At 61.3% G+C, this 57,671-nt stretch carries 40 protein-coding genes and 4 tRNA genes (2 of these 44 running past the window's edge); 33 read left to right on the top strand and 11 right to left on the bottom strand.

Features of this window, described 5'->3' with window-relative positions; all coding sequences use genetic code 11:
* From FJQ89_RS19845 to FJQ89_RS19855, 3 genes are all read left to right on the top strand, one after another.
* Positions 1–602 carry the 3' portion of a glutathione S-transferase family protein gene (locus tag FJQ89_RS19845; protein ID WP_141171423.1) on the top strand. It extends 115 nt beyond the left edge of the window, so the window shows 602 of its 717 coding nt (coding positions 116–717); its start codon lies beyond the left edge, outside the window; the stop codon is at positions 600–602.
* A 12-nt stretch (positions 603–614) separates the two neighbouring features.
* Positions 615–1,712 (top strand): multifunctional CCA addition/repair protein, encoded by a 1,098-nt coding sequence (locus FJQ89_RS19850; protein ID WP_141171424.1) that lies wholly within the window; start codon positions 615–617, stop codon positions 1,710–1,712.
* An 86-nt stretch (positions 1,713–1,798) separates the two neighbouring features.
* Positions 1,799–2,512, top strand: a complete 714-nt coding sequence (locus FJQ89_RS19855; RefSeq protein ID WP_141171425.1) for a GNAT family N-acetyltransferase — start codon at positions 1,799–1,801, stop codon at positions 2,510–2,512.
* Here the strand turns inward: FJQ89_RS19855 and FJQ89_RS19860 are convergent.
* Positions 2,504–3,028, bottom strand: coding sequence for an Lrp/AsnC family transcriptional regulator (locus tag FJQ89_RS19860; RefSeq protein ID WP_070220829.1), 525 nt, complete (start codon positions 3,026–3,028; stop codon positions 2,504–2,506). The genes FJQ89_RS19855 and FJQ89_RS19860 overlap by 9 nt on opposite strands.
* A gap of 125 nt (positions 3,029–3,153) precedes the next feature.
* On the opposite strand from FJQ89_RS19860, the gene hppD reads away from it, so the two are divergent.
* From hppD to kefC, 8 genes are all read left to right on the top strand, one after another.
* A complete protein-coding gene (gene hppD, locus FJQ89_RS19865) occupies positions 3,154–4,281 on the top strand; it encodes a 4-hydroxyphenylpyruvate dioxygenase (RefSeq protein ID WP_071079812.1) in 1,128 nt (375 codons plus the stop codon).
* Between the two features lie 286 nt (positions 4,282–4,567).
* Positions 4,568–8,164, top strand: coding sequence for an indolepyruvate ferredoxin oxidoreductase family protein (locus FJQ89_RS19870; protein WP_141171426.1), 3,597 nt, complete (start codon positions 4,568–4,570; stop codon positions 8,162–8,164).
* A 124-nt stretch (positions 8,165–8,288) separates the two neighbouring features.
* Positions 8,289–9,812: a S41 family peptidase gene (locus FJQ89_RS19875; protein WP_141171427.1), complete on the top strand. Its 1,524-nt coding sequence runs from the start codon at positions 8,289–8,291 to the stop codon at positions 9,810–9,812.
* 163 nt (positions 9,813–9,975) lie between these two features.
* The gene (locus tag FJQ89_RS19880) at positions 9,976–12,696 is read left to right on the top strand and encodes a TonB-dependent receptor plug domain-containing protein (RefSeq protein WP_141171428.1); all 2,721 of its coding nucleotides are present in this window, start codon (positions 9,976–9,978) and stop codon (positions 12,694–12,696) included.
* 253 nt (positions 12,697–12,949) lie between these two features.
* Entirely contained in the window at positions 12,950–14,746 is a 1,797-nt protein-coding gene (locus FJQ89_RS19885) for a M14 family metallopeptidase (RefSeq protein ID WP_141171429.1), read from the top strand.
* Between the two features lie 11 nt (positions 14,747–14,757).
* The gene (locus FJQ89_RS19890) at positions 14,758–15,921 is read left to right on the top strand and encodes an MGDG synthase family glycosyltransferase (protein WP_141172901.1); all 1,164 of its coding nucleotides are present in this window, start codon (positions 14,758–14,760) and stop codon (positions 15,919–15,921) included.
* A gap of 10 nt (positions 15,922–15,931) precedes the next feature.
* Positions 15,932–16,504, top strand: coding sequence for a dual specificity protein phosphatase family protein (locus FJQ89_RS19895; protein WP_243136145.1), 573 nt, complete (start codon positions 15,932–15,934; stop codon positions 16,502–16,504).
* Positions 16,505–16,566: 62 nt separating this feature from the next.
* Positions 16,567–18,390 (top strand): glutathione-regulated potassium-efflux system protein KefC, encoded by a 1,824-nt coding sequence (gene kefC / locus FJQ89_RS19900; RefSeq protein ID WP_141171430.1) that lies wholly within the window; start codon positions 16,567–16,569, stop codon positions 18,388–18,390.
* A gap of 71 nt (positions 18,391–18,461) precedes the next feature.
* Here kefC and pepF read toward each other — a convergent pair whose 3' ends face one another.
* The 4 genes from pepF to FJQ89_RS19920 all read right to left on the bottom strand — a co-directional run bounded on the left by pepF (position 18,462) and on the right by FJQ89_RS19920 (position 22,720).
* A complete protein-coding gene (pepF, locus tag FJQ89_RS19905) occupies positions 18,462–20,345 on the bottom strand; it encodes an oligoendopeptidase F (RefSeq protein WP_141171431.1) in 1,884 nt (627 codons plus the stop codon).
* 166 nt (positions 20,346–20,511) lie between these two features.
* On the bottom strand, positions 20,512–21,474 hold the full coding sequence (ttcA, locus tag FJQ89_RS19910; protein WP_373629876.1) for a tRNA 2-thiocytidine(32) synthetase TtcA: 963 nt from the start codon (positions 21,472–21,474) through the stop codon (positions 20,512–20,514).
* Between the two features lie 5 nt (positions 21,475–21,479).
* A complete protein-coding gene (locus FJQ89_RS19915) occupies positions 21,480–21,878 on the bottom strand; it encodes a dihydroneopterin aldolase (protein WP_099760963.1) in 399 nt (132 codons plus the stop codon).
* 53 nt (positions 21,879–21,931) lie between these two features.
* Positions 21,932–22,720: an SDR family oxidoreductase gene (locus tag FJQ89_RS19920; RefSeq protein WP_141171432.1), complete on the bottom strand. Its 789-nt coding sequence runs from the start codon at positions 22,718–22,720 to the stop codon at positions 21,932–21,934.
* Positions 22,721–22,794: 74 nt separating this feature from the next.
* On the opposite strand from FJQ89_RS19920, the gene FJQ89_RS19925 reads away from it, so the two are divergent.
* From FJQ89_RS19925 to FJQ89_RS20015, 19 genes are all read left to right on the top strand, one after another.
* Positions 22,795–23,946: a class I SAM-dependent methyltransferase gene (locus FJQ89_RS19925; protein ID WP_141171433.1), complete on the top strand. Its 1,152-nt coding sequence runs from the start codon at positions 22,795–22,797 to the stop codon at positions 23,944–23,946.
* 148 nt (positions 23,947–24,094) lie between these two features.
* Entirely contained in the window at positions 24,095–25,171 is a 1,077-nt protein-coding gene (locus tag FJQ89_RS19930; protein ID WP_141171434.1) for a J domain-containing protein, read from the top strand.
* Positions 25,172–25,234: 63 nt separating this feature from the next.
* Entirely contained in the window at positions 25,235–26,830 is a 1,596-nt protein-coding gene (locus FJQ89_RS19935) for a DUF3369 domain-containing protein (protein ID WP_099760960.1), read from the top strand.
* A 122-nt stretch (positions 26,831–26,952) separates the two neighbouring features.
* Positions 26,953–28,599, top strand: a complete 1,647-nt coding sequence (locus FJQ89_RS19940) for a tetratricopeptide repeat-containing response regulator (RefSeq protein ID WP_141171435.1) — start codon at positions 26,953–26,955, stop codon at positions 28,597–28,599.
* A gap of 233 nt (positions 28,600–28,832) precedes the next feature.
* Positions 28,833–28,917, top strand: a tRNA-Tyr gene (locus FJQ89_RS19945).
* A gap of 59 nt (positions 28,918–28,976) precedes the next feature.
* Positions 28,977–29,050, top strand: a tRNA-Gly gene (locus tag FJQ89_RS19950).
* Positions 29,051–29,093: 43 nt separating this feature from the next.
* A tRNA-Thr gene (locus FJQ89_RS19955) sits at positions 29,094–29,168 on the top strand.
* A gap of 88 nt (positions 29,169–29,256) precedes the next feature.
* Positions 29,257–30,447 carry an elongation factor Tu gene (gene tuf, locus FJQ89_RS19960; protein WP_070345915.1) on the top strand — a complete coding sequence of 397 codons (1,191 nt, stop codon included), beginning with the start codon at positions 29,257–29,259 and terminating at the stop codon, positions 30,445–30,447.
* 66 nt (positions 30,448–30,513) lie between these two features.
* Positions 30,514–30,589, top strand: a tRNA-Trp gene (locus tag FJQ89_RS19965).
* A gap of 32 nt (positions 30,590–30,621) precedes the next feature.
* Positions 30,622–31,005, top strand: coding sequence for a preprotein translocase subunit SecE (secE, locus tag FJQ89_RS19970; protein ID WP_035823944.1), 384 nt, complete (start codon positions 30,622–30,624; stop codon positions 31,003–31,005).
* Positions 31,005–31,631 carry a transcription termination/antitermination protein NusG gene (nusG, locus tag FJQ89_RS19975; RefSeq protein ID WP_034753130.1) on the top strand — a complete coding sequence of 209 codons (627 nt, stop codon included), beginning with the start codon at positions 31,005–31,007 and terminating at the stop codon, positions 31,629–31,631. Before secE ends, nusG begins: the two co-directional genes overlap by 1 nt.
* 115 nt (positions 31,632–31,746) lie before the next feature.
* Entirely contained in the window at positions 31,747–32,181 is a 435-nt protein-coding gene (rplK, locus tag FJQ89_RS19980; protein ID WP_010394312.1) for a 50S ribosomal protein L11, read from the top strand.
* Positions 32,181–32,876, top strand: coding sequence for a 50S ribosomal protein L1 (gene rplA / locus FJQ89_RS19985; RefSeq protein ID WP_071079797.1), 696 nt, complete (start codon positions 32,181–32,183; stop codon positions 32,874–32,876). The genes rplK and rplA overlap by 1 nt, the downstream gene beginning before the upstream one ends.
* A gap of 319 nt (positions 32,877–33,195) precedes the next feature.
* On the top strand, positions 33,196–33,735 hold the full coding sequence (gene rplJ, locus FJQ89_RS19990; protein WP_141171436.1) for a 50S ribosomal protein L10: 540 nt from the start codon (positions 33,196–33,198) through the stop codon (positions 33,733–33,735).
* A gap of 67 nt (positions 33,736–33,802) precedes the next feature.
* Positions 33,803–34,174 (top strand): 50S ribosomal protein L7/L12, encoded by a 372-nt coding sequence (gene rplL, locus FJQ89_RS19995; protein ID WP_010394320.1) that lies wholly within the window; start codon positions 33,803–33,805, stop codon positions 34,172–34,174.
* Positions 34,175–34,418: 244 nt separating this feature from the next.
* Positions 34,419–38,525: a DNA-directed RNA polymerase subunit beta gene (gene rpoB, locus FJQ89_RS20000; protein ID WP_099760958.1), complete on the top strand. Its 4,107-nt coding sequence runs from the start codon at positions 34,419–34,421 to the stop codon at positions 38,523–38,525.
* Between the two features lie 109 nt (positions 38,526–38,634).
* Entirely contained in the window at positions 38,635–42,876 is a 4,242-nt protein-coding gene (rpoC, locus tag FJQ89_RS20005) for a DNA-directed RNA polymerase subunit beta' (RefSeq protein ID WP_099760957.1), read from the top strand.
* A gap of 640 nt (positions 42,877–43,516) precedes the next feature.
* Entirely contained in the window at positions 43,517–44,149 is a 633-nt protein-coding gene (locus FJQ89_RS20010; RefSeq protein ID WP_096233374.1) for a transcriptional regulator, read from the top strand.
* Between the two features lie 76 nt (positions 44,150–44,225).
* Positions 44,226–45,065, top strand: a complete 840-nt coding sequence (locus FJQ89_RS20015) for an HDOD domain-containing protein (protein WP_141172903.1) — start codon at positions 44,226–44,228, stop codon at positions 45,063–45,065.
* 71 nt (positions 45,066–45,136) lie between these two features.
* Here the strand turns inward: FJQ89_RS20015 and FJQ89_RS20020 are convergent, their stop codons facing one another.
* The 4 genes from FJQ89_RS20020 to FJQ89_RS20035 form a co-directional block, all read right to left on the bottom strand.
* Entirely contained in the window at positions 45,137–46,948 is a 1,812-nt protein-coding gene (locus FJQ89_RS20020) for a DUF885 domain-containing protein (RefSeq protein WP_141171437.1), read from the bottom strand.
* A 134-nt stretch (positions 46,949–47,082) separates the two neighbouring features.
* A complete protein-coding gene (locus FJQ89_RS20025; RefSeq protein ID WP_141171438.1) occupies positions 47,083–48,180 on the bottom strand; it encodes a M48 family metallopeptidase in 1,098 nt (365 codons plus the stop codon).
* The gene (locus tag FJQ89_RS20030; RefSeq protein WP_141171439.1) at positions 48,177–49,343 is read right to left on the bottom strand and encodes an HPP family protein; all 1,167 of its coding nucleotides are present in this window, start codon (positions 49,341–49,343) and stop codon (positions 48,177–48,179) included. The genes FJQ89_RS20025 and FJQ89_RS20030 overlap by 4 nt, the downstream gene beginning before the upstream one ends.
* A gap of 75 nt (positions 49,344–49,418) precedes the next feature.
* Positions 49,419–49,715, bottom strand: coding sequence for a DUF3349 domain-containing protein (locus FJQ89_RS20035; protein WP_168208488.1), 297 nt, complete (start codon positions 49,713–49,715; stop codon positions 49,419–49,421).
* A 159-nt stretch (positions 49,716–49,874) separates the two neighbouring features.
* On the opposite strand from FJQ89_RS20035, the gene FJQ89_RS20040 reads away from it, so the two are divergent.
* Entirely contained in the window at positions 49,875–50,375 is a 501-nt protein-coding gene (locus FJQ89_RS20040; protein ID WP_141171441.1) for a thioredoxin family protein, read from the top strand.
* A 6-nt stretch (positions 50,376–50,381) separates the two neighbouring features.
* Here FJQ89_RS20040 and FJQ89_RS20045 read toward each other — a convergent pair whose 3' ends face one another.
* Positions 50,382–52,385 (bottom strand): methyl-accepting chemotaxis protein, encoded by a 2,004-nt coding sequence (locus FJQ89_RS20045; RefSeq protein ID WP_141171442.1) that lies wholly within the window; start codon positions 52,383–52,385, stop codon positions 50,382–50,384.
* Between the two features lie 157 nt (positions 52,386–52,542).
* On the bottom strand, positions 52,543–53,040 hold the full coding sequence (locus FJQ89_RS20050; protein ID WP_034783259.1) for an Lrp/AsnC family transcriptional regulator: 498 nt from the start codon (positions 53,038–53,040) through the stop codon (positions 52,543–52,545).
* 153 nt (positions 53,041–53,193) lie between these two features.
* On the opposite strand from FJQ89_RS20050, the gene FJQ89_RS20055 reads away from it, so the two are divergent.
* Together FJQ89_RS20055 and FJQ89_RS20060 are read left to right on the top strand one after the other, a co-directional pair.
* On the top strand, positions 53,194–55,233 hold the full coding sequence (locus FJQ89_RS20055) for an aminotransferase class V-fold PLP-dependent enzyme (RefSeq protein WP_141171443.1): 2,040 nt from the start codon (positions 53,194–53,196) through the stop codon (positions 55,231–55,233).
* Positions 55,234–55,637: 404 nt separating this feature from the next.
* Positions 55,638–57,671, top strand: the 5' end (the start) of a protein-coding gene (locus tag FJQ89_RS20060) for a glycoside hydrolase family 94 protein (protein WP_141172904.1). 6,594 nt of this gene lie beyond the right edge of the window; the window shows 2,034 of its 8,628 coding nt (coding positions 1–2,034); it begins with the start codon at positions 55,638–55,640; the stop codon falls past the right edge of the window.

The following is a 57,671-nucleotide window of genomic DNA, read 5'->3' on the forward strand; positions in this document are numbered from 1 at the left end:
GGGTGGCCATGACGGCCTTCGGCATTGCGTTCCAGGAAGTGCGCGTGCTGCTCGACCAGAGCGACACGGCGACGAAAATCGCCGAGTATTCGGCCTGCGGCCGGGTCCCCGTGCTGCTGGCGGGCGAGATCACGATCTGGGACAGCCTGGCCATCTGCGAATACCTGGCCGAGCAGTTTCCCGATAAACACCTGTGGCCGCAAGACGTGGCCGCGCGCGCCATGGCGCGCTGTGTCTGCGCGGAAATGCATTCCGGTTTCACCGGCTTGCGCACGGACATGTCGATGAATATCAAGGCGACGTTGCCGGGCCGTGGCCGCACTGCCGCCGCGCAGGCGGACATTGGCCGCATCAGCGAAATCTGGGAAGAGTGCTTGTCGCGCTTTGGACACCACCAGTTCCTGTTTGGCGAGTTTTCCATCGCCGACGCGTATTTTGCCCCCGTCGTCATGCGCTTCCGCACGTATGGCGTGAGTCTGGCGCCGGCGCTGAACGCGTATTGCGAGCGCGTGCAGGCGCACCCGGCCGTGGCGCGCTGGATCACGGAAGCGCTGGCGGAGACGGAAGTCGCGGCCAAGCACGACGCGGAATTACCCGATTAAAGAAGAGTTACCATGAAGATTTATACGGTCGGTGGCGCGGTGCGCGACCAACTGCTGGGCTTGCCCGTGAAAGACCACGACCACGTCGTCGTGGGCGCCACGCCAGAGGACATGCTGCGCCAGGGCTTCCGGCCCGTCGGCAAGGATTTTCCTGTCTTCCTGCACCCGAAGACGCAGGAAGAATACGCGCTGGCCCGCACGGAACGCAAGACGGCCCCCGGCTACCGGGGCTTTGTCTTCCACACGGCGCCTGACGTCACGCTGGAAGACGACCTGGTGCGGCGCGATCTCACCATCAACGCCATTGCACAAGCCGAGGACGGTACGTTGACCGACCCGTTCGGCGGCATTCAGGATATCCAAAACCAGGTGTTTCGCCACGTTTCCGAGGCCTTCGGCGAAGACCCCGTGCGCATCTTGCGCCTGGCCCGCTTTGCCGCCCGTTTCGATACTTTTACGGTGGCACCGCCCACCATGGAGCTGATGCGCCGGATGGTGCAGGATGGCGAAGTCGATGCCCTGGTGGCCGAACGCGTGTGGCAGGAAGTGGCGAAAGGATTGATGGAAGCGCGGCCGTCGCGCATGCTGACGGTGCTGCAGGAATGCGGCGCGCTGGCGCGCATCATGGGAGAAATCCAGTTGAGCGAGCGCTTGCTGCAGGTCATCGACCATGCTGCGGCGCAAGGCCTTGACTTGCCCGTGCGTTTTGCCGCCTTGCTGCTGCGCCTGCCCAAAGATGCCATTGAACAACTGAGTGAGCGCCTGCGCGTGCCCAACGAGTGCCGCGAGCTGGCCGTCATGGCGGCGCGTGAGCTGGACAATATCAACGACGCGCTGGACTTGACCGCCGAAGCCGTGGTGAGCATGTGCGAACGCTGCGATGGCTTGCGTAAACCGCAGCGCTTTGCGCAACTGCTGCAAGCGGTGGCGTGCGATGGGCTGGTCGCGGGCGATTTCCCGCAAGCGGCGCGCTTGCAGGGCGGGCTGGACGCGGCGCGCGCCGTCAACGCGGGCGCGCTGGCGCAAGGTTGTGCGGAGCCGAAACGCATCCCCGAAGTCATCCACGCGGCGCGGGTGGCCGCCGTGCAAGCATTCCTGGCCCAGGCTTGAATGGCGGGAATAGGCTACAATGGCGCCATAATGTTGCACTGCACAATACCGGCCTGACGTGCCGCAGCACCGCCCCAGGAGTCGTCGTGACCTTACCCAAGCTGTTTCAAAATCCGTTTCGCCGCTGGCTCAGTCGTAGCGGCGGCGGGCGCCCGAGCGTACTCGTCAAACAATTGCATGAGCGCGACCGGCGCCGCATGATGAAGCATTTTCTGTCGCTGGAGAAAAGCGACCGTTTGCTGCGTTTCGGCAGCACCTTGCCCGATGAACTCGTGGCGCAGTACGTGCAGAAGATGGATTTCTCGCGCGACATGATTTATGGCGTCTACAACAGCCTGTTCAAGCTGGTGGGCGTGGGGCATCTGGCGTTCGCGCCGAAGGACAAGTCGCCGGCGAAAAGTGTCGTCACGGACAAGGAGCAGGTGGCCGAGTTTGGCGTGTCCGTGTCGAAATCCATGCGCGGCATGGGCGTCGGGTCGAAACTGTTCGAGCGGGCGGCGATACACTGCCGCAACAACGATGTCGATACCCTGTACATGCATTGTTTGTCGTCGAACAAGACGATGATGCATATCGCCAAGAAGGCGGGCATGGAAATTCAGCGCGACTATGGCGAAGCTGATGCTTATTTGAAACTACTGCCGCCGAACCCGACGAGCATGCTGCAGGAAGCCGTGCAGGAGCAGTTTGCCATGTTCGACTACACGTTCAAGGCCAACGCGCGCGCTGCATTCAAACTGTGGGATCGCTTGCCGGGGCGCAAGAAGAAGCCCGAGCCACCGTCACCGCCGTCACAGTAAGGGCAGGGCCGTCGTATCCTTGATGCGCTGCAAGGCAAAGCTCGATTTCACGTCCAGCACGGCCGGGTGGCGCAGCAGGGTCGCCATCATGAAGCGCGAAAAGTGCTCCATGTCTTCCACGTGCACGCGTAATAAATAATCCATTTCGCCCGTCATCGCATAGCAGGCCACCACTTCCGGCCAATGCGCCACGGCCACGGCGAAGTCGGCGCGCGGCGAGGTATTCGTCACCAGGTTGGGCGCCAGCACGCGCGCCGTGCTGTGCGCGGTGGCGTCGCTATGTTTTTCCAGCCGTACATTCACGTAAGCGAGCAAGCCCAGGCCGATCTTTTCCGGGTCCAGCAGGGCCACGTACTGGCGGATGACGCCCGCTTCTTCCAGCCGTTTGACGCGGCGCAAGCATGGCGACGGCGACAGGCTGACCTGTTCGGCCACGTCCTGATTCGACAGGCGGCCATCGGCCTGCAGGACGGCAAGGATCTTGCGGTCCGTTTTATCCAGCGTAATTTTGCTCATGCTCCCTCCGGTGGTTCTCGTTTCACGCAATATTATTGCGCAAATCATGATTGTTCGGGAGATCTTTGGCATTTAATGCCCGTGAGCCACGCCTATACTGTGCGCTACTTCTTGGAGGAGACATCATGCAATTTCAGCCTTGGGATAACCCGATGGGTACCGATGGTTTCGAGTTCGTCGAGTATGCAGCACCAGACCCAAAAGCATTGGGCAAGCTGTTCGAGAACATGGGCTTCACGGCCATCGCGCGCCACCGCCACAAGGATGTGACCCTGTATCGCCAGGGCGACATCAATTTCATCATCAATGCCGAACAAGATTCGTTCGCGCAGCGTTTTGCCCGCCATCACGGCCCGTCCGTGTGCGCCATCGCCATCCGCGTCGACGACGCGGCCTTTGTGTACCGCCGCGCGCTGGAACTGGGCGCCTGGGGTTTCGACAATAAAACGGGTCCGATGGAGCTCAATATCCCCGCCATCAAGGGCGTGGGCGATTCCCTGCTGTACTTCGTCGACCGCTGGCGCGGCAAGGGCGCCGACAAGGAAGGCGCCGCCGCACCGGGCGGCATCGGCGACATCAGCATCTATGACGTCGACTTCGTCGCCATTCCCGGCGCCGTCGCCAACCCCGTCGGCCATGGCCTGACGTACATCGACCACCTGACGCACAATGTGCACCGTGGCCGCATGAAGGAATGGGCGAGCTTCTATGAAAGCCTGTTCAACTTCCGCGAAGTGCGCTATTTCGACATCGAAGGCAAGCTGACGGGCCTCAAGTCGAAGGCCATGACTTCGCCCTGCGGCAAGATTCGCATCCCGATCAATGAATCGTCGGACGACAAGTCGCAGATCGCCGAATACCTGGACCAGTACCATGGCGAAGGCATCCAGCACATCGCGCTGGGCACGGACAATATCTACGCATCCGTGCAAGGCATGCGCGACACGGGTATCGATTTCCAGGACACGATTGAAACGTACTATGAACTGGTCAACCGCCGCCTGCCGAACCATGGCGAGCAGCTGGAAGAACTGCGCCGCCTGCGCATCCTGATCGATGGCCACAGCACGGAAACGGAACGCGAACTGCTGCTGCAAATCTTCACGCAGACGGTGATCGGCCCGATCTTCTTCGAGATCATCCAGCGCAAGGGCGACCAGGGCTTCGGCGAAGGCAATTTCCGCGCCCTGTTCGAATCGATCGAGCTGGACCAGATCAAGCGCGGCGTGCTGAAAGATACGAACGCGGCGTAATTGGCTGTTGTCGGCTTACGCCCTGGCGGGCTAAGCCGACCTACGCGTCACACGTCATTGATGTAGGTCGGATTAGCGCAGCGTAATCCGACATGGCAGCAAAGAAAACAGGCATCAAACAGCACCCGCCCGGGAGTGCAGTGCAGCAAAAGAACTGCGCGCCTTCCTGTGGTAGTCTACGACAAACAAGTCATTTTTCCGCACCGGCATGCTCACAAAGCGCGACCGGTACGTGTGAGTTCAACCGACTTTGCACGCGTAGCACCGAGAATAATGGAGACAAGTAATGAATGCACCAATCAAGGGCTCAAGTCTTGAGCCGGGCGCACACGCGTCCGAGATTTCCCTGAACGACAAATACACGCTGGAGCGCGGCCGCGCCTTCATGACGGGCACGCAAGCGCTGATCCGCCTGCCCATGCTGCAGCGCGAGCGCGACCTGAAAGCTGGCCTGAATACGGCCGGCTATATCACCGGTTACCGCGGTTCGCCCGTGACGTCGGTCGACATGACGGCCATCAAGGCCAAGAAATACCTCGATGAACACCACGTCAAATTCCACCCGGGCCTGAACGAAGACCTGGCCGCCACGGCCGTCTGGGGCACGCAGCAAACGAATCTGTTCGAAGACGCGAAATACGACGGCGTGTTCGGCATGTGGTACGGCAAGGGTCCCGGCGTCGACCGCTGCGGCGACGTGTTCAAACACGCCAATAACGCCGGTTCCGCCAAGCACGGCGGCGTGCTGGTGCTGGCCGGCGACGACCATGCGGCCAAATCGTCTTCCACGGCGCACCAGTCCGACCATATCCTGAACGCTTGTGGCATTCCCGTGCTGTACCCGTCGTCGGTGCAGGAATACATCGACTACGGCTTGCATGCCTGGGCCATGAGCCGCTACACGGGCCTGTGGGTATCGATGAAATGCGTGACCGACATCATCGAGTCGGGCGCCGCCGTCGATTTCGACCCGGACCGCGTGCAGATCGTGCTGCCGACCGACTTCGAGCTGCCGGCCGGTGGCCTGAACATCCGCTGGCCCGACACGGTGCTGGAACAAGAAGTGCGCATGAACAGCTACAAATGGTATGCGGCGCTGGCGTATGCGCGTGCCAACAAGCTCAATAAGATCATCTGGGACAGCCCGAAGGCGCGCATCGGCATCATCACGGCCGGCAAATCCTACCTCGATACGCGCCAGGCGCTGGCCGACCTGGGCATCGACGAGCAGACGGCGTCCGACATCGGCATCCGCCTGTACAAGATCGGCATGACCTGGCCGCTGGAAGCGGACGGCGTGCACGAATTTGCCAAGGGCCTCGATGAAATCCTCGTGGTGGAAGAAAAGCGCCAGATCCTCGAATACGCGCTGAAGGAAGAACTGTATAACCTGAAGGATGGCGAGCGTCCGCGCGTGGTCGGCAAGTTCGACGACACGGGCGAGTGGAGCAACCAGAAGGGCACGGGACACGGCGACTGGCTGCTGCCGGCCACGTATGAACTGAACCCGGCCATGATCGCGCGCGCGATCGCCAGCCGCATTTCGCGCTACTACGCCGGCCACCCCGTCGAGCAGCGCGTGAAGGAGCGCATCGCCTACCTGGAAGCCAAAGAGAATGTGCTGAAAGCGATCAGCGTGAAACCCGATCCGCAGAAAGACCGCACGCCGTTCTTCTGCTCCGGCTGCCCGCACAATACCTCGACCAAGGTGCCGGAAGGCTCGCGCGCGCTGGCCGGCATCGGCTGCCACTACATGGTGCTGTGGATGGACCGCGAGACGTCGACGTTTACCCACATGGGCGCCGAAGGCGTCACCTGGGTGGGGCAGGCGCCGTTCACGAATGAAAAGCACGTGTTTACCAACCTAGGGGACGGCACGTATTTCCACTCGGGCATCCTGGCCATCCGCGCCGCCGTCTCGGCCAAGGTGAATATCACCTACAAAATTCTGTTCAACGATGCGGTGGCCATGACGGGCGGCCAGGAATTCGATGGCCCATTATCTCCGGCCATCATTTCGCGCCAGATCGCCGCCGAAGGCGTCGGTCCCATCATCGTCGTCACCGATGAGCCGGAAAAATACCCGTCCGATTATGCCTGGGCCGAAGGCGTGACCGTGCGCCACCGTTCGGAACTGATGGACGTGCAGCGCGAACTGCGCGACATGCCGGGCGTGTCGGCCATGATCTACGATCAGACCTGTGCCTCGGAAAAACGCCGCCGCCGGAAACGCAATGAATACCCGGACCCGGCCAAGCGCGCCGTCATCAACGAAGCCGTTTGCGAAGGCTGCGGCGACTGCTCCGTGCAATCGAACTGCCTGTCGGTGGAACCGCTGGAAACGGAACTGGGGCGCAAGCGCCAGATCAACCAGTCGTCCTGCAACAAGGATTTCTCGTGCACGACGGGTTTCTGCCCCAGCTTCGTGACGGTGGAAGGCGGCGGCTTGAAAAAGTCGAAGAAAGCGGCAAGCGCCGACAAGGGCGGACCTGAAGTGCCGGCCTTGCCGACACCCACCATTCCTTCGACGGCCGAGCCGTTCGGCATTCTGGTCACCGGCATCGGCGGCACGGGCGTGGTCACCGTGGGCCAGATCCTGGCCATGGCGGCGCACGTGGAAGGCAAGGGCTGTTCCGTGCTCGACATGAGCGGCCTGGCGCAAAAGGGCGGCCCCGTGATGTCGCACGTGCGCCTGGCGGACCGCCAGCAAGATATCCACTCGACGCGCGTCGGCACGGGTGCGGCCGACCTGGTGATCGGTTGCGATTTGATCGTCACGGCCAGCCGCGACGCGCTGTCGCGCATGGGAGAGGGACGCAGCTGGGCCATGATCAACTCGACCAGCTCGTCCACGGCCGCCTTCGTGAAAAACCCGGACTGGCAATTCCCCGGTGCTTCGGCGCGCATGGAAATCGAAAAGGCCTGCGGCACGGATCACGTCGATTTCATCGACGCGGGCCAGATCGCCACGGCGCTGATGGGCGACTCCATCGCGACGAACATGTTCATGCTCGGCTACGCGTGGCAAAAGGGCAAGGTGCCGCTCACCGAAGCGTCGATCATGAAGGCCATTGACTTGAACAACGTCTCGGTGGCGTTCAACAAGGCCGCCTTCAACTGGGGCCGCGCGGGCGCCCACGATACGGCCAGCCTGGTGCGCATGACAACCCCCGCCAAGGTGGTGGAATTCAAGCGCATCGACACGCTCGACGACATCATCGAAAAACGGGTCGCCTTGCTGACGGCCTACCAGGATCGCGCGTATGCGCAGCAGTACCTGGACTTCGTCGGCCAGGTGCGCGCGGCCGAAAGCGCCCTGAACGGCCCGCACTTGCGCCTGACGGAAGCCGTGGCCCGCTACTTCTACAAGCTGATGGCTTACAAGGACGAGTACGAAGTGGCGCGGCTGTACACGGACGGCGCCTTCCAGGCGAAGATCGCCGCCATGTTCGAAGGCGACATCAAGCTCAAGTTCCATCTGGCGCCGCCGATCATGGCGAAAACGGACGCCCAGGGCCATTTGATCAAGAAGGAATATGGCCCGTGGATGCTGAAGGCGTTCGGCGTGCTGGCCAAGTTGAAAGGCTTGCGCGGCACGGCCTTCGACGTGTTCGGCCATACGGCCGAGCGCAAGACGGAGCGCGCGCTGATTCTTGAATACCGCGCGACGGTGGGCGGCTTGCTGCCGAAACTGACGACGGCCAAGCTGGCGCAAGCCGTGGCCATTGCCAGCATCCCGGAAGACATCCGCGGCTATGGTCACGTGAAGGAGCGTCATTTGAAGGCGGCGAAAGAGAAGGAAGCCAGTTTGCTGATCGCCTTCAACGCGCCGACGCCGCTGCCGCCCGTCGTGGCAGCGCCCGTGGCGGCCAGCGTGGCGTGATGGAGTGAACTCCACGCTGTAGCAATGGCGCCTGCGGGCGCCATTTTTTTTGTGTCAAAGAAAACAACGCCTGTTTGAAAAAACTATTATAATTTTTTGATAATTTCTTTTCGGAAAGTTTATCATGCGTTCGCTGCGCTTTTCTTCCTTGCCTGTGCCCCTTGCTCGTCCTGTTGTCCTTTCCATTGCGTTGCTGTTGAGTGCCTGCGGCGGCGGAGGTGGCGGCAGCGACAGCGCGGCCGTCGTGCCGCCCGTCACGCCGACGGATCCTGCGGCGCTGGTCGCTGCATCGACGGTGGCGAACCGCTGCGAGGCACCGCGCAGCGGCAGCAGCATCGACAAGCCGGGCACCTTGCTCGATGAACTGACGTGGGTGCGCAGCTGGATCGATGAAACGTATCTGTGGTACCGCGAAGTGCCGACCACGTACCAGCCGCAAAGCTTCACCACGCCCATCGCGTATTTCGACGTGCTGAAAACAACGGCCACGACGGCGTCCGGCAAGCCCAAGGACCAGTTCCATTTCACGACTCCAACGGCAGAGTGGGAGAATGCGCAGAATGGCATCGAACTGGGCTATGGCATGCTGCTGGCGCAGACGCGTAACACGCCACCGCGCAAGGCGGTGATCTCGATCGTCGAACCAGGCTCGCCGGCGGCCCTGGCGGGCTTGCAGCGGGGCGATCTGCTGCAAACCGTCGATGGCGTCGATTTCGTCAATGCCGCAGACACGGCCAGCGTGAAGGTCATCAACGCGGGCCTGTTCCCCGAGGCGCAAGGCACGCATGCCCTCAGTTTCAGCCGTGACGGAACGGTGCGAAACGCCACCCTGCAGGCGGTCGAGGTCAGCACCAGCGCCGTGCAGAACGAGCGCATCATCGACACGCCCACGGGCAAGGTGGGCTATCTGACCTTCAACACCCACAATAATGTCGCCGAGCGTCAGCTGGTCGAGACCATGCGCCGCTTCCAGGCGGCCGGCATCAGCGACCTGGTGCTCGACGTGCGCTACAACGGCGGCGGCTATCTGGATGTCGCCAGCGAACTCGCTTACATGATTGCCGGCCCGCAGGTCACCACCGGCAAGACCTTCGAGCAGGTGCTCTTCAATGACAAGACCCGGCCGAAAGCGCCCGTGCCATTCCATACGCAAAGCCAGGGTTTTCCCGGCCCGAATCCCCTCCCCAAGGGCACGCCCTTGCCCTCGCTGGGGCTGACGCGGGTGACCTTGCTGACAACGGGCAATACCTGCTCGGCCAGTGAAGCCATCATCAACGGCTTGCGCGGCGTGAATGTGCAAGTCAACCTGATCGGCGGCACGACGTGCGGCAAGCCCTACGGTTTTTACCCTGCACCGAATTGCGGCACCACCTATTTCGCGGTGCAGTTCCAGGGTGTCAACGCCAAGGGCTTTGGTGACTTTGCCGACGGCATGGCGCCGACCTGCGACGTGACGGATGATTACCAGCACCAGCTGGGCGACGCGGCGGAAGGCATGCTGGCGGCGGCGCTGCGCTACCGCAGCAGCGGCAGCTGCACGCCGGCCACAGGCGCGACCAGGCTGTTGAGTTCGATGCAGAGTCCGGTCGACACGGCGGCGCGACTGCTGCGCCCGGGCTACAAGGAAATTGCCCTCATTCGCCAATAAAGCGCATGCTTCTGCCTTGGCATCTCCGTGGCGCCTGACGTTTTCCTGCTCAATAATCTTTCTATATAACAATTTTGATATATAGAAAGATGAATCCATTCGTTCTGGAATGACTGGCATTTTGCTATCGTCCCGCTTTTCTCCCACCTTGAGAAGCGCAACGATGTCGAAACAGTTCAAGTTAACCCCGCTCAGCCTTGGCGTACTGGCCATCCTGGGCGGCACCGCATGGCAGGCGCACGCGCAAACGCAAGCGCCCGCAGCGGCTCAGCAGGCAGCGGCCACCCCGCCAGCCGTCGTGGTCACCGGTTCGCGCATTCCCCGCGCCAGCCTGGAAGGCCCGTCTTCCGTCACCATCCTGACCGGCGATGAAATCACCAAGCAGGGCTACAAGAACGTCTTCGACGCGCTGACCAACCAGGTGCAGAACAGCGGCTTTACGCAGGGCGAAGATTACGGCAACACCTTCACGCCATCGGCCAATACCATCAGCCTGCGCGGCCTGGGGCCGAACCACACCTTGATCCTGCTGAACGGCCGCCGCCTGGCCGACTTTCCCATCGCCTATGACGGCGCGGTCAACTTCACCAACCTGGCGAACATCCCGGCTAGCATCGTCGAGCGCATCGAGATTCTGAACGGCGGCGCCTCGGCCATCTATGGCTCGGACGCGATCGCCGGCGTGGTCAACGTGATCCTGAAAAAACAGGCGGAAGGTTTCGATATCAACGTCAAGGTCGGCGGCACCTCGCGCGGCGGCGCCGGCAACCAGCGCGTGCAACTGACGGGCGGCGGCAATTTCGACAAGCTGCATACTCTGTTCAGCGTGGAGCTGAGCCAGCGCGACCCGCTGTGGAGCATGGAGCGCGACTTCATGACCAGCCGTTCCGGCGTGCCGACCACGGTTGCCTCGCGCCGCGTGATGGCGTCAGGCACGTCCGGCCGCTATGTGGACCTGGGCGATACCTGCAGCCAGTTTGGTGACATGTTCGGCGGCAGTGTCAGCAAGTACACGGCGAAGAATGGCAGCTATTGCGCCAGCCCGAAAGCCCGTCCGACCTACTGGACCACGCAGACCAAAAATAGCAGCCAGAACGTGTTTGGCAGCGCCAATTACGAGCTCGATGCCGATACGACCTTGTTTGCCGACTTTCTGATCGGCAAGAACAAGACCGTCAATACGACGCGCGGCCCATCGTGGACCTCGGCCTCGCTGGGCAATGGCTACTTCCTGAACCAGAACAGCGGCGCCTACGAAGAGTGGACCCGCTTCATGTCGCCCGAGGAAATCGGCGGCGTGCAGCGCTACAAGCGCAGCTGGGATGACCTGGCCACCGCCATCTCGCTGGGCGCCAAGGGCCGTATTCCCGGCACCGCCTGGCAGTATGAAGCCAACTACAACGCCTCGATCTACAAGAGCGAAGGCCACACGCCGCGCATATTGTCGAACATCGACAGCTTTTTCCTGGGCCCCAAGCTGGGCACGGATGCCAAGGGCGTGGCCATCTACGCACCGGATGCGGCGCGCCTGTCGCGCCGGCTGACGGCTGCCGAATTCGACAGCATCAGCGGCTACAGCGACAGCCATGACAAGGCCTGGACGAATACGCTAAGCCTGGCCACGAATGGCGATCTGTTCCAGCTGCCTGCCGGCACCGCGAAGATCGCCACGATAGCCGAAGCGAGCAAGCAGGGTTTCAGCAACGAACCCGACGCGCGCATCGACCAGGGCTATTTCAATATCGCCACCGGTTCGGGCACCACGGCCGGCACCCGTTCGCGCTATGCGCTGGGCGCGGAATTGAATTTGCCCTTGCATGAAACGCTGACGGGCACCCTGGCCGGCCGTTATGATCGCTACAGCTTTGCCGGCCGCAAGGAAGGCAAGTTCACCTACAACGGCGGTCTGGAATTGCGTCCCGCGCCCGAGCTGCTGTTCCGCGCCAACTACGCCACCAGCTTCCGCGCGCCGGACATGAATTACATCTACCAGGCGCGCGGCAAGGGCTATTATTCGAGCACCACCGATTACTACCGTTGCGACGCCGCCGGACAGGCCATCGACGGCTGCGAGTATGCCAATAAATCGCCTGGCGCCGATTACGTGCAGAACGGCAGCCGCGACCTGCAGTCGGAAAAGGGCAAGTCCTTCGGCGTGGGCGCCGTCTGGTCGCCGAGTGCCAATTTCGACGTCTCCGTCGACTACTGGAACATCAAGATCGACGACCTGGTGACGAACCTGAGCGCCGACAAGCTGCTGCGTGACGAAGCCGATTGCCGCCTGGGCAAGGCCGATATCAGTTCGCCGACCTGTATCGATACCCTGGGCCGCATCGAGCGCTACGCAGCCAATGCCTTGAACAAGGCGGGCGAGATCAAGACCATCACCGTCAACCCGATCAACGCAGCCAAGCAAAGCAGCAGCGGCATCGACGTCAGCCTGAAGTATGTGCTGCGCACGACGGACTATGGCCGCTTCGCCTTCAAGACCAACTACGCGCGGGTGCTGAGCAAGAAATCGCAGCAATTCGCCGGTGACGCAGAGACCGACGAAACCAAATCGCTGACCAACATGGATTGGCCCGACAAGCTGAACCTGAGCGTCAACTGGGCTGCGGGCGACTGGTCGAATACCTTGCTGGTCAGCCGCTACGGCAAGGTGCCGAATGCCGCCGGCACGGGCTACCTGACGCCGACGGCGCTGGCCAACATCAGCACCGTGTACCGTATCAGCGACCGCGCCACCGTTTCGCTGATCGTCAACAACGTGTTCGACAAGATCAAGCGCGATACCAGCAATGGCTGGCCGTACTACCCGATCGGCAACTACAGCCCGCAAGGCCGCCAGGGATGGGTAGAATTCAACTACCACTTTGGCTCATGATGTCACGCTATAAACCTACTGCGCAGCCCGCTTTCGGGCATCCGTTGCTCGCTGTACCTTCCGTACAGCTGCGCTACTCAACCCGATATCGGGCTTGCTCGCTACGGTTTCTAGCGCAACATCAGCCGCGGGTAGGCATCTGAAACACGCCGGGACAGCAATCGCTGTCCCGGCTTTTTTGTTTTTAGGCGCGGTTTTCCGATGACCGCCACTCTATAATTGCCCGCTTGTCCCTCTTGATGGAGCTAGCCCGATGCTACGCCATGCCCTGCTGTCCGCTGCCGTGTTTTCCCTGTTTGCCGTCAACGCGCATGCCGCGCGCGATATGCGGCTGTTTTCCCTGAAAACGGCGGCCGAGTACTCAGGTTTCAAGAGTACGGGCCGCTACGAGGAAGTGGAAGCCTTGTGCCGGCGCTTCGAGGAGCACCACCCGAAACAGGTGCGCTGCTTTGAATTTGGCCGCACGCCGGAAAACCGCCCCATGCTGGCGCTGGCCGTTTCCAACTCGGGCGCGCTGACGCCGGACGTGGCCAGGCTGCGCAAGATACCCGTGCTGCTGGTACAGGGCGGCATCCATGCGGGGGAAATCGACGGCAAGGACGCGGGTTTCCTGGCCCTGCGCGAAGTTTTGGAAGGCAAGGCAGCGCCTGGCGCGCTGGACAAGCAGGTGCTGCTGTTCGTGCCCGTGTTCAATGTCGACGGCCATGAGCGCTTCGGTAACTGGAACCGCCCGAATCAGCGCGGTCCCGTGGAAATGGGCTGGCGCAGCACGGCGCAAAACTACAATCTGAACCGTGAATACATGAAGGCCGATACGCCCGAGATGCAGCACATGCTGGCGCTGGTGAACGCCTGGGATCCGCTGGCGTATGTCGACTTGCACGTGACGGACGGCGCGCAGTTTGAACCCGATATCTCGATTCAGGTCGAACCCGTGCATGCGGGCGATGCGGCCTTGCGCGCGGCGGGAACGGCGCTGCGCGACGGCGTGCTGGCCGACCTGGCAAAGCAGGGTTCCGATCCGAAGCCGTTCTACATGTCGTTTGCCGAGGAAGACAATCCGCAGTCGGGTTTTGTCGATTCGACGCCGAACCCGCGCTTTTCGCACGGCTATTTCCTGTTGCGTAACCGTTTCGGCGTGCTGGTGGAAACCCACTCGTGGAAGGACTACGCGACCCGCGTGCGCATCACGCGCAACACCATCGTCTCGCTGCTATCGCAAGTGGCCCAGCATGGAGCGCAGTGGCGGCAAACGGCGCTCGAGGCGGACGCGCGCGCCGCGCAGATGGCCGGCAGCACCTTGCCGCTCACGTATAAAACCACTGAGAAAAGCCGCATGATCGCATTTCGCGGCTATGCCTATACGCGCACGCCGTCCGAAGTGTCAGGCGCGCTGATGACGCGCTATGACGAAAAGACGCCGCAAATCTGGAACGTGCCGCTGCGCGACGAGATCGTGCCTGACCTGCAGGTGGCCGCGCCGAAGGCTGGCTATCTGGTGCCATGCGCGCAGGCGAAGATGGTGGGCGCCAAGTTGCGCCAGCACGGCATCGCCTACAATGAAATGACCGGCTTCCTCTCCCGGCAGAATGTGGAAATCTTCCGCGCCACGCAAGTGAAGTTCGGCGCGCAGTCGTTCGAGGGACGCCAGACGGCGGCGGTACAGGGCGAATGGCAGAAGGCAGTGCGCCTGGTCGACAGCTGCGTGCTGTACGTGCCCGTCAACCAGCCGAAGGCGCGCCTGGTGGTGGCGCTGCTCGAGCCGCGCGCGCCGGACTCGCTACTGGCCTGGGGCAGCTTCAATACGGCGTTCGAGCGCAAGGAATACATGGAGGACTACGTGGCCGAGGATGTGGCGCGCGCGCAACTGGCGGCCGACCCGGCGCTGGCGGCGCAGTTCCGGCAGAAGCTGGCCGACGAACCGGAGTTTGCCAAGAATCCGCATGCGCGCCTGGAGTTTTTCGCCCGCCGCCACGCCTCGTGGGATGAGCGCTTGAACTTGTATCCGGTCATGCGCGTCGACGTGGCGCCCGTCAGTTTCATGGATTGACAAGGCCCATGATGAGCAAAAAGCAGAAAAGAATTCTCCTGTTGAGCGTCTCGGCCGGCGCCGGCCATCTGCGCGCGGCGCAAGCCATCGAGGCGTATGCCACGCAGGATGACGGCGAGGGTAGTGCCGCCATCGCCAGCCACCTCGATGTGATGGATTTCGTCACACCTGCGTTCCGCAAGCTGTACACGGATTTTTACATCAAGCTGGTCAACAAGGCGCCCGCGCTGTGGGGCTATCTGTATCACGCCACCTATGATGCGCCGCGCGACAGCTCGATGCAGCGTTTGCGCCGTGGCATCGAGCGCCTCAACACGCGTGCCCTGATGGCGCAGATCGCCGCCTTCCAGCCCGACGCCATCATCTGCACGCATTTCCTGCCGGCCGAACTGCTGTCGCGCGCGCTGCGCCAGGAACAGCTGGCCTGCCCCGTGTGGGTGCAGGTCACCGACTTCGACTTGCACCGCATGTGGGTGCACGAACGGATGCACGGTTATTTTGCTGCCACCGACGAGGTGGCGTTCCGCATGCGCCACGAAGGCATTCCCGCCGACCGCATCCACGTGACGGGCATCCCCATCATGCCCGCGTTTGCGCAGGTGCCCGAGCGCGTGCAGTGCGCGCAGGCGTTCGGGCTCGATCCACGGCGCACGACGATTCTGCTGATGGGCGGCGGGGCGGGCCTGGGCAGCCTCGATACCGTCGCCGCGCGCCTGCTGGCGCTGGACGGCGACTTCCAGCTGATCGTGCTGGCGGGGAAAAACGCCGCCGCGCTGACGGCGCTGCAGGCACTGGCCGGTCAGTATCCGGGCCGCCTGCTGGCGCAGGGCTTTACCGGCGAAGTGGAGCGCCTGATGGCGTGCGCCGACCTGGTGATCACCAAGCCGGGCGGGCTGACCACCTCGGAATGCCTGGCGCTGGGCTTGCCCATGATCGTCAATGCGCCGATTCCCGGCCAGGAAGAGCGCAACGCCGATTACCTGCTGGAGCAGGGCGTGGCATTGAAAGCGTTTGACGCCGTGACGCTGGAATACCGCGTGCGCCTGTTGCTCGACCATCCGCAGCAGTTGCAAGCCATGCGCGCGAAAGCCCTGGCGCTGGGCCGCCCGCGCGCCGCCCTGGACGTACTGGCGCAGGTGCTGGACGATGGCCGCGCTGGCGCCGTTCTTCGATAACAAGGAAGCCATGATGTTGCATGCAGTACTTTTGACCCTCGCCCTGGGGCTGGCCGCCGCGCCGGCCGGGGCACAACCATCGCCGCCACGCCATCCGGACTGGGCGACGCCGCTGCCGCAGGTGTCGAACCTGCACCAGGTCACGCCCGTCCTGTACCGCAGCGCCAGGCTCGATAGTGCCGACGTGGCCCAGTTGCAGGCGCTGGGCGTGAAGACGGTGATCAGCCTGCGCGCCTTCCACTCCGATACGCAGGTGCTGGAGGGCAGCGGCATTCGCGCTGTGCGCATTCCCATCAATACCTGGGCCATCGGCGACCGGCAGGTGATAGCGACCATGCGTGCCATCCGCGCCGCCGGGCAGGATGGGCCAGTATTGCTGCACTGCCTGCACGGCGCCGACCGCACGGGCATGATGGCCGCCATGTACCGCATGCTGTACCAGGGCTGGCCGCGCGAGAAGGCGATCGATGAGCTGAAAAATGGCGCTTACGGCTACCACGCCGTGTGGAAAAACATCGAACGCTATCTGTCGCGCGTGAATCTCGATGAACTGCGCGCGCGCATCGACGCTCCGCAGCCCTGACCCCCGCCGGCGCGCCACTTCAGGCATGATTGCGATTCCAATCACGTTTTTCCGGAATTCGCATGGAACACCACAGCTTTCTCATCAACATACTGTTTTACCTGGTGGCGGCCATCATCATGGTGCCGCTGGCCAAGCGCCTGGGCATGGGCGCCGTGCTGGGCTACCTGGTGGCCGGCGTTGTCATCGGTCCCTGGGGCCTGGGCCTGATCAAGAATGTCGAGGTGATCCTCAGCTTTTCCGAATTCGGCGTGGTGCTGCTGCTGTTTTTGATCGGCCTGGAGCTCGAACCGAAGCGTTTGTGGCTGTTGCGCCGTCCCATTTTCGGCTGGGGCGGGGCACAGGTGGGCGTCGTCAGCGCGGGGCTGTGCGCCGTGGCCATGGCCTTTGGCGTGGACTGGCGCACGGCGCTGGTGGGCGCGCTGGGGCTGTCGCTGTCGTCGACGGCCATCGTGCTGGCCACCCTGGGCGAACGAAAATTGATGAGTACGCCGGCCGGTTCCGCCGGCTTTTCCATTTTGCTGTTCCAGGATATCGCCGCCATTCCCATGATCGCGCTGGTGCCGCTGCTCGGTGGCCTGGTCACGCATAGCGGTGAGCCGGGCTGGCTGCGCGTGGCCAAGCTGGCCGCCGTGCTGGCGGCGCTGGTGATCGGCGGGCGCTTCCTCGTCAACCCCATCCTGCGCTTCATCGCCAAGACGGACTTGCGCGAAATCTTCACGGCCTTCGCCCTGCTGCTGGTGATCGCCATCTGCGTGCTGATGGAATCGGTGGGCCTGTCGATGGCGCTGGGCACCTTCATGGCGGGCGTGCTGCTGGCCGATTCCGAATACCGCCATGAGCTCATTTCCGACCTGGAGCCGTTCAAGGGCCTGTTATTGGGTCTGTTTTTCATCGCCGTGGGCATGTCCGTCGATTTCGGCGTGCTGCGCGCGCAGCCCTTGCTGATCCTGGTCCTGGTGGCCGGGCTGCTGGCGGTGAAGATCGCCTTGCTGTACGTGCTGTCGAAGTTTGTCGACATTCCCCGCGGCCAACAGCTGTTCTTTGCGCTGCTGCTGTCGCAGGGCGGCGAATTTGCCTTCGTCGTGTTTGCCGCCGCCGAGGCCGCGCACGTGTTTGCGCCGCAGACGGCCGCGCTGCTGGTCGTGGTGGTGACCCTGTCGATGGTGGCCACGCCCTTGCTGCTGCTGGCGCACGACAAGTTCGTCGCGCCGCGCCTGCAAGGCGACAAGAAGCGTCGCCCGGACGACCATATCGAGGCGCAGGACAATCCCATCGTCATCGCCGGCTTTGGCCGCTTCGGCCAGATTATCGGGCGCCTGCTGGCGGCGAACAAGATCGGCGTGACGGTGCTCGACCACGATCCGGACCAGATCGAGTTGCTGCGCAAGTTCGGCTTTAAAGTGTTTTATGGCGACGCCACACGCGTGGATTTATTGGTGGCGGCCGGCATCGAGAAGGCGAAGGCGCTGGTGATCGCCATCGACAATGTGGACGACAGCCTGGCCCTGGTCGACGCCGTGCGCCTGCGCCTGCCACAGCTGACGATTCTGGCGCGCGCGCGCAACGTCACGCATTACTATGAATTGATGAAGCGCGGCGTGACCCTGATCGAGCGCGAGACCTTCGCCGCCGCGCTGCTGCTGGGCGAGCAGACCTTGCAGCAGGTGGGCTACAGCGCGGAACGGGCGCAGCGCGCGGCCGGCATCTTCCGTGCGCATAACCTCAAGACCCTGCTGGAAGTGGCGCCGCACTTCCAGGACCAGCAAAAAGTCATGTCCCTCACGCGCCAGGCGCGCGAAGAGCTGGAAGACATGTTCGAGAGCGATGCGGCGGCATTTGCGGCCGCGGAAGCGGCAGAACCGGGGTCAGACCTTCGGGTCTGACCCCAGCTTTTGTTTGGGGTTGCGTCGGCTTACGCGCCGTGCGCTAAGCCGACCTACGCCTCGTCCCGGCTTTACTTTCCCCGCTTCGCTTCAATCGCCTCGATCTGGTCCATGATGCCGTTCATGCGCGCCACCAGCGCCTGGTACGGTTTCGGCGAGGCCAGGTCGACGCCGGCCGCCTTCACCAGCTCATACGGGTAGGCCGAGCCGCCCGCGCCGAGCATCTTCAGGTAGGCGGCCAGCGCACCCGGTTCCTTGTCGAGGATGCGCTGCGCGAAATCCTGCGCCGCCGCGATCGAGGTGGCGTACTGGAACACGTAGAAGCCGTGATAAAAATGCGGCACATACGCCCATTCCAGCGCGTAGGCGGGATCGATGGTCATGACGCCCTGCGCTTCGCCGTGGTAGCGCTTGAGGATGCCGGCATAGATGGCCGTGATCTCTTCGCCCGTCAGCGATTCTCCTTTATCCACCTTGCCGTGGATGGCCGCCTCGAATTCGGCGAACATGGCCTGGCGGAAGAAGGTGCCGCGCAGGTTTTCCAGCGCCGCGCCCAGGTACAGCAGGCGCTCGTCGTCGTCCCTGGCCTGTTTCAGGCGCGCGTCGAGCAGCAGCGCTTCGTTCGTCGTGGAGGCGATTTCCGCCACAAAGATGCTGTACGGCGCATAGATCGATGGCTGCGCCTTGTTGGCCAGCACCGAGTGCATGGCGTGGCCCCATTCGTGCGTCAGGGTGCTGACGGCTTCGTAATTGTCCGTGTAATTGAGCAGCACGAACGGATGCACGTCGTACGCGTCGCCATTCATGTAGGCGCCCGCCACCTTGCGCGGACGCGGGTACACATCCATCCAGCGCGCGTCCACGGCGGCCGTGAGCGCCTTGACGTAGTCGGGTCCCAGCGGCGCGACGGAAGCGAGCATCATCTGCTTGCCTTCGGCCAGCGGGAAGCTGCGCTCGCTTTTCAGCAACGGCGCATAGATGTCGTAATACGCCAGGTCTTTCACGCCCAGCATGCGCGCGCGCAGTTTGAAGTAGCGGTGCAGGGTGGGCAGGTTGGCATTGGTTTGCGCGATCAGGGTCTGGTAGACGGCCGGCGGCAAATGGTCGGCGTCCAGCGCGGCGCTCTGCGAATCGGTGTAATGGCGTACTTTCGCGTACGCGGCATCTGTTTTCAGCTGGCCGTACAGGGTTTCGCCGAACGTGCGTTCATACTCTTTCCACTTGCCGAAAAAGGCGTCGAACACCAGCTTGCGGTCGGCGCGCTGGTCGTCGCCCCGGTATTTGGTATACGCCGCCTGATCGAGCCGTACTTGCGTGCCATTCGATAATGTGACGGTCGGCCACGGGATTTCCGCATTGGCCAAGGTGCGGTAGACGCTGGCGGCCGAGCTTGTCGCCAGGCCGAACTGCGCCACCAGTTGTTCGCCGGCCGCGTCGAGCGTGTGCGGCGCGCTGCGCAGCATGTTACTCAATTGAAAACGGTACAGCTGCAAACCCTGGTCCTTGGCCAGCATGGCATCGATGCGCTTGGCGCCCAGGGCGAGGATTTCCGGCTGCAGAAAGGTCGTCGCCTGGGTGAAGTCGTTGCCCAGCAGGGCGGCGCGCTGGTTCAGCTGGTTACCCTTGCTGTCGCCCGTATCCTGGTCGTAGTACTGCGCCGCATAGGTGGTGAGCGTGTTGACGCGCTTGCGCGCCTCGGCGACCAGGTCCAGGCAGCTTTTCAGGCGGGCCGGCGAGGCTGCCAGTTGCCCCTTGCAGGCGCCCAGTTGCTGCAACTGGGACGACAGCTTTTTCGCGTCGGCGTCGAATGCGGCGTCGCTGGCGTACAGCGCCGTCAGGTCCCAGCGGTCGGCCTGGCGGTCGGTGGGCGCGGGGTCAGGCGCAGCGAAGGCGCTGGAGAGGCCAAGGGCCAGCAGGGAGAACAGCAGGGGGCGCTTGAGCGCGGATGGCGTCATGGTTCATTCCAGTGAGGTTGTCGGAAGAATGCGTGCTGACCGCCGGGCAGGAATGCGCGCGTGACACATCGCGTACCGGCAGAGCTGACTACGGTACATCAAATGGACGCAGGGGGAAAGAGGAGGGATGCCGCCACCTGGACGGTGGCGGCGAAAACAACAGGACTTACAGCGCTTGCAGCGGGATCGTGCCGAACGTGGTCGGCGTCGAGCACGGCTCTTCGTCAAACGCGATGTCGCCCATCGGGTTGGCCAGGCCATCGGCCTTCAAGTCCTTGAAGCCGAACAGTTTCGGGTCCATCAAATGCGACGGCGCCACGTTCGACAGCGCCGAGAAGATGCTTTCCACGCGGCCGGGGAATTTCTTGTCCCATTCGCGCATCAGGCCCTTGATCTGCTTGCGCTGCAGGTTTTCCTGCGAACCGCACAGGTCGCATGGGATGATGGGGAAGCCCTTGACTTCCGCATAGCGCTGCGTGTCTTCTTCCTTCACGTACGCCATCGGGCGGATGACGATGTGCTTGCCGTCGTCCGATTGCAGCTTGGCCGGCATGCCCTTCAGTTTTCCACCGAAGAACATATTCAGGAAGAACGTTTCCAGGATGTCATCGCGATGGTGGCCCAGGGCGATCTTGTTGGCGCCCAGCTCGTCGGCCACGCGGTACAGGATGCCGCGGCGCAGGCGCGAGCACAGCGAGCAGGTGGTCTTGCCTTCCGGGATCAGGCGCTTGACGATGCTGTAGGTATCCTGGTTTTCGATGTGGAAGGCCACGCCCAGTTCCGTCAGGTAGGCGGGCAGGATTTCCGGTGGGAAGTTCGGCTGCTTCTGGTCGAGGTTGACGGCGACAATATCAAAATGAATCGGCGCGCGTTCGCGCAAGGTCATCAGGATGTCCAGCAGCGCGTAGCTATCCTTGCCGCCGGACAGGCACACCATCACCTTGTCGCCGTCTTCGATCATATTGAAGTCGCCGATGGCTTGCCCCACCAGGCGGCACAAGCGCTTGTGCAGCTTGTTGTTTTCCAGGGCGATCTTTTCCGCCTTCTTGCGCGCCAGTTTCTGCGCTTCCACATTGGCCGGGAATTCCACGGCCGTGGTCGTCGTTTCCATCACTGCGGCATTGCTCATGTTGTTCATGCTTCATCCTTGATCTTGAATACTTCCACGCCCACGCCTTCGCAGTCGGGATACACGTCCGGCTTCATGCTCGACACGCGCGCGGCGCGCACGCGCGGGTGCGCCAGCATGGCGGCGAGCACGTCGTCGACCAGGCTTTCCTGCAGTTGCACGTGGCCTTGCGCCATGCGCTTGGCGATGGTTTCGCGCATGAAGTCGTAGTCGACCACTTCTTCCAGCTGGTCATCCTTGGGTGTCGACAGGGCCAGGGGAATATACAGGTCGACGTTGATGAGGACGCGCTGCTCGCCCTTTTTCTCGAAGTCGTAGACGCCGATGTTGATGAGGATTTCGTAATTACGCAGGAACAGGCGGCGGCAATCGGCCAGGCGAGGGTGGTACAGGGCGGACGACATAGTTTTACCTTTTAGGGGATGCTGGAATGCTGGTTGTTTGGCAGGACTGCTGATTATTTGGTCAAAAACATGACGTCGCGCGGCAAGCCGATCAAATGCTGGCCGCCATCGACCAGCAGGGTCGTGCCCGTCAGCGCGCGCGCACCGGCCACGTAACAGACGCAGTCGGCCACATCCTCGGGCGTGCTGGAGCGTCCCAGCGGCGTGTTTTCATGCGCCTTGGCAAAGTTCGCTTCCGTCTGCTCGCCGGAGACCATGGTGATGCCGGGGGCAATGCCCACCACGCGCACTTTCGGCGCCAGCGCCTGGGCCAGCATGGTGGTCGCCGACAGCAGCGCCGCCTTGGACAGGGTGTACGACAAAAAATCAGGATTGAGATTGTACAGTTTTTGATCGAGCAAGTTGATGACTACGGCTTGCTCGCCTGCCGGGGTGGCCTGGTACAGCGCCTGCGCCAGCAGGATGGGGGCGGCCAGGTTGGCGTGCATGTGGGCGTCGAGCGCCATGACGGAAAAATCGCCCGCATTGTCGTATTCAAACAACGATGCGTTGTTGACCACGCAAGTAACTGGCCCCAGCGCCGCCTGCGCCTGCGGCAATAGCTGGCGCACGGCGTCTTCCTGCGCCAGGTCGCAGGGGAACGCTTGCGCGCGGCGGCCCAGCGCGACGATTTCCGCCACCAGGCTGAGTGCTTCCTCGTGCGAGTGGCGGTAGTGGACGGCGATATCCCAGCCGTCGCGCGCCAGGCCCAGCGCGATGGCGCGGCCGATGCGGCGCGCCGCGCCCGTGACGAGGGCGACGCGGGGAGTGCTGTCGAATGGCGTTGTTGTTGCTTCTGTCATGTCTTTGCTATGGTTGAGATATTCGGTGGATGCCACACTGGCGGCATGCGCCGTCGATTCGCTACAATGCGGGTATGTCTCTTCCCGCACCCGATAGCGACGCGCTGGCCGCGTCCCATGCCTTGCAGCACCAGATTGCCGCCGAAATCGCGCGCAATGACGGCGCCATTCCCTTTGCCCGCTTCATGGAGCTGGCGCTGTACGCGCCTGACCTCGGCTATTACAGCGGCGGCGCCGCCAAGCTGGGCAAAGATGGCGATTTTACAACCGCGCCGGAGATCTCGCCCTTGTTCGGCGCCACCCTGGCTCATGTGGCAGCCGCTATTATGGCGCAAACGGCCCCGTGCATCCTCGAATTCGGCGCCGGCACAGGCAAGCTGGCTTTCGATATCCTGACGGAAGCGGCCAGCGCCGGCATCCTTATAGAACAGTATGCGATCGTCGAGTTATCCGGCGAATTGCGCGCGCGCCAGGAACTGGCGCTGGCCGCCTTCCCGCAAGTGGTGTGGTTCGACGGCTTTCCCGACGCTTTTGAAGGCGCCGTGTTCGGCAATGAGGTGCTGGACGCCATGCCCGTCAACCTGATCAGCAAGACCCCCGCCGGCTGGTGCGAGCTCGATGTCAGCATCGCCGATGGCCAGTTCGTGTTTGTCGAGCGCCCGGCCGGTGCCGACGTGGCCGCGCAGATCGCCGCCCAGGTGCCAGGCGCCGATGCCTTGCCGGTCGGCTATGTCAGCGAAATCCACGGCGTCGCCTGCGGCTTCATGCGCTCGCTGGCGCGCATGCTGAGCAATGGCAAGGGCGGCGCGGCCGTGCTGTTCGATTATGGCTTCCCTGCGCACGAGTATTACCTGGACTTGCGCGCCACGGGCACCCTGATGTGCCATTACCGCCACCACGCCCATGCGGAACCGTTTTATCTGCCCGGCTTGCAAGACATCACGGCCCACGTCGACTTCACGGCCATGGCGGTGGCGGCGCAGGACGCCGGCCTCGATGTGCTCGCGTACATGAACCAGGCGTCCTTCCTGCTGGGCGCTGGCATCGGCGACTTGCTGCTACGTACCGATCCTGAACAGGTCAAAACGTACTTGCCGCAGGCCAGCGCCGTGCAAAAGCTGGTCTCGCCGGCCGAGATGGGGGAATTGTTCAAGGTGCTGGCGGTGGGGCACTGTGTGGAGTTGCCGGAAGCGCTGTTGTCCGCTGACCGCAGTCATCGCCTGTAAGCGCTGCAATATCAAGGCAGGGCAGTGTCGCCCTGCAATTTCCTGTCCGCTGGTGGTTATTAACTTGTCATATCGTATATGATGACCGACACAGCACGGTTCCATCCTGCAAGAACCCGTCGCCGCGCACCGATTTCAAGATAGAACGATGGGAAAGATACATACACACTATGACAACCTGAAGGTGGCGCGCCTGGCGCCGCAGGAAGTCATACGTGCCGCGTACAAAGCCCTCAGCCAGAAATACCACCCGGACAAGAATCCCGGCGATGAAAAGGCCGCCCGCATCATGGCGATCCTCAACAGCGCCTATGGCACCTTGTCCGATCCGCAACGCCGCAGGGAACACGACGAGTGGATCGCTGCCGAGGAGTGGGAAATCGAATGGCTGGAAAGCACCCATCACGAAGAAGGCAAGGGCCGCGATGGCCGCGCGAAAAGCCATGCCCAGTCGCATGAGCACGCCTGGGCGCAGGATGTGCCGCCATCCAGGGGCAAGCCGCGACGCGGCCTGCAGCCCGTCTGGCGCAACTGGCGCTGGTGGCTGAGTCTGCTTGTCTGCCTGTTGCTGGGCTGGTTGGGGGCCTTGCTGATGCTCGATACCTCCCAGCCCGTGCCGGCCGCGCTGGCAACGGCCTGGAGCGGGCTGGCCCGCGATGGCGCCCAGCCCCATGCGCCAGCGGCCAGCGCCGCGCCGCCGTCATCGAAAGGCGAGGCCGTGGCAGTCGACAGCTGGGCGGTGGGCAAGCCGTATGCACCGGAACCCCGGGAAGCGAAGACGCCCGAGATCCGCGTGCTGGCCGTTTCCCAGCTGAGCTTGAAAGCCATCCAGCCTGCCTGCGATGGCGCAGGCAAGACCGAGCCGGCATCGCTGGTGGCGCCGAATGGCGAGCCCTGGCCGACGCATTCCGGCTATGTCGATGGGTTCCTGATCGGTAACAAGGGCGAAGAGCTGGCCATCAGCATCGACAACAGCCACAATGCCGCGCCCATGTTCGTCAAACTGTATGACACGGAGCGGCGCTCGAATGTGCGCTATCTGTACATCCTCGCGAACGACAAACTGCTGGTGGAACAGCTCAGCGCTGGCAAGTATGAAGTGCGCTACCAGGCAGTCGGGCCGGGCCAGGACAATTGTGGCGGCAGCACGCGGGGCGGTGCATCGGCGCCGGCGCCCGCCGTTGGCGAAGAGAGCGCGAAGAATCCTGTTGTAAGCAGCATCTAATCTGATTATGCTTGATATGCGTCAACGCAGCGTCCACATCGACCTTATCCATTAGGAGTATTCATGACCGACCTCACAGCCGATGCAGATGATAACTGGCTGCTCGACGAAGATGAGCCGGTGGCCAGTCCTGCCGGGCTGGCCGCGCCTGACCAGCGCCTGTGGCGTGTCCTGATCGTCGATGATGATGTCGATGTGCATGCGGTCACGCGGCTGGCGCTGCGCAATGTCAGTTTCAAGGGCCGCGAACTGGAATTGTTCTCCGCCTACAGCGGCCGCGAAGCGTATGACATCTTGCGCGACACGCCCGATATCGCGCTGGTGCTGCTCGACGTGGTGATGGAAACGGACGATGCCGGCCTGATCCTCGCCAAGCGCATCCGCGCCGACCTGAACAACGCCATCGTGCGCGTCGTGCTGCGCACGGGCCAGCCGGGCCAGGCGCCCGAGCAGCGCGTCATCATCGAATACGACATCAACGATTACAAGGCCAAGACGGAACTGACGACGCAGAAGCTGTTTACCACCGTCATTTCGGCGTTGCGTGCCTACGAGAGCCTGATGATGCTCGAGCGCAGCCGCATCGGCCTGGGCAAGATCCTCGCCGGCGCCACCAATCTGTACCAGATCCATTCGCTGCGCGAATTCGCTTCCGGCGTGCTCAACCAGGTCAGCGCCATCCTCGACGTGGGTGCCGACGGCGTGCTGTGCCTGATGCAGGGCGGTGCCGGGCGGCCTGAGGTGGTCGCCGCCACGGGCACTTATGCCATGCTGGCCGAGTCGGAAGCCATGCCGGCCGAGCATGCGCTCACCGCCACCATCGCCAAGGCGTTTGCGGAAAAGCGCAGCCAGTTCGAGCATCCGGCCAATGTCCTGTTCATCCATACGGAAGGCAACCGCGAGCTGGCCATCTCCGTCACGCCGCCGTGGCCGCTGGCGCAGATCCAGCGCGACTTGCTGGAAGTATTTTGCCAGCGCATCGCCGCCGCCTTCGACAACCTGTACATGTTCGGCCAGCTGCGCAAGGCGCAGGAAGCGACCGTGGTGGCACTGGCCGACCTGGCCGAGTTCCGCGACAGCGACACGGGCGGTCATGTGCGGCGCGTGCAGCTGCTGTCCGAGGCGATCGCCCGGCGCATGCAGCAGCGCGCCGTGTACCCGGATGAGCTGACGCCGCAGCTGCTCGACATGATCGGCCTGGCCAGCATCTTGCACGACGTGGGCAAGGTAGCCACGCCGGACGCCGTGCTGCTCAAGCCGGGCAAGCATACGGACGAGGAACGCACACAGATGCAGCTGCATGCCAGCGTCGGGCGCACCATCCTCGAGCGTGCCGCCAACATGGTCGACGGCGTCAGCTACCTCACGTATGGCGCGCAGATCGCCGGCGGCCACCACGAACACTTCGATGGCGCCGGCTACCCGAATGGCCTTGTGGGACGCGATATTCCCGTGGCCGCGCGCATCGTTGCCGTGGTCGATGTCTTCGATGCTTTGCTGCACGAGCGGCCCTACAAGGAGCCATGGCCGTATCCGCAGGTGCGTGAATACATCGAACAGCGCAGCGGCAGCCAGTTCGATCCGGAAGTGGTGACGGCGTTGCTGGACCTGATCGACCACGAGCCGCAACTGTGGCATCCGGAGCGCGCCACCACCTGAGTTGGCGTTTTTCGGCGGCACACCATTCCCTTGCGCGCGGCGCCGTCATATACTCGGCTGCCTCATGCTGGCTGGCGCCACGCACCAGTGTGGCGCGCCGCGGAGTTTTCGGACATTACGACATGAAAGAACTCAAGGGCCTCAGCGCACTGATCATCGAGCCGCATCCGGGCATGCGCGCCAGCCTGCACAATATGCTCAACCTGTGCGGCCTGGCGAAGATCGATGACGCGGCCAGCTCGGGCCAGGCGATCCGCATGCTGGGCAGCAAATCGTACGATTTGATCCTGTGCGAATACGACCTCGACGGCGGGCAGGATGGCCAGCAGATGCTGGAAGACTTGCGCCATCACAAATTGATGCATGCGTCGACCATGTTCTTCATGGTCACGGGCGAAGGCAGCTTTGCCAAGGTGGTCAGCGCCGTCGAGCTGCTGCCCACCGATTACATCCTCAAACCTTTCACCGCTGAGAACATGCTCGAGCGCATCGGCCGCGCGCTGGACAAGCGCAATGCCTTCGTGCCCGTGTATGCACTGATCGACGTGGGCAATGAGCGTGCGGCGATTGCCGCCTGCGCCGAGGGCGCCAGCCTGTATCCCCGCTACGCCACCGATTTCCTGCGCCTGCGCGCGGAATTGCATTTGCTGCTGGGCGAGGCGGCCGATGCCGAGCCGATCTACGCAGCCCTGTACCAAGCCAAGTCCATTGGCTGGGCGCGCCTGGGGCAGGCCAAGACGCAATTCCTGCTGGGCGAGTATGCAGCGGCGCAGGGCACGCTGGAAGGGTTGTTGGAAAACAATAAGCGTTTTCTTGACGCGTATGACTGGCTGGCGCGCACGCACCTGGCACAAGGCAAGCCGGAACTGGCGCAGGCGACCCTGAGCGAGGCGGTGGCTCTGTCGCCGCATGCCGTGCGCCGCTTGCGCCGGCTGGGCGAGGCGGCCCTGGCGGCCGACGACATCGAGATGGCGGAAAAAGCCCTGAAGCTGGTGGTCAGCAAGGCCAAGTATTCGGAGTTCCGTGACCCGGAAGACCATGTGCGCCTGGTGCAGACCCTGGTGCGCAAGGGCGACCCGCTACAGGTGGGCGCCGTGATCCGCGACCTCGACAAGTCGATGGGCGGACAAAAGAATGCGGAGCTGTGCAGCGCCCTGTGCAGCGCCATGCTGCATGCGCATACGGGCAACGAGGAACGCCTGCAGCAATCGCTGGACGCCGCCCTGGCCGCCAACCGGCATAGCGTGGGCGGCTCGAATACGCTGAAAACGGAACTGGCGCGCCACTGCCTGGCGCACGGGCGCGAAGACGGCGCCGCCGAGGTGATGCGTGAAGTCATGCGCAATGCGCCCGACAGCGCGGCCATGACGCGCGCCATGGCCGTGTTCGAGCTGGCGGGGCGCGAGGAGTTGGCCAAGGCGCTGGCGCGGCAAAGCCGCCAGGAAGTGGCCGATATGGTGGCAGCGGGCGCCGCCAGGGCGGGAGACGGCGATTTCCGCGGCGCCGTCGATCTGATGGGCGAAGCCGTCACGCGCCTGCCCGATAATCCGCAAGTGGTCTTCAATGCGGCCGTGGCGGTACTGAAATGCCTGGAACACGAAGGCTGGGATGAGCGCATGGGGCAGCAGGCGCTGACGTTTATTGCCGGTGTGCGCCGCCTGGACCCACGCAACCCCAAATTGCCCGTGCTATCGGGCTTGCATCAGCAGTTGTTGCGTAAATATAAGCCCCTTGGCAACTCCTGGATGCATCCGCCTGACGCCCGGTGACAGGGAGAAATACGGGGCGAATGACGGAAAAATGCGGCTTGCAGCCGGGGGTGATAAAAAAATGCGAAAAAAAGTCGACTTTTTCGCGCCAACCCTTGCACATTCTCAAATCGGGAGCTTATAATCACGCCCCGAAGCAGCCAACTTCTTCTTTATACGCAAATGCAGCAGTCAGGCATCAGTAAATAAGGTTGACAGTTGTGAGTAGATGCTTCATACTCTGCGGTTCCCGCGGAGGGGTGGCCGAGTGGTTAAAGGCGACAGACTGTAAATCTGTTCTCTATGAGTACGCTGGTTCGAATCCAGCCCCCTCCACCAAGTTTTTGCAAGGAAAACTGGGTAGTAGCAAGTAAGTGAAGATAAGTGAACGATACCTCGCGGGTGTAGCTCAATGGTAGAGCAGAAGCCTTCCAAGCTTACGACGAGGGTTCGATTCCCTTCACCCGCTCCAGTTTCCGTTCAGATGCTTGATGCATCGCATGCAACAAATTACAGCCCTTGTAGCTCAGTGGTAGAGCACTCCCTTGGTAAGGGAGAGGCCACGTGTTCGATCCACGTCAAGGGCACCAGAATTCGCAGCAGGCAGCACAGAAGCAATTCAAACCAGACCGTCGGGCGTGTGCCTGAGCAATCTAATCAAATCATTAGGAGTTCAAAATGGCAAAAGGTAAATTCGAACGGACCAAGCCGCACGTCAACGTCGGCACCATCGGCCACGTCGACCACGGTAAAACCACGCTGACCGCTGCAATCGCAACGGTTCTGTCGAAGAAATTCGGCGGCGAAGCTAAAGCATACGACCAGATCGATGCAGCACCGGAAGAAAAAGCGCGCGGTATCACGATTAACACCGCCCACGTCGAGTACGAAACGGCATCGCGTCACTACGCGCACGTTGACTGCCCAGGCCACGCCGATTACATCAAAAACATGATTACCGGTGCCGCGCAGATGGACGGCGCGATCCTGGTATGCTCCGCAGCTGACGGCCCAATGCCACAGACCCGCGAACACATCCTGCTGGCCCGCCAAGTTGGCGTTCCATACATCATCGTGTTCCTGAACAAGTGCGACCTGGTCGACGACGCAGAGCTGCTGGAACTGGTTGAAATGGAAGTGCGCGAGCTGTTGTCGAAGTATGAGTTCCCTGGCGACGACGTGCCTATCATCAAAGGTTCGGCACGTATGGCGCTGGAAGGCAAAGAAGGCGAAATGGGCGTAGATGCAGTGTTGCGTCTGGCCGATGCCCTCGATTCCTACATCCCAACGCCAGAGCGCGCTGTTGACGGTGCTTTCCTGATGCCAGTGGAAGACGTGTTCTCGATCTCGGGTCGCGGTACCGTGGTCACCGGTCGTATCGAGCGCGGCATTGTCAAAGTCGGCGAAGAGATCGAAATCGTTGGTATTATCGATACCGTCAAAACGACTTGCACCGGCGTGGAAATGTTCCGCAAACTGCTGGATCAAGGTCAAGCAGGCGACAACGTTGGTCTGCTGCTGCGCGGCACCAAGCGTGAAGACGTGCAACGTGGTCAAGTTCTGGCCAAGCCAGGCTCGATCAAGCCGCATGCGCACTTCACCGGCGAGATCTATGTTCTGTCGAAAGACGAAGGCGGCCGTCATACGCCATTCTTCAACAACTATCGTCCACAGTTCTACTTCCGCACGACGGACGTGACTGGTTCGATCGAGTTGCCAGCAGACAAAGAAATGGTTATGCCAGGCGATAACGTGTCGATCACCGTCAAGCTGATCAACCCGATCGCGATGGAAGAAGGCCTGCGCTTCGCTATCCGTGAAGGCGGTCGTACCGTCGGCGCCGGCGTGGTTGCAAAAATCCTCGCATAAGGAAATGTTATGCTTCCACCTGGGGCGTCCTGGGTGGTAGAATAGCACTCCTCGAAAGTTTTACGTAGGGACGTAGCTCAATTGGCAGAGCGTCGGTCTCCAAAACCGAAGGTTGGGGGTTCGATGCCCTCCGTCCCTGCCACCGTCAAGGTGCAGGGCACCGAAAGTAGAAAAATGTCAAATCAATCCGTGCAAACCGTTAGCACGTCGAGTGACAAGATAAAAGTCGCGCTGGCAATAGTGGCTGCGATTGCAGGAGTAGTCGGGTTTTATTACCTGGCAGGCCAACCAGCTCTGGTGCGTGCAAGCGCGCTTGTGGCTGGTTTGGTTATTGCTGTTGCACTCTTGTATATCTCGACGACCGGCCGTGAATTTCTCAATTTCGCCAAAGAAGCTGTGCGCGAAACCAAGAAAGTCGTTTGGCCTACCCGCAAAGAAGCCACGCAGATTACTGCGATCGTGTTTGCCTTTGTGCTGGTCATGGCGATTTTCCTGTGGGGCACGGATAAATTGCTCGAGTTTTTGTTGTATGACGTAATTCTGGGTTGGAAAAAATAATGAGCGAAAATGTGCATGATGAAGCAGCGGACGAGTCCGTTCCGGGCGACGCTCCGGTAGCGGACACTGGTGCAGCGCTGAGCGTGCCAGTGAGCAGCAAGCGCTGGTATGTCGTGCATGCTTATTCCGGCATGGAAAAAAGCGTCATGCGCGCGCTGACCGAGCGCATCGAGCGCGCGGGCATGCAAGACCAGTTCGGCCAGATCCTGGTGCCGATCGAAGAAGTGGTCGAAGTCAAGAATGGTGTGAAGTCCGTCACCGAACGTCGTTTCTATCCTGGCTATGTGCTGGTTGAAATGGAAATGACGGACGAGAGCTGGCACTTGGTCAAGAACACCAGCAAGGTTACCGGTTTCATTGGTGGCAAGTCGAACAAGCCGACGCCGATCTCCGCGCGCGAAATCGACGGCATCATGAAGCAGATGCAGGAAGGTGTTGAAAAGCCCCGTCCTAAAACCTTGTACGAGGTGGGCGAGCAAGTGCGCATCAAGGATGGTCCGTTTACCGATTTCAACGGCAATGTCGAAGAAGTCAATTACGAGAAATCCAAAGTGCGCGTCTCGGTCACCATTTTCGGTCGCGCTACTCCGGTGGAGCTCGAATTCGGCCAGGTCGAAAAAGTTTAAGTATTATCAAGCGCCACCAGGAGCGTCACGGCAGTCTCAGTGAAATCCGGTCAGAGGAGCCCCGCCAGGGTAGGATCGGCGGGGCGCTACTACTCAATCCAAGATAGGAGCCATCATGGCAAAGAAAATCATTGGTTTTATCAAGCTGCAAGTACCAGCTGGTAAAGCAAACCCATCCCCACCAATCGGTCCAGCTCTGGGTCAACGTGGTCTGAACATCATGGAATTCTGCAAAGCCTTCAATGCACAGACCCAAGGTCTGGAAGCAGGCATGCCGATTCCAGTCGTGATCACCGCGTTTGCGGACAAGTCCTTCACGTTCGTGATGAAGACGCCTCCAGCAACCTACCTGATCAAAAAAGCTGCTGCGATCACCAAAGGTTCGCCGAAGCCACATACCGACAAAGTCGGTACGCTGACCCGCGCACAAGCTGAAGAAATCGCTAAATTGAAAACCCCTGATCTGACCGCTGCCGACATGGATGCTGCTGTACGCACCATCGCTGGTTCCGCTCGTTCGATTGGTATCACGGTGGAAGGTGTTGTATAATGGCTAAGTTATCCAAACGTATCAAGGCTTTGAAAGCCAAAGTCGACCGTACCAAAGTGTACGCTTTCGACAACGCTGTCGCTCTGATCAAAGAGTGCGCAACGGCCAAGTTCAATGAATCGATCGACGTATCGGTACAACTGGGTGTTGATCCTAAGAAATCCGACCAAGTGGTGCGCGGCTCCGTCGTGCTGCCAGCTGGTACCGGCAAAACCGTACGCGTGGCAGTCTTCGCGTCGGGCGAAAAAGCAGAAGCCGCTAAAGCAGCTGGCGCCGACATCGTTGGTATGGAAGACCTGGCTGAGCGTATCAAAGCCGGCGACATGCCTTTCGATATCGTTATCGCTTCGCCAGATACCATGCGTATCGTTGGTACCCTGGGTCAGATCCTGGGCCCGCGCGGCATGATGCCTAACCCGAAAGTTGGCACTGTTACTCCTGACGTCGCTACCGCCGTGAAAAACGCGAAAGCCGGTCAAGTACAGTACCGTACCGACAAATCCGGTATCATCCACGCTACCATCGGCCGTAAATCGTTCGCTGACGCAGATCTGAAATCGAATCTGGTCGCACTGATCGACGCACTGAACAAAGCCAAGCCAGCATCGAGCAAAGGCGTGTACCTGCGCAAAGTTTCGCTGTCGTCGACCATGGGCGCTGGCGTCCGTGTTGACCAGACTAGTCTGGCAGCTTAAGTAAAGAATCAAGTCCTGTGGCGCCTCCGGGCGCTGCGGGCGCATCTTTGGGCTGTCTGTCCGGTGTTCGCACCAGGCAGGCAGACAATCAAAGACCGTTGGGCCGACTGCGATCGCACATGCAGAAGGTTAATAGGCTTGCCGGCAACGGCAAGTGCCCAACGCAGATGGTGTACCCGAACAAGTTTTGTAGTCCTCATGCTGCGTGAATCCATCCGCTCAGTTTAGTACTTCTTGACTTCGGACGCCGTGTTCGAACCGATGCAAGGCGCTCAACCACTCGGTTGTGATTGCCGAACATCATTTAAGGAGGTTGACCGTGAGTCTCAATCTGAATGACAAAAAGGCCGTCGTCGCCGAAGTTTCCGCACAAGTAGCAAATGCGCAAACGATCGTCGTGGCCGAATATCGTGGCATCCAGGTTGGTCACTTGACGCAACTGCGTGCTAAAGCGCGTGCCCAAGGCGTGTACCTGCGTGTGTTGAAAAACACTCTGGCTCGTCGCTCCGTTGAAGGTACCGCATTCGCCAGCCTGGCAGATGCCATGACCGGCCCGTTGATCTACTCGATCTCGGCCGATGCCGTTGCAGCAGCTAAAGTCATCGCTGACTTCGCTAAAACCAACGACAAACTGGTCATCAAAGCAGGTAACTACGCAGGCAAGCCGCTGGATACAGCTGCTGTCACCGCGTTGGCGAGCATTCCTAGCCGTGAAGTCCTCATTGCGCAGTTGTTGGGCGTTATGCTGGCTCCGGTTTCGGGCTTTGCACGTGGTCTGGCTGCCCTGGCAGCGAAAAAAGGCGAAGGCGCCGAAGCTCCTGCAGAAGCAGCAGCAGAAGAAGCCCCAGCAGCCGCTTAATTGCGCGCGCTTTTTTCTCTCAGTACCAATCTGATGTAACTAACGTAATAAATTTAGGAGTTTCAAAATGGCAATTAGCAAAGACGATATCCTGGAAGCAGTTAGCGCCATGTCCGTAATGGACCTGAACGACCTGGTTAAAGCATTCGAAGAAAAATTCGGCGTGTCCGCAGCAGCAATGGCTTCGGCCGGTCCTGCAGCAGGCCCAGCAGCAGCTGCTGAAGAACAAACCGAATTCAACGTCATCCTGGACAGCTTCGGCGCAAACAAAGTTGGCGTCATTAAAGCAGTTCGCGAAATCACCGGCCTGGGCTTGAAAGAAGCTAAAGACCTGGTCGATGGCGCACCAAAAACTGTGAAAGAAGCAGTGTCGAAAGCTGACGCTGAAGCAGCACAGAAGAAACTGGTAGAAGCCGGCGCAACCGCTTCGATCAAGTAATATCTGTACCGGCGGCAGTTAGCGCCCGAGTCAAAGTCTGAGGTTTCCCCTCGCAAGGGGGGAAATCCGACTTTGGCTCCTTTGTCGTCTGCATCGTATTTGTCATGTAGTTGCAGCAGCAGTTTTTATTCGATTCAAGCCGGAAAGCAGAGCCTTGAGGTTTCGTCTGTGTCACACGCAGCGGTGCAAACGAACACTTGCAAAACCTGAATTTTCTATCCTTTCTGTCACTCACGGAGTGTCCATGCACTACTCATTTACTGAGAAGAAACGCATTCGCAAATCATTCGCGAAGCGCGCCAACGTTCACCACGTTCCGTTCCTGCTGGCGACCCAGCTCGAGTCTTATCATAGCTTCTTGCAAGAGGACATAGCACCGTCCGGCCGCAAGAATGATGGCCTGCAGTCGGCTTTCACTTCGATTTTCCCTATCGTGTCGCACAATGGTTTTGCGCGTCTCGAATTCTTGTCGTACGTTCTGGGCGATCCTGCCTTTGACGTCAAAGAATGTCAACAACGTGGCCTGACGTTCGCGTCGCCGCTGCGCGCGAAAGTGCGTCTGGTGATCCTGGACAAGGAATCGCCAACCAAGCCTGTCGTCAAAGAGATGAAGGAACAGGAAGTCTACATGGGCGAATTGCCGCTCATGACGACCACCGGTTCGTTCGTGATCAACGGCACGGAGCGGGTTATCGTTTCCCAGCTGCACCGTTCGCCTGGCGTGTTCTTCGAGCACGACCGCGGCAAGACTCACTCGTCCGGTAAACTGCTGTTCTCCGCGCGTATCATTCCTTACCGCGGTTCGTGGCTGGACTTCGAGTTCGACCCGAAAGACATCCTGTTCTTCCGCGTCGACCGCCGCCGCAAGATGCCAGTAACGATCCTGCTCAAAGCCATCGGCATGTCGCATGAGCAAATCCTGGCCAATTTCTTTGTCTTCGACAATTTCAACCTGCGCTCCGAAGGCGCGGAAATGGAATTCGTCGCCGAACGTCTGCGCGGCGAAGTGGCGCGCTTTGACATCGTCGACAAGTCGGGCAAGACCCTGGTGCTGAAAGACAAGCGTATCAACGCCAAGCACGTGCGTGATATCGAAGCTGCCGGCATCAAGCACATTTCGGTACCGGAAGATTACCTGCTGGGCCGCGTATTGGCGAAGAACATCGTCGATGGCGACACCGGTGAAGTCGTCGCTTCCGCGAACGATGAGCTGACGGAAGATCTGCTGGGTCGCCTGCGCGACGCCAACATTTCCGAAATCCAGACCTTGTACACCAACGACCTGGATCAAGGCGCCTACATCTCGCAAACCCTGCGTATCGACGACACCGCCGATCAGATGGCTGCGAAAGTGGCGATCTACCGCATGATGCGTCCAGGCGAACCGCCAACGGAAGACTCCGTTGAAGCGCTGTTCAATGGCCTGTTCTACAACTCGGACCGCTACGACCTGTCGGCCGTGGGCCGCATGAAGTTCAATCGCCGCATTGGCCGCGATGAACTGACCGGCGCCATGACCCTGTCGAACGAAGACGTGCTGGCCGTGATCAAGATCCTGGTGGAACTGCGCAATGGCCGCGGCGAAGTCGACGATATCGATCACCTGGGTAACCGTCGCGTACGTTGCGTGGGCGAACTGGCCGAGAATCAATTCCGCGCCGGCCTGGTGCGTGTTGAGCGCGCCGTCAAGGAACGCCTCGGCCAAGCCGAAGCGGACAACCTGATGCCGCACGACCTGATCAACTCGAAGCCGATTTCGGCTGCGATTCGCGAGTTCTTCGGTTCGTCCCAGCTGTCGCAGTTCATGGACCAAACCAATCCTCTGTCGGAAATTACCCACAAGCGCCGTGTATCGGCTCTGGGACCCGGCGGTCTGACACGCGAACGCGCCGGCTTTGAAGTGCGCGACGTGCATCCGACCCACTACGGCCGCGTCTGCCCGATCGAGACACCGGAAGGTCCGAACATTGGTCTGATCAACTCGCTGGCTCTGTATGCCCGCCTGAATGAATACGGCTTCCTGGAAACCCCGTACCGCAAGGTCGAAGGTTCCAAGATTACCGATCAGATCGACTACCTGTCCGCCATCGAAGAAGGCCGCTACATCATCGCTCAGGCGAATGCGACCATCAGCGATGAAGGTACGCTGTCCGATGAACTGGTCTCGGCCCGTGAAGCCGGCGAAACCATCCTGGTCTCCCCGGAGCGCATCCAGTACATGGACGTGGCACCAGGCCAGATCGTTTCCGTCGCTGCCTCGCTGATTCCGTTCCTCGAACACGATGATGCAAACCGTGCATTGATGGGCGCCAACATGCAACGCCAGGCTGTGCCTTGCTTGCGTCCTGAAAAAGCGCTGGTCGGTACCGGTATCGAACGCACCGTTGCGGTCGACTCGGGCACCACCGTGCAAGCCTTGCGTGGCGGTATCGTCGATTACATCGATGCGGGCCGTGTCGTGATTCGCGTGAACGATGACGAAGCGACCGCTGGTGAAGTGGGCGTCGACATCTACAACCTGATCAAGTACACCCGTTCGAACCAGAACACCAACATCAACCAGCGTCCTATCGTGCAAGTGGGCGACCGTGTTGCCAAGCGCGACGTGATCGCCGATGGCGCATCGACCGACCTGGGTGAATTGGCGCTGGGCCAGAACATGACCGTGGCTTTCATGCCATGGAATGGTCTGAACTTCGAAGATTCGATCCTGATCTCGGAAAACGTCGTCAAGGACGACCGCTACACCTCGATTCACATCGAAGAGTTGTCGGTGGTTGCGCGTGACACGAAACTGGGCGCGGAAGAAATTACGCGCGACATCTCGAACCTGGCTGAAAATCAGCTGGCACGTCTGGATGAGTCCGGTATCGTCTACATCGGCGCTGAAGTCCAGGCCGGCGACACCCTGGTTGGTAAAGTGACGCCTAAAGGCGAAACCCAGCTGACCCCGGAAGAGAAGCTGCTGCGCGCGATTTTCGGCGAAAAAGCTTCGGACGTAAAAGATACGTCGCTGCGCGTGCCTTCGGGCATGATCGGTACCGTGATCGACGTGCAAGTCTTCACGCGTGAAGGCATCGTGCGCGACAAGCGTGCCCAGCAAATTATCGATGACGAACTGAAACGCTTCCGTCTGGATCTGAACGACCAGATGCGTATCGTCGAAGGCGATGCCTTCCAGCGTCTGGAAAAAATGCTGATCGGCAAAGTTGTCAACGGCGGCCCTAAAAAGCTGGCCAAAGGCGCCAAGATCACCAAGGAATACCTGGCCGATCTGGACAAATACCACTGGTTCGACATCCGCCCTGCGGACGACGATGCAGCCGTAGCGCTCGAAGCGATCAAGGAATCGATCAACGAGAAGCGTCACCAGTTCGACCTGGCCTTCGAAGAGAAGCGCAAGAAACTGACGCAAGGCGATGAGCTGCAACCAGGCGTGCAAAAAATGGTCAAGGTGTACCTGGCCGTGAAACGCCGCCTGCAGTCGGGCGACAAGATGGCAGGTCGCCACGGTAACAAGGGTGTGGTTTCCCGTATTGTTCCTGTGGAAGACATGCCATACATGGCCGACGGTACGCCAGCCGACGTTGTGCTGAACCCGCTGGGTGTTCCTTCACGGATGAACGTTGGTCAGATTCTCGAGACTCACTTGGGCTGGGCTGCCAAGGGTCTGGGTATCCGCATCGGCGAAATGCTGAAGGCGCAAACCAAGGTCGAGCAAATGCGCAAGTATCTGACGACGATCTACAACGACAATGGCCGCGCGGAAGATCTGGACAAGTTTGATGATGAAGAGATCATGAAACTGGCCGAGAATCTGAAAAAAGGTGTGCCATTCGCCACGCCAGTGTTTGACGGCGCGAACGAAGAAGAGATCCGCCGCATGCTGGACCTGGCGTATCCGGACGACATCGCCAAGAACCTGGGCATGACCCCGTCGAAGAACCAGGTGACCATGTATGACGGTCGCACTGGTGAAGCGTTCGAACGCAAGGTCACTGTCGGCGTGATGCACATGCTGAAACTGCATCACTTGGTCGATGACAAGATGCATGCGCGTTCGACCGGTCCTTACTCGCTGGTGACGCAACAGCCGCTGGGTGGTAAAGCCCAGTTCGGTGGTCAGCGTTTCGGTGAGATGGAAGTCTGGGCACTGGAAGCGTATGGCGCGTCGTATGTCTTGCAAGAGATGTTGACCGTCAAGTCCGATGACGTGAATGGCCGTACCAAAGTGTACGAGAACCTGGTCAAGGGCGATCACGTGATCGACGCCGGCATGCCGGAATCGTTCAACGTGCTGGTCAAGGAAATCCGTTCGCTGGGTATCGATATCGACCTCGAACGCAACTAAAAGACAGCTACCTGTCATTTGGTTTGGGAAACACAAAGCCCGGCTGGGAAACCACGCCGGGCAATGTAGTCTCAGGAATATAGAAATTTAATCACCTCTGGAGTGATACATGAAAGCACTGCTCGATCTATTCAAGCAAGTACAGACCAACGAGACCTTCGATGCAATCAAGATCGGTCTCGCTTCGCCTGAGAAAATCCGTTCGTGGTCCTACGGCGAAGTCAAAAAGCCGGAAACCATCAACTACCGTACCTTCAAGCCTGAGCGCGATGGCCTGTTCTGCGCCAAGATCTTTGGCCCGATCAAGGATTACGAATGCCTGTGCGGCAAGTACAAGCGCCTGAAACACCGCGGCGTGATCTGCGAAAAGTGCGGCGTCGAAGTCACGCTGGCCAAGGTGCGCCGCGAGCGCATGGGCCACATCGAGCTGGCCTCGCCGACCGCGCACATCTGGTTCCTGAAGTCGCTGCCGTCGCGTCTGGGCATGGTCCTGGACATGACCCTGCGGGACATCGAACGCGTGCTGTACTTTGAAGCATACGTCGTGACCGATCCAGGCATGACCCCGCTGAAGAAGTGCCAGATCATGTCGGAAGACGACTACGCCGCCAAGTACGAAGAGTACGGCGACGACTTCACCGCCTTCATGGGCGCCGAAGGTATCCGTGAACTGCTGCGCTCGATCGACATCCACCGCGATGCCGAAACCTTGCGCGTGGAACTGAAGGAATCGAAATCCGAAGCCAAGATCAAGAAATACGCCAAGCGCCTGAAAGTGCTGGAAGCGTTCCAGCGTTCGGGCATCAAGCCTGACTGGATGATCATGGAAGTGCTGCCGGTGCTGCCGCCGGAACTGCGTCCGCTGGTACCGCTGGACGGTGGCCGTTTCGCGACCTCGGATCTGAACGATCTGTATCGCCGCGTCATCAACCGTAACAACCGTCTGAAACGCCTGATGGAGCTGCGCGCTCCAGAGATCATCACGCGCAACGAAAAGCGCATGCTGCAAGAAGCGGTCGATTCGTTGCTGGACAACGGCCGTCGCGGCAAAGCGATGACCGGCGCCAACAAGCGTCCGCTGAAATCCCTGGCAGAAATGATCAAGGGCAAGGGCGGCCGTTTCCGTCAAAACTTGCTGGGCAAACGCGTCGATTACTCCGGTCGTTCGGTCATCGTCGTGGGCCCGCAATTGAAACTGCATCAGTGCGGCTTGCCGAAACTGATGGCGCTGGAACTGTTCAAACCGTTCATTTTCAATAAACTGGAACTGATGGGTCTGGCGACCACGATCAAGGCCGCGAAAAAGCTGGTCGAGATTCAAGAGCCGGTCGTGTGGGACATCCTGGAAGACGTGATTCGCGAACATCCGATCATGTTGAACCGCGCACCTACGCTGCACCGTCTGGGTATCCAGGCTTTCGAGCCAGTCCTGATTGAAGGCAAGGCCATCCAGTTGCACCCACTCGTCTGCGCCGCATTCAACGCCGACTTTGACGGTGACCAAATGGCGGTCCACGTTCCTCTGTCGATCGAAGCGCAGATGGAAGCGCGCACTTTGATGCTGGCATCGAACAACATCCTGTTCCCATCGAACGGCGAACCGTCGATCGTGCCGTCGCAGGATATCGTGCTGGGTCTGTACTACGCGACGCGTGAAGCGATCAATGCGAAGAACGAAGGGATGATGTTCCCTGACGTCTCGGAAGTGATCCGCGCCTACGACAACAAGGAAGTCGAACTGACGACCCGCGTGACCGTGCGTATTACCGAATACCCGAAAAACGCCGAAACGGGCGAATTCGAGAAAACGATTACCCGCTACGAAACGACGATCGGCCGTGCGATCCTGTCGGAAATTCTGCCTAAAGGCTTGCCGTTCTCCGTCCTGAACCGCGCGCTGAAAAAGAAAGAAATTTCCAAGCTGATCAACACGTCGTTCCGCAAGTGCGGCCTGCGCGCCACCGTGGTGTTCGCAGACAAACTGATGCAATCGGGTTTCCGCCTGGCGACACGCGCCGGTATCTCGATCTGCGTCGACGACATGCTGGTACCGCCGCAAAAAGTCACCCTGATCGCGGCGGCCGAGTCGGAAGTCAAGCAGATCGAACAGCAATACGCCTCGGGTCTCGTGACCGCCGGCGAGCGTTACAACAAGGTAGTCGATATCTGGGGCAAAACCTCGGATGAAGTCGGCAAGGCCATGATGGACCAGCTCAAAGTCGAAGACGTGATCCGCCGCGACGGCACCAAGTCGACGCAAGAATCGTTCAACGCCATTTACATGATGGCCGACTCCGGCGCGCGCGGTTCCGCAGCCCAGATTCGTCAGTTGGCCGGTATGCGTGGTCTGATGGCCAAACCGGATGGCTCGATTATCGAAACGCCGATTACCGCGAACTTCCGCGAAGGTCTGAACGTTTTGCAGTACTTCATTTCGACCCACGGTGCGCGTAAAGGTCTGGCCGATACGGCGCTGAAAACGGCTAACTCCGGTTACCTGACGCGTCGTCTGGTTGACGTGACGCAGGATCTGGTCGTGATCGAGGACGATTGCGGCACCATGAACGGCGCGCTGATGAAGGCGCTGGTCGAAGGTGGTGAAGTCATCGAAGCGCTGCGCGACCGTATCCTCGGCCGCGTCACCGTGCACGATGTCGTTCATCCTGAAACCCAGGAAACGCTGTACGAAGCCGGTTCGCTGCTGGATGAAGACATGGTCGAAGAGATCGAGCGTCTGTCCATCGATGAAGTCAAGGTCCGTACGCCACTGACTTGCGACACGCGCTTCGGCCTGTGCGCCAAGTGCTATGGCCGCGACCTGGGCCGCGGCATGCTGGTCAACGCCGGCGAAGCCGTCGGTGTGGTGGCAGCGCAGTCGATTGGTGAGCCGGGTACCCAGCTGACCATGCGTACGTTCCACATTGGTGGTGCGGCATCGCGTGCGGCAGTGGCATCGTCGGTGGAAGCCAAGTCGAACGGTACCATCCGCTTCACGGCAACCATGCGTTACGTGACGAACGGCAAGGGCGCGCAAATCGTCATTTCCCGTTCCGGCGAAGTGCTGATCACCGACGACCATGGCCGTGAGCGTGAGCGTCATAAAGTGCCGTACGGCGCGACCCTGATCGTCAAGGACGGCCTGGTCATCAAGGCCGGTACGGCCCTGGCAACGTGGGATCCGCTGACCCGTCCGATCATTACCGAATACGCCGGTCAAGTGCGTTTCGAGAACGTCGAAGAAGGCGTCACCGTCGCCCGTCAGGTCGACGAAGTGACCGGTCTGTCCACCCTGGTGGCGATCGATGCGAAACGTCGCGGTTCGTTGACGAAAACGTTGCGTCCGCAAGTCAAGCTGATCAACGAGGCGAACGAAGAAGTCAAGATCGCCGGTACCGAACACTCGGTGGCGATCGGCTTCCAGGTCGGCGCGCTGATCATGGTCAAGGACGGTCAACAGGTATCGGTTGGTGAAGTGCTGGCACGTATTCCTACCGAATCGCAAAAAACGCGCGATATTACCGGTGGTCTGCCACGCGTTGCGGAACTGTTCGAAGCGCGCTCGCCGAAAGATGCCGGTATGCTGGCGGAAGTCACGGGTACGGTTGCGTTCGGTAAAGAAACCAAGGGCAAGCAGCGTCTGGAAATCACGGACATGGACGGCAACAAGCATGAGTTCTTGATCACCAAGGACAAACAAGTGCTGGTGCATGACGGCCAAGTCGTGAACAAGGGCGAGATGATCGTGGACGGCCCGGCCGATCCGCAAGACATCCTGCGCCTGCTGGGTATCGAAGCACTGGCACGTTACATCGTCGACGAAGTGCAAGACGTGTACCGTCTGCAAGGCGTGAAGATCAATGACAAGCACATCGAAGTGATCGTGCGTCAGATGCTGCGCCGTGTGCAGATCGTCAATGCCGGCGACACCAACTACATCGTTGGCGAGCAGGTTGAGCGTTCGGAACTGCTGGATCAGAACGACCTGATGGAAGCCGGAAACAAAATTCCTGCGACCTACGAAAACGTTCTGCTGGGTATTACCAAGGCTTCGTTGTCGACCGATTCGTTCATCTCGGCCGCATCGTTCCAGGAAACCACCCGCGTGCTGACCGAAGCGGCGATCATGGGCAAGCGCGATGGTTTGCGCGGCCTGAAAGAGAACGTCATCGTCGGCCGTCTGATTCCTGGCGGTACGGGCCTGGCCTTCCACCGCGCACGCAAAGAAAAAGAAGCGTGGGAAGTGGAAGAGCGTCAAGCACTGCTGCTGGCCGAGAAAGCCTCGATGGCCGGCGAAGCTGCCGAAGCGTTGCAGGACATCGAAAGCCAGCAACACCACGGCGACGAAGCGTAATCTACGCTGCTAGCTGACAAGAACGGCACCTTCGGGTGCCGTTTTTTTATGCCTGATCGCATTAACTAGTACACACATACAAACAGATTGGAACGCGATAAATCATAGTGCTCGGGCTATATCCGGTGATGTCTTCACCATAGATTATCAATTGTGCGATGTATTGAAAACGATGTGGTCATCGGATGTTGTCTACTCATGCCCGGTATTTTCTATTGGCGGTATAAGTAAAGGGGGGCATGAATCAGGTATTAAAACTCCTGCTGAGTCATGCTGTTATTAATGGCTGAGATTAAAAATAAAACCTATATGCCGATATTCACCCTGTTTGGTTTTTGAATAAATATGGTCGAGCTACTGTTACGTCGTGCATGCTTGAATTGATGGGCTAGATCTGGAGATGCGTAGCGTCAGACCGAGGGTTGCGATAGGCAGGGATATTTGGCCGGCACGCCAGCGTATCTGAAGTGAGCGCTCACAAGGAATGTGGCTGCAAACTGCCTGTCGCTGTGTCATCGCCATGCGTTGCGCATGGGCTCGCCGAATTGCCGGTGACGGCGCGACACCGCGTTGTTGTGGCGTCACGCCCTATTGCCCTCGCCACGCCAGTTTTCAGTTTATTCATGCTAAGATTTGGCGCATGATTGCCCAAGCCCTGTTTACTCCCGCCCAGCAGAAACTGCTGGGCTTGCTCTTTGTCCGCGTGAATGAAGGCTTTCACTTGAACGAGATCATGCGCTTGACGGGCCTGGGCAGCGCGTCGGCGCAGCGCGAACTGCGCCGCCTGCATGATTCCGGCCTGATCACTTCGGAGCGGATTGGCAATGTGCGGCGCTTCTGGCCTAACAAGGAAAGCCTCGTGTATCCCGAGTTGAGCGGACTGGTGCAGAAAACCTTCGGCATCGTCGGCGTGCTCAGTGCGACCCTGGCGCCCTTGCGAGCCCAGTTGCACCTGGCCTTCGTGTCTGGTGCCACAGCGAAGGGACAGGACATGCCCGGTAGTGCCATCGACTTGCTGCTGGTGGGCGAGGACGCCAATTATGGCGATCTGTTGACAGGATTGGCCCCGGCGGAGCGAACCTTAAGGCGTAAAATCAATCCCAACTTATATACGCTGGCCGATTATCGCCGGCGCCTGCGTGAAGGTCAGCCATTTCTGCTGCAGGTATTACAGCAGCCGAAGTTGTTTGTCATCGGCGATGAATCGCTATTGCAGGCGCTGGCATTACCAGACGCTTCCTTGCAAGTGAATGACTTGCCATCTGTATTCTAAAGGCCGGGTCTGGCATTCACTTTCTGCTGCATGAAATTGTTAGCTAGCAAAAACTCTGAGGCGGATTGATCGTATGATGAATAAACTACAGGCTTTCGGTTTAATTGTTTCCCAGGCAGTGCGCGGTGAATTAACGTTTCCCACGAGTGTTAATTCAGCGCTGCAATTGCAATTGGCCCTGGCCGAACCGGACTGCCATATCGATCATGCCATCAAGCTGGTGCTGGCCGAGCCCTTGCTGGCGGCGCGCACGGTGGCCCTGGCCAATTCGGCCGTGTACAGCCGTGGCGATGCGGCGCCCGTGACCAGCGTGCGCGCCGCCGTCATGCGCATGGGTTACCGCAATCTGTATGCGCTGGTGGCGGCCATGGTGGTGCGCCAGTTCGGCAGCAAGATCATCGACCCCGTGCTGCGCCAGAAGGCGACACAGCTGTGGGAGCACACGGCCCACGTGGCGGCGCTGGCGCACGTGCTGGCCCGCCGCGTGACGCACGTCGATGCGGACACGGCGCTATTCGCCGGCATCGTGCATGAGGTGGGCGGTTTTTACTTGTTGTCGCGTGCCGATGAATTTCCTGGCCTGCTCGACGACGATGCGGATCACTGGATGGAGTCCGCCGAAGAAATCATTTCCCGCGAAGTCATGAAGAAGCTGCTGATACCGCTGGCCGTGAGCGACGCCATCGAAGGCTTGCGCGATGGCTTGCTGTCCATTCCGCCCGATTCCCTGCTCGATACTTTATTGTTGGCCAAGCAACTGTCGCCCGTGCCGTCGCCGTTGCAGGTGACGTACGTGGAAATGCTCACGCCTTCCGATTCTGTCATCGATTTCATTATTGATAACGAAACCCTGCAAAGCGTCCTGGCCGAGTCAAACGAGGAAGTGCGCTCGATGAGTGCGGCGTTGCTGGTGTAACTGAAAACGCCGGCGGCAAAAAAACGGCAGCGCCATCGAGGCGCTGCCGTTTTGTCTTCAGGCCTTGCGTTTTACTTCTGCTGCGCGATCCACCGGTCGACCTTGGCTTCCAGCAGTTTCAAAGGCAGGGTACCGTCGCCGAGCACGACTTCATGGAACTTCGGCAGGCTGAACTTGTCTCCCAAGGCAGCTTGCGCGCGCTGGCGCAGTTCGACGATCTTCAGCGCACCGATCTTGTAGCCCAGCGCCTGGCCCGGCCAGGCCATGTAGCGTTCCGTTTCGCTTTTCGCCACGGCGTCATAGCCGAGGGTGTCGCGCATGTACTTGATGGTCTGCTCGCGCGTCCAGCCCTTGGTGTGCAAGCCCGTGTCGACCACCAGACGCACGGCGCGCAGCATCTCGTCGTTCAAGTGGCCGAAGTATTGGGCCGGATCCTCGAACAGGCCCATTTCCTTGCCCAGCGTTTCCGCGTACAGGGCCCAGCCTTCCGTGAAGGCATTGTTGCCGCCGAAACGGCGGAAGTTCGGCAAGTCCATCTCTTGCACCAGCGCCAGGTGAAAATGGTGGCCAGGCTTGCCTTCGTGCAGGAACAAGGTGGTCATGCCCGTATCGCCATACTGTTTCGGGTCGGTGACGACGGACCAGAACACGCCGGGGCGCGAACCGTCGGCGGCCGGGGCCGTGTAGTGGTCGGCAGCCGTGTCGCGGCTCAGTTCAGGCTCCAGGCGCAAGTCCAGCGGCGCTTTCGGCACCAGGGTGAACAGCGCGGGCAATTTGCTGTCGAGCAGCACGTTCAACTTGCGGTAGACGTCGAGCACTTCCTGCTCCGTCTTGAACGGGCGGTATTTTGCCTGCTCCGAGACCCACACGGGCAAGCCGGCGGCCGGGCCGGTGTAGCCCATTTTCGGGCCCACGATCGCGTACTGTTCCTGGATGCGCGCCACTTCCTTCAAGCCGATGGCGTGGATCTGCTCCGGCTTCAAGTCCGTGGTGGTGCTGCTGGCCACGCGCGCCTGGTACCAGGCAGGGCCATCGGGCAGGGCGCTCCAGCCGCTGCTCGTGCGGCCGGCCGGCAGGTAATCGCGCTCCATGAAGGTGGACAGGCGCTGCAGCGCGGGCATCAGCTTGGCCGCGATGATGACGGTGTACGTTTGCGTCAGGCGCGCCTTGTCGGCCTCGGAAAAGCTGGCCGGCAAGTTCTTGATGGGCGTGTAATAGACGCTGTCCTGCGGCGTGGTGCTGACGAGCTTTTTGAATTGCGGCAGGGCCGACTCCGTCAGCGCCTTCGGCAGCACGATGCCCTTTTGCATGCCGACCTTCATGTTGGCGATGGCCTGGTCTATCCAGCCGGGCAACTGGCCGATACGGCTCAGGTAAGCGTCATACTGCTTGACCGTGGTCAGCGGTTGCGATGCCTCGCCGCCCGCATAATTGGCCAGGGTGACGGGCATGCTGTCCATCTGGTTCAGTGGCAGCAGGTATTCGGGGAAGCGCTCGAAGCTCAGCGCCGTCGCCAGTTCATAGTCGAGGATATCGTAGTTGATCTGGTCCTGGTGCGACAGCTGCGCGCGGGCAATGCTGCGCAGGGTCTTCTGACACTGGCGGTACAGGGCAAACTGTTTTGCGCGCGCGGCGGGCACGATGGCTGAACCGAGCTGGTCGTCAAAACGGTTGTCGCCGCTTTCGGTGGCGTTGATCGGCTCGAAACGGGCCAAGGCATCGTAATACTGGTCGGCCAGCACTTGCAACTGCTGCCTGGCTTTCGGCGCACTGACGGCCACGCTTTTGGCAATGGGCTGGACTGCTTGCGCCATGGGCGCGTAGGCGAGCAACAGGGAGATGGCCAGGGTGCCGAGGGTGCCGGCGGCAAAACGATGCTTCATGCGCGATGTCCTTTGTAAGGAGGGAATGAATGGAGGCGTTGAGGGTCGGGGTGGCCGGTCGGGAAGGAACAGCCGGGGCGTAAGCATACGCCATTGCCCAGTGCGTTTGGATAAATTGTAGGGAGGGAATGTTGCTATTTCGCTGTAGGCGGCAGGGCCGCTTTCATCGCCTGCCAGTACTGGCTGGTCAATGGGGTGCAGACGGGGCAGGGCGTGGCGGCGATCAGGCTCTCGATCTGCTGCGCGCGCGCCGCCGTTTGCGGGTGCGAGGAAATCCATCCGGGTACGCTGGCCTTGTCCTTGTCATCGAGCTCCTGAAAAAAGCGCAGCATGCCGTCGGGACGGATCTGCGCGCGCTGCAAGGCGAGCAAACCCAGACGGTCCGCTTCCTCTTCCATGTCGCGGCTGAAATACAGGGTGCCGGCCTGGTGCGCCAGCATGGCGGCCACGGCGCTGATGTCGCCGATGGTCACGCCCACCAGGGCGCCCCAGCCCAGGCTGCTGATCATTTGCCGCAGCGAATGGCGCTGTTCCACATGCTGCACTTCATGCGCGAGCACGCCGGCCAGCTCGCCCGGATCGCCCGCCTGGCGCAGCAAGCCCGTATGCACGACGATGATGCCGCCCGGCATGGCAAACGCGTTGACCGTGTCATCCTGCTTGACCAGCCAGCGGTACTGGTAGCGCGACCCCGCCGTCAGCTTGCGGCCGATCTCCTGCACCGTCTGCTGCGCCACGCCGTGCTCGCTGATGCCGCCCTGCGCGCGCACTTGCGCCAGGGCCAGTTCACCCAGCTGTTTTTCCGTCGACACGGGGATCCAACCCGCCAGCGCGCCGATGGCATGGCCGCCCTGCCACCACAGCAGGGCGGCAGCGATGACGGCCGCGCCCGTCAAGCCGGCCAGCCAGCCCGACACTTGCCGCCGGTTGCGCTGGCGCTCGCCCCACAGGCGCTGCAGTTGCGGCTGTAGCGCGGGTGGGGCTTCTTTTAAAACGATGGCGATGTCGCCCGCTGTCAGCGGCTTGAGCGAGGCTTGCCGTCCTTGTGCGTCGAGCCAGTTCAGGAACAGTTCCGGTCCGTCGACACCGCCCACGCTGACGACCAGCTGCGCCACATCCACGCTATGGCCGGGCGCGTCGATGGCCAGTTGCCGGCCGAAAAAATGCGCGCCGACGGGTGTGCCGGCGGCGCCGCCCTCGGGGCCGGTCAGCAGTGCCTGGAATGGCATCATGCTGCCGCCTCGGCAAAGCGGCTTTCGTACAGCGCCGCCATCAGGTCGGACTGGCTGATGATGCCGGCCAGGCGCTCGTCATCGTCGAGGATGGGAATATGGTGATAGCCGGCGTCGGCCATCAGGGGCACCAGGTCGATGATGGGCGTGCCCAGGCGCGCCGTGTGCGGCGACGGCGTCATCAGCTGGCCCACCACCTCGGGCTTATCGCTGTGGGAAAGCCCGCTGCGCTGCAGCAAGCCGCGCAGGCGCTGGCGCATGCCCTGATAATCGTCGAGGCCGCCGTGGCGCAGGAAATCCGTCTGCGTGATGATGCCGATGACGCGGCGCGCCCGGTTCAGCACGGGCAAGGCGCCCACGTCGTGCTCGCGCATGGTGCGCCAGGCAACATCGAGCGGCGTGCCGAATTCCACGCTGAGCACATCCTTCGACATGATGTCGGCGCAGGTGACGACGCCGAAGCGGCGCTGGTAGGCGCGCATTTCCGTCTGCAAGAAGATGGCTTGCAAATCGTCGCGGCTGATGTCGAGCACTTCGCTGTGCTGGCGCAAGACGGCATCGAGGTCGTCCGGCGAAAAGCCCAGGCGGTTGCTGGGCACGTCATCCCTGGTGGCGTGCGGATGCGGCGCGACCAGTTGCTGGATGTGCGGGTAGCGGCGTCCCGTCAGGTTGTTGTACAGCACGGCGCAGGCGACCAGCACGGCGGAATTGAACAGCACGGTGATGAAGACGAATTCAAAGCCGGCCGCATGCACGCTGGCACCACCGACCACGGTGGTGAGCGCCACGGCGCCGCCCGGCGGATGCAAACAGCGCAGGGCAAACATGGCGCTGATGGCCAGGCAGGCCGCCAGCGCCGCCACGCCCACGCTGGGCCCCAGCCATTTGACGCAGGCCATGCCGACCAGGCCGGAGACGACATTGCCGCCCACCACCGACCACGGTTGCGCCAGCGGGCTTGCTGGCAGGCAGAACAGCAGCACGGCCGAGGCGCCCATGGGCGCGATCAGGTAGACGCTGGCGCTGTCCGGGGCCAGCAGGAAATGGCAGATGAGACCAGTGAGTAACAGGCCGCAGATGGCGCCCGCGCAGGCGCGCAATTGTTCGCGGCGGCTGCCGTTGTTCGGTTGCGGCAGCCAGCGTGCCAGGAAAGAAGTCGTCATGGGGAGGGCGCGTTCGGGCCGCGTTGCTCAGTGTGAGCCCGAGATTATCCCATGCGTTGCATTTCGCTGCCGGCGTTACTCTTCCGCGCAGATCGCCTGCAAGCCGTGCCGCTCCAGCAGGCGCCTGGCGGTTGCAATGGCGGACGCCTCCGGCTTGCTGCTGGCGCAGGCATAGATGTCATTGAGAACCGCCGCCGCATCCTTGCCCGTGACGGCGGCCATCAGTTCGCTCAGGTTGCGGTCGGAAAAGTGTTCATACAGCAGGGCCAGCACGGGGGCATACGCCGTCTCTGGCATGCCGCCGGGGTAGGCGCTGTGCAGCATGCGCGCGGCGCCGGACAGTGTTGGGGGCAGGGCATCTGGCATGTTCAAGCGGCTACTCCTTGGTGGTGCTGATACGCGCTTAGACGTTTTCCGCATAAGCACAGTGCAATTAAATGGTGGATATTTCCCTCAAGCAGGCATATTCTAGACAATCACGCCCGCTGGCAGCTGTTCAGCTGGCCTCACGATTTCTCTCAGGAGTCCCGTATGCGCCTTTCCATTCTTCTTGCCAGCCTGCTGCTTGCCGGCACCGCCGTTGCCGCCGCGCCAACGCCAAGCAACCCTGTCGCCACGCCGCACTTGCCGTACAACGCGGCGGCCGACGCCAAGGCCGACGTGGCCCGCGCGCTGGCCGAAGCCAAGGCGGCGCACGTGCCTGTCTTGCTGATCTTTGGCGCCAACTGGTGCGAGGATTGCCGCGCGCTCGATAAGGCATTGAAGGAAGGCAAGAACGCCGAGTTGATGCAACAGCAGTTCAAGGTCGTCAAGGTCGATGTTGGCAACTTCGACCATAACCTGGACGTGGCGCACGCCTATGGTAATCCGCTCAAGAAAGGCATCCCGGCTGCCGTGCTCGTATCGAGCGACAACAACCAGGTGCTGTACGCCACCAAGGGCGGCGAATTGGCGAATGCGCGCCGCATGAGTGAAAGCGGCATTTATGATTTCTTCAAGCAAGCGGCGAGCGTGAAAGCGCCGGCGATCTAATCGCCTTTAAAACTCTTCCCACGCATCGCTGTCCGGCGCTGTCGGGCGCGCGGCGGGTATCGCCGCTTTTGCCGTTACTATGCGCGCCGGCTTGGGCAGTACGGGCTTGTGGGGCGCTTGCTGCGGCACTGCATGCCCCGTTTCTTCCAGCTTGAAGACGCTGACCACCTGCGCCAACCGGCCTGCCTGGTCTTGCAAGGATTGGGCCGCTGCAGCCGCTTCTTCCACCAGGGCCGCATTTTGCTGGGTCGCGTCATCCATCTGCGTGACAGTGGCATTGACTTGCGCGATGCCCTGGCTTTGCTCCTGGCTGGCCGAAGCGATCTCTCCCATCAGGTCGGCGACCCTCTGGACGGAAACGACGATGTCCTGCATGGTGGCGCCGGCCGAGTCGACCAGCTTGCTGCCAGCTTCCACCTTGCTGCCCGAGTCGACGATCAAGTCCTTGATTTCCTTCGCCGCCGCTGCCGAGCGTTGCGCCAGGTTGCGCACTTCTGTCGCCACCACGGCAAAGCCGCGGCCTTGTTCGCCCGCGCGCGCCGCCTCGACCGCCGCGTTCAGGGCGAGGATATTGGTTTGAAAGGCAATACCGTCGATCACGCCGATAATGTCGGCGATCTTGCGCGAACTTTCTGTAATCGCGCCCATCGTCTGCACGACTTGTCCGACCACCTCGCCACCCTTGACGGCGTGGCTCGAGGCCGACACCACCAGCTGGTTCGCCTGGCGCGCATTATCCGCGTTCTGTTTCACGGTCGACGTCAGTTCTTCCATGGCCGCCGCCGTTTCTTCCAGGCTCGACGCCTGGGCTTCCGTGCGGGCCGACAGGTCCAGGTTGCCCGACGCGATCTGGCTCGATGCACTGGCAATCGCCCCGGTACTGTCGCGAACTTCGCGTATCGTCACGTTCAGTGAGGCGACGAAACGGTTGAAGGCGGCAGCCAGCGCGCCAACTTCGTCTTCCGATTCGACGGGCATGCGGCGGCTCAGGTCGCCGTTCCCGCTGGCGATCTCGCTGAGCATGTCCGCTGCGCGCGCGACGGGGGCGGCGATGGCGCGGCTGATGACATAAATGATGAGCAGGGCGATGCCGCCGCCGACGAGGCCGGCGATCAGGGCGGCGATCAGGGCCGAACGCGTGACATTGCCCAGCACTTCCGCTTCCGGCACTTCGGCCATCACATATAAATTCAGTTCCGGCACGAAGGAAGCGGCGACGAACTGGCGTCCCGCAGGCGCGTCGTAGATGGCGTACGCGTATTTGTTGCCCGTCAACAGGCTCTTGCTCAGGGTATCGCTAAAGCCCGGCAAATCCTTGAGTGGATGCTTGCCATCGGCCAGGGCCGTGTCGCGGTGCACCAGCAGCACGCCGTTGGCGCGCGCCAGGTAGACATGGCCCGTCTGGCCGATCTTGTAGCTGCGGATGGTGTCGGCCAGCGCATTGATGGACAGGCCCAGGCCGGCCGCGATCTGCTTGCCGCCCGCCGTCTGGCCGCGCGCATTCAGGTACAGCATCAGGTCGCTGGAGTTTTCCGCCTTGTCGATGTCGAGCGTGTAGGCCTTGTCGCCGGCCAGCAAGCCATAAAACCACTGGTCGGCCGCCTGGTGCTTGTCCAGGGTGCGCAGCAAGCCCTCCGTGGTGAAGTATTTGCCCGTGCTGGCGGAAGCCCAGTTGATCGAGGCCGCCTTGTTCTTTTCCTTGACCACGGTGGCGTAGCGCTGGAAGGTGGCGATGCCGCTGTCGGGCAAGCCAGCGTCTTCCCAGTCTTGCAGGTAGACATCGTTGGCCATGGTCTGCACCACGGACAGGGGCTGGCTGATCTGGCGCAGCACGTCGTTGCGGATCTCGCCCACTTGCGCCGGCAATTCCTGGCTGACGACGCGCTCGCGCACGTAATCGCTGCTCATGCGCACGCTGAGGAACGACGAGATCGCCATGAAGAGCAGCAGGCACAAGCCCATGCTGAACAGGAGTTTTTTCTGGATGGAGAGGCGGCGGAGCAGAGACATGAAAGACCTTGGACGATGGCCTGCACAAGGGGCAGACAAGCGGGCAGTATACCGGCCGCGCTGCGCGTCCCGCCGCACCATTGCTGCTTCCCGTTCATTTATGTTGCATTGCGGCAACATGATTTTCCACAGCGGTCCCGCATGGCCGGAAAACGCCTCAGGCAGGCAAGCCGTGGGCGATCAATTCCAGCGGCAATTCCGTGCTGCATTTGATTTGCTCCATGGAAAAGGCGGACGACACCCCCGTCAGCTGCACGGCCTTGATGAGCTTTTTATAGAAGGTGTCGTAGCCCTTGATGTCGGTGGTGACGACTTTCAGCAGGTAGTCGATGTCGCCGCTCATGCGGTGAAATTCCTGTACCTCGGGCAGGACGATGACGGCGGCGGCGAAGCGGCGCAGCCATTTTTCATCGTGCTGGCCCGTGCGCACGCTGACGAAAACCGTGACGGGCAAGCCCACTTTTTGCCGGTTGACGATGGCCACGCGGCTCTCGATATAGCCCTCTTCCTCCAGGCGCTTGACGCGCTTCCAGCAGGGCGTGCTGGACAGGCCGATCTTCTCGCTGAGGGCGGCGATCGACAGGGTACCGTCCTGCTGCAGGGCGGCCAGGATGGCGCAGTCGAATTTGTCGAGCGAGGTGTTGGGTGAATTCATTTTACTATTCCAGTTTTTATAGCATGAACATGCTGCATAGTAGCCTAGTTGCAGTGTCTTTTGGCATATCTTCACGGCAGCGTGCCGGTAAACTATCCATACGTTCCAGCCACTTGCGCTGCCCCCTTTTTATAGAATACTCAGACGGTCATCATGAAAGAAATCTACCTCGACAGCAATGCCACCACTTGCGTGCTGCCCGCCGCCGTTGCCGCCGCCCGGCAAGCGATGGAGCAGGGCTATGGCAATCCCAGCAGCACTCACGCCACGGGATTGCAGGCCAAGGCCATGATGGATGGCGTGCGTCAGCGCGCCAGCGGCTTGCTGGGCGTGGGCGACGGCCGCTTGATGTTCAATAGCGGCGCCACCGAAGGCATCCAGACGGCCGTGCTGTCGGCCCTGTGCGCGCTGCGCGAACGGCGCGATGCGGGCAAGCGCATCGGCAGCCTGCTGCTGTATGGCGCGACCGAGCACAAGGCCGTGCCGGAAAGCCTGGCGCACTGGAACCGTTTATTGGGCCTGAACCTGGAAGTGCGCAAGCTGCCCGTCGATGCACACGGGCGCCACGATCTGCAGGCGCTCGATGCGCTGATCGGCGACACAGCCATGCTGTGCACGATGGCGGCGAATAATGAAACAGGCGTCATCAGCGACCTGTCCGCCATCGCGCAACTGCTGCAGGAGCGCGGTGCCGATGCCTACTGGATGGTCGATTGCGTACAGGCGCTGGGCAAGCTGAAACTGAACCTGGCCGCCACGCGCATCGATTACGCGCCGTTCTCCGGCCACAAGCTGTATGCGCCGAAGGGCATCGGCATGCTGTATGTGCGCGCCGGTGCGCCATTTACACCGTTGATGATGGGCGGCGGCCAGGAAGCGGGCCTGCGCTCGGGCACGGAGAACATGGCCGGCATCGCCGCCCTGGGCGCCGTGCTGGTTGCGCTGGACGATGGCAAGACCTTCCGCAGCCACGCGGAGCTGGTCGCTTTCCGCGCGCAGCTGGTGAGCAGCCTGGAGCGCGCTTTCCCCGGCATCGTGTTCAATATGCCGTTTGACTTGTCGCTGCCGACCACGCTCAATTTTTCCGTGCCGGGCTTGTCCTCGAAAGAGCTGCTGGACCTGTTCGACGCGGCGCGCGTGCGCGTCAGCTCGGGCAGCGCCTGTTCCGCCGCCAAGGCCCTGCCCAGTTATGTGCTCGAAGCGATGCACGTGCCGCAATGGCGTGCCAGCTCGGCCATCCGTTTGTCGTTTGGTCCCCTGATCGATGCGGCGACGATAGCGGCCGCCTGCGCGCGCATCGAGCGCTGCGGCGAAGCGCTGCGCAGCAGCTGTTTGCTGCCGTCGGCGCTGGCGCCATCGCCGCTGGACGGCGCGCAGGACGGCGTAATCCAGCTGAGCGTCGATGGCCAGTGCACCTGGCTGCTCAGCGACGCTGCCAGCGCCAGTTGCGTCGTTATCGATCCCGTCGCCGCGCTCGTGCCGCGCCTGGCCGCCTTCATCCGTTGCCAGCACCTGGCCTTGCGCGCCATCGTGCATACGACGGCGCCAGCCGACCATGGCGTGGCGCGCCTGGCCTTGCTGCAGGAACTCGTTATCGAACAAGTCGGTCACGTCGATATCGACGGTGAGCTGGCACTGGGCCAGCAGCGTTTGCGCCGCGTCGAGTGTGGCGAAAACCATGTGTATCTGCTGGGGCAGCGCTTCGCTTTCATCGGCACCCTGGCGCCCGAGGCGCTGACGCCCTTGCTCGATGCGGCGCTGCTGACGCCGGGCACCGTGCTGTGCGGCGCACGCGACGATGGCAGCATCTGCTGCACCGTGCGCACGGCGCAGGAAGGCATCGTACCGGCGGCCGACCTGCAGCTCGATGCGGCCAGCTTGCCCGCCTTCCTGCGCCAGCATCCCGACGCCATCCTCGTCGACGTGCGTGAAGCGTATGAACACGCGGCCTGCGCCGGAACCGTGTTCGAGGGCTGCGCCGTGCACAGCGTACCGCTGAGTCGCCTGGCGGGGCAGGTGGCCGCATGGCTGCAGCAGCCTCAATGCCCGCTGGTCTTTTTCTGCCGCAGCGGCAACCGCAGCGCGCGCGCTAGCGCCTGTCTGCGCCGCCTGGGCCATGCTGCGGCATGGCAGCTCAACGGCGGCATGGCGATGGCGGAAGCGACGCGCCACCCGCTGGCCATCGCGGCTTGACGGGGCTGAAATTTCTCATCTGAAATGTTGCACCGTGCCATCATTGGCACGGTGTTTCAGTTTATTTTCTCCCCTTCATTTCCTCCCGGCATTTTTCTACCCTGAACGGGCTGATTTCTTTGCCTGCACGTCCCTAAAACCTCGGGTATGTACGCTAGCGCACGGTCTTGCGCGCAGTGCGCACCTACGATGAAGTTCAGAAAATCTCCCTGCACCCTGAGATTCATCGCAACGCTCCGGCGCTTCGCTTTCCGTTTTCGCCAGTGTCCGATCGTGTTCTTCCAGACTTGGCCAGCGTGACGGTGGCCGCTGGCTGCCTGCGCGCACCTAGCGAGGCCAAGTTGAAAGAGTACACCGCAGTCGTCACGCAGCAGATCAAGGAACAGATTTCCAAATTCAAGGAAATCTTCCGCGACCATCCCCTTGCACCGGACAGTTTCGACGCTGCGCGCGACGATGCCTTGCCCCTGCGTTCCGAGTTATTCAGCGCCATGCAGATGGCCGCCCACGGCAAGCACGTGGCCGCCGGCCACGCGGTGGGCAAGCACCATGGCCGCGACCGCCTGCTGGCGCGCCTGGCCGACAATGCGGCCCTGATCACGGCCACCGTCAACGAGCTGACGGCCACGGTGAAAAGCGGACGCCAGGTTACGCCCGCCTCGGAATGGCTGCTGGATAATTTTTACCTGATCGAAGAGCAGATCCGCACCACGCGGCGCCACCTGCCGAAGAACTACAGCAAGGAATTGCCACGGCTGACGTCGGGCGTGGACGCGGGCTGCCCGCGCGTGTATAAAATTGCGCTGGAAATCATCTCGCATGGCGACGGCCGGGTCGACCTGGAAAACCTGTGCCACTTCGTCGAGGCTTACCAGGATGTCGCCACGCTCACGCTGGGCGAATTGTGGGCCGTGCCCATCATGCTGCGCCTGGCCCTGATCGAAAACCTGCGCCGCGTCGCTGCGCGCGTGGCCGACGACCGCATGCAGCGCGACCTGGCCAATACCTGGGCCGACCAGATGATGGACATCGCCGAGCGCAATCCCAGCGGCTTGATCCTGCTGGTAGCCGACATGGCCCGTTCGAATCCGCCGATGACCAGCGCCTTCGTGGCCGAATTGTCGCGCCGCCTGCAGGGACAAAGTTCATCGCTGACCCTGGCCCTGTCGTGGCTGACGCACAAGCTGGCCGAGTCGGGCCTCACCATCGAGCAGCAGATCCAGTCCGAGATCGGGCAGCAGGCGGCCGACCAGGTGTCGATCGCCAACAGCATCGGCAGCCTGCGTTTTCTCGGCACCATGGATTGGCAGGAATTCGTCGAGACCATGAGCGTCGTCGAGCAAACCTTGCGCCTGGACCCGGCCGGCACGTATGGCTTGATGGATTTCGCCACGCGCGACAGCTACCGCCACGCCATCGAGCGCATCGCCAGGCGCAGCGCGCGCAGCGAAGTGGACGTCGCCGAGATGGTGGTGCAGCTGGCGCATACGCACGGCAATGGCAATGACGCGCGCCGTGGCCACATCGGCTTTTACCTGGTGGGACGCGGCGTGCTGGTGCTGGAAAAGCAGGCCGGTGCAAAGCTGCCTTTCATCGAAGCGCTGCAGCAAACGGCGCGCGCCGCGCCGCTGGCCGTCTACCTTGGGGCCATCTCGTTCCTGACCCTGGCGACGAGCGCATTGCTGCTCGAGCGCGCCGTGCGCCATGGCGTGCAGGGCTGGCCCCTGGCGGCACTGGGCGTGCTGGCGCTGCTGGGCAGCAGCCAGCTGGCCGTGGCCGTGGTGAACTGGCTGGCGACCCTGATGACGTCGCCCCATCCGCTGCCGCGCATGGATTACCAGGCCGGCATTCCGTCGGACGGGCGCGGCATCGTGGTGGTACCGACCCTGATCTACAGCGAGGACAACGTGGCCGCCCTGTGCGAGGCGCTGGAAGTGCGCTACCTGGCCAACCGCGATCCGAACCTGCGTTTCTGCCTGCTGACGGATTTTGTCGATGCGTCCGCGCAAACGATGCCGGGCGACGAAGCCTTGCTGCGCCAGGCGCAGGACACCATCCGTGGCTTGAACGACAAATACCGCGTGGAGGGCAGCGAGCTCAAGGACAATGGTGAGCCGGCCGACCCCGACGAACTGGGCCAGGTGGCGCCGTTCCTGCTGCTGCACCGTCCGCGCCTGTGGAATTCGCAGCAGAATGCGTGGATGGGGCAGGAGCGCAAGCGCGGCAAATTGTCCGATCTGCACGCGTTTTTGCGCGGCGGGGCACGCGACAAATTCTCGCTGGTGGAAGGCGAGCTGCGCGGCCTGCGCACGATCAGATATGTGATCACGCTCGACACCGATACGCAGCTGCCGCGCGACGCGGCGCGCGAATTCATCGCCACCATGATGCACCCGCTGAACCGTCCCGTGCTGGACGCGGCCGGCACGCGGGTGGTG

It is taken from the genome of Janthinobacterium tructae, from assembly GCF_006517255.1.
GTDB classification, from domain to species: domain Bacteria; phylum Pseudomonadota; class Gammaproteobacteria; order Burkholderiales; family Burkholderiaceae_D; genus Janthinobacterium; species Janthinobacterium tructae.

Excerpts from the sequence above, each read along its gene's own strand:
- secE (WP_035823944.1), top strand. The coding sequence starts at position 30,622 with ATGTCAAATCAATCCGTGCAAACCGTTAGCACGTCGAGTGACAAGATA.
- tuf (WP_070345915.1), top strand. The coding sequence starts at position 29,257 with ATGGCAAAAGGTAAATTCGAACGGACCAAGCCGCACGTCAACGTCGGC.
- FJQ89_RS20025 (WP_141171438.1), bottom strand. The coding sequence starts at position 48,180 with ATGATGCCATTCCAGGCACTGCTGACCGGCCCCGAGGGCGGCGCCGCC.
- FJQ89_RS20055 (WP_141171443.1), top strand. The coding sequence starts at position 53,194 with ATGAAAGAAATCTACCTCGACAGCAATGCCACCACTTGCGTGCTGCCC.
- FJQ89_RS19930 (WP_141171434.1), top strand. The coding sequence starts at position 24,095 with ATGGGAAAGATACATACACACTATGACAACCTGAAGGTGGCGCGCCTG.
- nusG (WP_034753130.1), top strand. The coding sequence starts at position 31,005 with ATGAGCGAAAATGTGCATGATGAAGCAGCGGACGAGTCCGTTCCGGGC.
- FJQ89_RS19885 (WP_141171429.1), top strand. The coding sequence starts at position 12,950 with ATGCTACGCCATGCCCTGCTGTCCGCTGCCGTGTTTTCCCTGTTTGCC.
- FJQ89_RS19875 (WP_141171427.1), top strand. The coding sequence starts at position 8,289 with ATGCGTTCGCTGCGCTTTTCTTCCTTGCCTGTGCCCCTTGCTCGTCCT.
- rplK (WP_010394312.1), top strand. The coding sequence starts at position 31,747 with ATGGCAAAGAAAATCATTGGTTTTATCAAGCTGCAAGTACCAGCTGGT.
- FJQ89_RS19915 (WP_099760963.1), bottom strand. The coding sequence starts at position 21,878 with ATGTCGTCCGCCCTGTACCACCCTCGCCTGGCCGATTGCCGCCGCCTG.
- FJQ89_RS20050 (WP_034783259.1), bottom strand. The coding sequence starts at position 53,040 with ATGAATTCACCCAACACCTCGCTCGACAAATTCGACTGCGCCATCCTG.
- rpoB (WP_099760958.1), top strand. The coding sequence starts at position 34,419 with ATGCACTACTCATTTACTGAGAAGAAACGCATTCGCAAATCATTCGCG.
- FJQ89_RS19920 (WP_141171432.1), bottom strand. The coding sequence starts at position 22,720 with ATGACAGAAGCAACAACAACGCCATTCGACAGCACTCCCCGCGTCGCC.
- FJQ89_RS20040 (WP_141171441.1), top strand. The coding sequence starts at position 49,875 with ATGCGCCTTTCCATTCTTCTTGCCAGCCTGCTGCTTGCCGGCACCGCC.
- FJQ89_RS20010 (WP_096233374.1), top strand. The coding sequence starts at position 43,517 with ATGATTGCCCAAGCCCTGTTTACTCCCGCCCAGCAGAAACTGCTGGGC.
- FJQ89_RS19870 (WP_141171426.1), top strand. The coding sequence starts at position 4,568 with ATGAATGCACCAATCAAGGGCTCAAGTCTTGAGCCGGGCGCACACGCG.
- FJQ89_RS19935 (WP_099760960.1), top strand. The coding sequence starts at position 25,235 with ATGACCGACCTCACAGCCGATGCAGATGATAACTGGCTGCTCGACGAA.
- FJQ89_RS19895 (WP_243136145.1), top strand. The coding sequence starts at position 15,932 with ATGATGTTGCATGCAGTACTTTTGACCCTCGCCCTGGGGCTGGCCGCC.
- FJQ89_RS19860 (WP_070220829.1), bottom strand. The coding sequence starts at position 3,028 with ATGAGCAAAATTACGCTGGATAAAACGGACCGCAAGATCCTTGCCGTC.
- rpoC (WP_099760957.1), top strand. The coding sequence starts at position 38,635 with ATGAAAGCACTGCTCGATCTATTCAAGCAAGTACAGACCAACGAGACC.
- FJQ89_RS20030 (WP_141171439.1), bottom strand. The coding sequence starts at position 49,343 with ATGACGACTTCTTTCCTGGCACGCTGGCTGCCGCAACCGAACAACGGC.
- FJQ89_RS19940 (WP_141171435.1), top strand. The coding sequence starts at position 26,953 with ATGAAAGAACTCAAGGGCCTCAGCGCACTGATCATCGAGCCGCATCCG.
- pepF (WP_141171431.1), bottom strand. The coding sequence starts at position 20,345 with ATGACGCCATCCGCGCTCAAGCGCCCCCTGCTGTTCTCCCTGCTGGCC.
- kefC (WP_141171430.1), top strand. The coding sequence starts at position 16,567 with ATGGAACACCACAGCTTTCTCATCAACATACTGTTTTACCTGGTGGCG.
- ttcA (WP_373629876.1), bottom strand. The coding sequence starts at position 21,474 with ATGAGCAATGCCGCAGTGATGGAAACGACGACCACGGCCGTGGAATTC.
- rplA (WP_071079797.1), top strand. The coding sequence starts at position 32,181 with ATGGCTAAGTTATCCAAACGTATCAAGGCTTTGAAAGCCAAAGTCGAC.
- FJQ89_RS20020 (WP_141171437.1), bottom strand. The coding sequence starts at position 46,948 with ATGAAGCATCGTTTTGCCGCCGGCACCCTCGGCACCCTGGCCATCTCC.
- FJQ89_RS19925 (WP_141171433.1), top strand. The coding sequence starts at position 22,795 with ATGTCTCTTCCCGCACCCGATAGCGACGCGCTGGCCGCGTCCCATGCC.
- FJQ89_RS20045 (WP_141171442.1), bottom strand. The coding sequence starts at position 52,385 with ATGTCTCTGCTCCGCCGCCTCTCCATCCAGAAAAAACTCCTGTTCAGC.
- FJQ89_RS19850 (WP_141171424.1), top strand. The coding sequence starts at position 615 with ATGAAGATTTATACGGTCGGTGGCGCGGTGCGCGACCAACTGCTGGGC.
- FJQ89_RS20015 (WP_141172903.1), top strand. The coding sequence starts at position 44,226 with ATGAATAAACTACAGGCTTTCGGTTTAATTGTTTCCCAGGCAGTGCGC.
- rplL (WP_010394320.1), top strand. The coding sequence starts at position 33,803 with ATGGCAATTAGCAAAGACGATATCCTGGAAGCAGTTAGCGCCATGTCC.
- FJQ89_RS19890 (WP_141172901.1), top strand. The coding sequence starts at position 14,758 with ATGAGCAAAAAGCAGAAAAGAATTCTCCTGTTGAGCGTCTCGGCCGGC.
- FJQ89_RS19880 (WP_141171428.1), top strand. The coding sequence starts at position 9,976 with ATGTCGAAACAGTTCAAGTTAACCCCGCTCAGCCTTGGCGTACTGGCC.
- hppD (WP_071079812.1), top strand. The coding sequence starts at position 3,154 with ATGCAATTTCAGCCTTGGGATAACCCGATGGGTACCGATGGTTTCGAG.